This window comes from Flavitalea sp. (assembly GCF_035489435.1).
In the GTDB taxonomy this organism is placed as follows: Bacteria; Bacteroidota; Bacteroidia; order Chitinophagales; family Chitinophagaceae; genus DATHKG01.
Genome location: NZ_DATHKG010000046.1, coordinates 1 through 57,671 on the forward strand (window position 1 = coordinate 1; position 57,671 = coordinate 57,671).

Annotated in this window: 36 protein-coding genes and 1 riboswitch (1 of these 37 running past the window's edge); of the genes, 24 read left to right on the forward strand and 12 right to left on the reverse strand. The window is 41.9% G+C overall.

Features of this window, described 5'->3' with window-relative positions:
• Window positions 1-548 precede the first annotated feature (548 nt).
• Both VK664_RS07340 and VK664_RS07345 read left to right on the forward strand, forming a co-directional pair.
• A complete protein-coding gene (locus VK664_RS07340; protein WP_461397980.1) occupies window positions 549-950 on the forward strand; it encodes a hypothetical protein in 402 nt (133 codons plus the stop codon).
• Between the two features lie 256 nt (window positions 951-1,206).
• Window positions 1,207-2,361, forward strand: coding sequence for a ThiF family adenylyltransferase (locus tag VK664_RS07345; RefSeq protein ID WP_461397981.1), 1,155 nt, complete (start codon window positions 1,207-1,209; stop codon window positions 2,359-2,361).
• A gap of 1,268 nt (window positions 2,362-3,629) precedes the next feature.
• On the opposite strand, the gene VK664_RS07350 is transcribed toward VK664_RS07345, so the two are convergent.
• Window positions 3,630-5,198 carry a hypothetical protein gene (locus tag VK664_RS07350; RefSeq protein WP_461397982.1) on the reverse strand — a complete coding sequence of 523 codons (1,569 nt, stop codon included), beginning with the start codon at window positions 5,196-5,198 and terminating at the stop codon, window positions 3,630-3,632.
• A 205-nt stretch (window positions 5,199-5,403) separates the two neighbouring features.
• On the opposite strand from VK664_RS07350, the gene VK664_RS07355 reads away from it, so the two are divergent.
• The 12 genes from VK664_RS07355 (at window position 5,404) to VK664_RS07410 (ending at window position 21,138) form a co-directional block, all read left to right on the forward strand.
• A complete protein-coding gene (locus VK664_RS07355) occupies window positions 5,404-6,570 on the forward strand; it encodes a 2-isopropylmalate synthase (protein WP_461397983.1) in 1,167 nt (388 codons plus the stop codon).
• A 52-nt stretch (window positions 6,571-6,622) separates the two neighbouring features.
• Window positions 6,623-8,038, forward strand: a complete 1,416-nt coding sequence (leuC, locus tag VK664_RS07360; protein ID WP_461397984.1) for a 3-isopropylmalate dehydratase large subunit — start codon at window positions 6,623-6,625, stop codon at window positions 8,036-8,038.
• Between the two features lie 15 nt (window positions 8,039-8,053).
• Complete coding sequence (leuD, locus tag VK664_RS07365; RefSeq protein ID WP_461397985.1) at window positions 8,054-8,695, forward strand: 3-isopropylmalate dehydratase small subunit; 642 nt, start codon at window positions 8,054-8,056, stop codon at window positions 8,693-8,695.
• Between the two features lie 6 nt (window positions 8,696-8,701).
• On the forward strand, window positions 8,702-9,817 hold the full coding sequence (gene leuB, locus VK664_RS07370; RefSeq protein ID WP_461397986.1) for a 3-isopropylmalate dehydrogenase: 1,116 nt from the start codon (window positions 8,702-8,704) through the stop codon (window positions 9,815-9,817).
• A 372-nt stretch (window positions 9,818-10,189) separates the two neighbouring features.
• Window positions 10,190-11,113: a branched-chain-amino-acid transaminase gene (gene ilvE, locus VK664_RS07375; protein WP_461397987.1), complete on the forward strand. Its 924-nt coding sequence runs from the start codon at window positions 10,190-10,192 to the stop codon at window positions 11,111-11,113.
• A 122-nt stretch (window positions 11,114-11,235) separates the two neighbouring features.
• Window positions 11,236-12,921, forward strand: coding sequence for a dihydroxy-acid dehydratase (gene ilvD, locus VK664_RS07380; RefSeq protein ID WP_461397988.1), 1,686 nt, complete (start codon window positions 11,236-11,238; stop codon window positions 12,919-12,921).
• Between the two features lie 169 nt (window positions 12,922-13,090).
• Complete coding sequence (gene ilvB, locus VK664_RS07385) at window positions 13,091-14,839, forward strand: biosynthetic-type acetolactate synthase large subunit (RefSeq protein ID WP_461397989.1); 1,749 nt, start codon at window positions 13,091-13,093, stop codon at window positions 14,837-14,839.
• 99 nt (window positions 14,840-14,938) lie between these two features.
• The gene (gene ilvN, locus VK664_RS07390; RefSeq protein ID WP_461397990.1) at window positions 14,939-15,526 is read left to right on the forward strand and encodes an acetolactate synthase small subunit; all 588 of its coding nucleotides are present in this window, start codon (window positions 14,939-14,941) and stop codon (window positions 15,524-15,526) included.
• Window positions 15,527-15,716: 190 nt separating this feature from the next.
• Complete coding sequence (gene ilvC / locus VK664_RS07395; protein ID WP_461397991.1) at window positions 15,717-16,805, forward strand: ketol-acid reductoisomerase; 1,089 nt, start codon at window positions 15,717-15,719, stop codon at window positions 16,803-16,805.
• 160 nt (window positions 16,806-16,965) lie between these two features.
• Window positions 16,966-18,222, forward strand: coding sequence for a threonine ammonia-lyase (gene ilvA / locus VK664_RS07400; protein WP_461397992.1), 1,257 nt, complete (start codon window positions 16,966-16,968; stop codon window positions 18,220-18,222).
• 361 nt (window positions 18,223-18,583) lie between these two features.
• A complete protein-coding gene (locus tag VK664_RS07405) occupies window positions 18,584-19,339 on the forward strand; it encodes a hypothetical protein (protein WP_461397993.1) in 756 nt (251 codons plus the stop codon).
• A gap of 188 nt (window positions 19,340-19,527) precedes the next feature.
• Window positions 19,528-21,138 (forward strand): hypothetical protein, encoded by a 1,611-nt coding sequence (locus VK664_RS07410; RefSeq protein WP_461397994.1) that lies wholly within the window; start codon window positions 19,528-19,530, stop codon window positions 21,136-21,138.
• 142 nt (window positions 21,139-21,280) lie between these two features.
• Here the strand turns inward: VK664_RS07410 and VK664_RS07415 are convergent, their stop codons facing one another.
• Both VK664_RS07415 and VK664_RS07420 read right to left on the reverse strand, forming a co-directional pair.
• Window positions 21,281-22,720 carry a SusD/RagB family nutrient-binding outer membrane lipoprotein gene (locus tag VK664_RS07415; RefSeq protein WP_461397995.1) on the reverse strand — a complete coding sequence of 480 codons (1,440 nt, stop codon included), beginning with the start codon at window positions 22,718-22,720 and terminating at the stop codon, window positions 21,281-21,283.
• 10 nt (window positions 22,721-22,730) lie between these two features.
• Window positions 22,731-25,964 carry a SusC/RagA family TonB-linked outer membrane protein gene (locus tag VK664_RS07420; protein WP_461397996.1) on the reverse strand — a complete coding sequence of 1,078 codons (3,234 nt, stop codon included), beginning with the start codon at window positions 25,962-25,964 and terminating at the stop codon, window positions 22,731-22,733.
• 663 nt (window positions 25,965-26,627) lie between these two features.
• Between VK664_RS07420 and gltB the strand changes: the two genes are divergently transcribed.
• From gltB to VK664_RS07440, 4 genes are all read left to right on the forward strand, one after another.
• A complete protein-coding gene (gene gltB, locus VK664_RS07425) occupies window positions 26,628-31,142 on the forward strand; it encodes a glutamate synthase large subunit (protein ID WP_461397997.1) in 4,515 nt (1,504 codons plus the stop codon).
• 51 nt (window positions 31,143-31,193) lie between these two features.
• Complete coding sequence (locus VK664_RS07430; RefSeq protein ID WP_461397998.1) at window positions 31,194-32,663, forward strand: glutamate synthase subunit beta; 1,470 nt, start codon at window positions 31,194-31,196, stop codon at window positions 32,661-32,663.
• A gap of 580 nt (window positions 32,664-33,243) precedes the next feature.
• The gene (locus VK664_RS07435) at window positions 33,244-34,647 is read left to right on the forward strand and encodes an ammonium transporter (protein ID WP_461397999.1); all 1,404 of its coding nucleotides are present in this window, start codon (window positions 33,244-33,246) and stop codon (window positions 34,645-34,647) included.
• 59 nt (window positions 34,648-34,706) lie between these two features.
• Entirely contained in the window at window positions 34,707-35,780 is a 1,074-nt protein-coding gene (locus VK664_RS07440; protein ID WP_461398000.1) for an outer membrane beta-barrel protein, read from the forward strand.
• Window positions 35,781-35,939: 159 nt separating this feature from the next.
• Here VK664_RS07440 and VK664_RS07445 read toward each other — a convergent pair whose 3' ends face one another.
• Window positions 35,940-38,516: a phosphoenolpyruvate carboxylase gene (locus tag VK664_RS07445; RefSeq protein ID WP_461398001.1), complete on the reverse strand. Its 2,577-nt coding sequence runs from the start codon at window positions 38,514-38,516 to the stop codon at window positions 35,940-35,942.
• A gap of 349 nt (window positions 38,517-38,865) precedes the next feature.
• On the opposite strand from VK664_RS07445, the gene thrA reads away from it, so the two are divergent.
• The 4 genes from thrA (at window position 38,866) to VK664_RS07465 (ending at window position 45,032) form a co-directional block, all read left to right on the forward strand.
• Window positions 38,866-41,370 carry a bifunctional aspartate kinase/homoserine dehydrogenase I gene (gene thrA / locus VK664_RS07450; protein ID WP_461398002.1) on the forward strand — a complete coding sequence of 835 codons (2,505 nt, stop codon included), beginning with the start codon at window positions 38,866-38,868 and terminating at the stop codon, window positions 41,368-41,370.
• 76 nt (window positions 41,371-41,446) lie between these two features.
• Complete coding sequence (locus VK664_RS07455; RefSeq protein WP_461398003.1) at window positions 41,447-42,475, forward strand: homoserine kinase; 1,029 nt, start codon at window positions 41,447-41,449, stop codon at window positions 42,473-42,475.
• Between the two features lie 174 nt (window positions 42,476-42,649).
• Window positions 42,650-43,957 (forward strand): threonine synthase, encoded by a 1,308-nt coding sequence (thrC, locus tag VK664_RS07460; RefSeq protein WP_461398004.1) that lies wholly within the window; start codon window positions 42,650-42,652, stop codon window positions 43,955-43,957.
• Between the two features lie 121 nt (window positions 43,958-44,078).
• Complete coding sequence (locus VK664_RS07465) at window positions 44,079-45,032, forward strand: DUF2167 domain-containing protein (RefSeq protein WP_461398005.1); 954 nt, start codon at window positions 44,079-44,081, stop codon at window positions 45,030-45,032.
• A 222-nt stretch (window positions 45,033-45,254) separates the two neighbouring features.
• On the opposite strand, the gene VK664_RS07470 is transcribed toward VK664_RS07465, so the two are convergent.
• From VK664_RS07470 to VK664_RS07495, 6 genes are all read right to left on the reverse strand, one after another.
• On the reverse strand, window positions 45,255-46,511 hold the full coding sequence (locus tag VK664_RS07470) for a homoserine dehydrogenase (protein ID WP_461398006.1): 1,257 nt from the start codon (window positions 46,509-46,511) through the stop codon (window positions 45,255-45,257).
• 182 nt (window positions 46,512-46,693) lie between these two features.
• Complete coding sequence (locus VK664_RS07475) at window positions 46,694-47,734, reverse strand: homoserine O-acetyltransferase family protein (RefSeq protein ID WP_461398007.1); 1,041 nt, start codon at window positions 47,732-47,734, stop codon at window positions 46,694-46,696.
• Between the two features lie 110 nt (window positions 47,735-47,844).
• Complete coding sequence (locus VK664_RS07480) at window positions 47,845-49,167, reverse strand: O-acetylhomoserine aminocarboxypropyltransferase/cysteine synthase family protein (protein WP_461398008.1); 1,323 nt, start codon at window positions 49,165-49,167, stop codon at window positions 47,845-47,847.
• Window positions 49,168-49,250: 83 nt separating this feature from the next.
• Window positions 49,251-50,453: a trans-sulfuration enzyme family protein gene (locus tag VK664_RS07485; RefSeq protein ID WP_461398009.1), complete on the reverse strand. Its 1,203-nt coding sequence runs from the start codon at window positions 50,451-50,453 to the stop codon at window positions 49,251-49,253.
• A gap of 186 nt (window positions 50,454-50,639) precedes the next feature.
• A riboswitch (SAM riboswitch) is annotated at window positions 50,640-50,749 on the reverse strand.
• A gap of 340 nt (window positions 50,750-51,089) precedes the next feature.
• The gene (locus tag VK664_RS07490) at window positions 51,090-51,767 is read right to left on the reverse strand and encodes a porin family protein (RefSeq protein WP_461398010.1); all 678 of its coding nucleotides are present in this window, start codon (window positions 51,765-51,767) and stop codon (window positions 51,090-51,092) included.
• Window positions 51,768-51,815: 48 nt separating this feature from the next.
• Window positions 51,816-52,493, reverse strand: coding sequence for an OmpA family protein (locus VK664_RS07495; protein ID WP_461398011.1), 678 nt, complete (start codon window positions 52,491-52,493; stop codon window positions 51,816-51,818).
• A gap of 280 nt (window positions 52,494-52,773) precedes the next feature.
• On the opposite strand from VK664_RS07495, the gene uvrA reads away from it, so the two are divergent.
• Complete coding sequence (gene uvrA / locus VK664_RS07500; protein WP_461398012.1) at window positions 52,774-55,665, forward strand: excinuclease ABC subunit UvrA; 2,892 nt, start codon at window positions 52,774-52,776, stop codon at window positions 55,663-55,665.
• 7 nt (window positions 55,666-55,672) lie between these two features.
• Window positions 55,673-56,200, forward strand: a complete 528-nt coding sequence (locus tag VK664_RS07505; RefSeq protein WP_461398013.1) for a 5' nucleotidase, NT5C type — start codon at window positions 55,673-55,675, stop codon at window positions 56,198-56,200.
• Between the two features lie 335 nt (window positions 56,201-56,535).
• Here the strand turns inward: VK664_RS07505 and VK664_RS07510 are convergent, their stop codons facing one another.
• Window positions 56,536-56,934 carry a T9SS type A sorting domain-containing protein gene (locus VK664_RS07510; RefSeq protein ID WP_461398014.1) on the reverse strand — a complete coding sequence of 133 codons (399 nt, stop codon included), beginning with the start codon at window positions 56,932-56,934 and terminating at the stop codon, window positions 56,536-56,538.
• A 53-nt stretch (window positions 56,935-56,987) separates the two neighbouring features.
• Window positions 56,988-57,671: the 3' portion of an outer membrane beta-barrel protein gene (locus VK664_RS07515; protein ID WP_461398015.1), read on the reverse strand. 273 nt of this gene lie beyond the right edge of the window; 684 of the gene's 957 nt are visible here — the last part of the coding sequence; its start codon lies off the right edge, out of view; it ends in the stop codon at window positions 56,988-56,990.

A 57,671-nucleotide genomic window follows, 5' to 3' on the forward strand; every position in this document is an offset into this window, starting at 1 on the left:
CCGTCAACATGGATGAATACAAAGAAAAACAACGGAAACAACAAATAGCTACCTTAGAAAAAAAACTCGCTAAATTAACAAACCAAGCAGCATGATTGAGCTCGGTGAAAGAAGTTATATAAAAGTGGTGAGTGGTGAGTGATGAGTGGTAAGTTGAGTGGTGAGTTGGGTTGTAAGTTGAAAAACACGAGAAAGTTTTTAAGTTTAAGCACAAAGGAGTGACCGCAGTGAAAAACGTAGTAGATAATTTGAGCGATTTGTATCCTGGTTGGGTATCTTAACTTGAAATGATTGCTGTTAAGGAGGGATTGGTTGACGAGGGTTTGTTTAGGAGGGATTTTGTTCACGAAGATTTATTCAGGGGGATTTATTCAGGGGGATTTGTTCAGGAGAAATTTTGGGAGTGCAGATTTGACTGAATCGAAAGCCAGAAAAAACGATTTCGAGACAAGATGGATTGAATCCTCGCTTGGTTTGGAAGGGAATTAACCCGGTGGAACAATTTTTATATCAGATAGGAATATGATTTATATAATATCTCATCTTATATGATAGCAATACTACCGAAGCCGAACGATCAGATGATCAGTGATGCAGTCGCTGCCTACCCCAGCGTATGCCGTGGTTTTTTCTATGGGGTGGTCAACCACGATGGAACGGTGCAGGTGACACATGTTACAGGTTCCGGGATGTTACAACTAAGCGGCGCGGATCTCTTGAATGCAGAAAAGATCGCTGAAGAAAACCAGGTGACGCTTCTTGGAATGTATGTTTCGCATCCCGATAAATCCTCTATTCCGGACCCACTTGAAGCAAGTATAGCAAAACCCGGATTTCATTATATCATCATCTCGGTAAGCGCCGAAGTATCTATTATTACCAGCTGCTGGAAGCTGAATCCTCAACTGGAGTTTGAACAGGTCAAAATCCTGAATTTTCAGTTTTTCTAAGACAGTTGAATAGAGTTATGAATTATGAGTTATGAGTTATGAAAGAGTTATGAGTGAGTTGTAAGTTATAAAATTGCGGATCTTCGCATTTTCATGGGTTTTATAATATTTGTTGTTATGATTGAAGTCAAAACCGTGGCGGAATCATAATTGAAGACAAAAACATAGTGAAATCAAAAAATCATATAGCATACTCTTATTTCATAATTCATAACTCACTCATAACTCATAACTCATAATTCATAATTCTATTCAATTGTCTTCTTTAACTGAAATCGAACTTGCCAGATACGCCCGTCATCTCCGCCTGAATGGCTTTGGTGAATCATCACAGCTTAAACTTAAGGCTGGAAAGGTGTTGGTGATAGGGGCGGGAGGCCTTGGCAGCCCAATATTGCTGTACCTGGCGGCAGCAGGAATTGGGACCATCGGTATTGTGGATGATGATTATGTAGATATCAGCAATCTCCAGAGACAAATTCTTTTTGATACAGATGACACCGGGGAATCGAAAGCCGGTACTGCGGCCGAAAAATTGAAGCAATTAAATCCTTTAATCAACATAATAGCGCACCCTGAAAAAATAACATCATCCAATGCCATGGACATCATCAGGAACTATGATGTGATTGCAGATGGTTCTGACAATTTTCCGACACGTTATCTTATCAATGATGCGGCGGTTTTATCCGGTAAACCTCTGGTTTACGGATCTGTATTCAGGTTTGAGGGCCAGGTCTCGGTATTTAATTTTTTAAACATCGATGGAAGCCGCGGTCCCAATTACCGCGATTTGTTTCCTGTATCTCCGCCACCTGAATCAGTACCAGACTGTAGTGAAGCGGGAGTATTGGGTGTTTTGCCTGGAATCATAGGATCTATACAGGCGTTGGAAGTAATCAAAATAGTTGCCGGTATTGGAAAAGTTTTGTCAGGTAAGATTTTTCATTTCGAAGCGCTCGGTATGAGTAGTCAAACATTTACCCTTAACCGAAGAATTGATAACCCACTCAATGGTGAAAACCCCACCATCAATACCCTGATTGACTATGAGGCTTTTTGCTCTGGCACCAATCCCATCAACGAAATCACCGCGCAGGATTTTTACTGGATGAAACAGAATGCGGAGATGATTGATCTGATTGATACGAGGACAAAGGCCGAATATGACCAGGTTAATATTGGCGGAATGCTACTACCTATGGAAGACATTATTAATGGATCAGCTGATGTGGAAGAAAAGCTTAGCAAAAATAAGAGGCTGATATTTCATTGTAAGTCGGGTAGCAGGTCAGCAAAAGCAATCAGGCAATTAATAAATCAATACGGATTCAATAAAGATTATGTATTTAATCTTAAGGGTGGGATTGATGCTTATCTCGAGTATCAACGGTCTCATAGTTTGAAGTAAAATTCTAGTTATAGATCTTCAAGGTTGTTACAGCACGATTGTGCAACAGTTCTGTGGCATTCCTTCGCTCCGTTGGGAGCAGGATGGTGCTTTTGTTTGGCTGTGTCCCGTGGTTAGTTTCATTGTTCATACCGGTGGCTGTTGTTGTCTCCGATCAGCTTTTAGTGCCTTGATCGGCTTTTTTTAAGAATTCTTTCAGGGGAAGTTACTGTTGGGCCCTGATCGGCTGCAGTAACTCTAACCACGGTACGAAGGCCAAACAAAAGCACCATCCCGCTCCCAACTCACTCATCCATTTGGGGGACTATGCGACCAGTCATTACATTTCTTACTATTCCTTCATTGCAGGTCGCATAGTTAAATTCATTGCCGCTATCATCAAAGCATTCATAGTGCTAATCGCTTTAACTAATATATCAAGGGCTTCAGCTGGGGATCTGCAATTGTCTGGAAGGATCACATTGGACTAAAGAAGTAGAACTGCAACCTGCAAGGTTAGCAACCTAGTACTGTAACGCCTTAATGTTACAATGCAATGTTCAGCCATTTCTTATTTTCTGCATGTATCATTGGTAAGGCTTAGTTGTCACCTTGCCGGCGAATTGAAGGCGGTATGATTCAAACACAGAGATAGAAGCGAGAAAATAGAAATGTCGATAGCTGAATATCAACATCTGAATTGTTGAAGTTGAAGTATAATTCGACAAGCGTAGTTCAGCGAAGCATAGAGAAGCTTATCGGGATAATTGCAATTGCAACTATTGCATTGCGATAACTGCATGCTGCTAACGGAATGCTGAAACCTGAAGTGCTAATAGAAGTGCTAATAATGGAATGCAGAGACTGCAATGCTGATAACTGCGATAAGTGAATGTTGAATTTTGTTGAGCTGGTCGCATGTTCCCTTAAGAACGAGATTGAAGCATGCAGGATGGGCCTGAGGTTGGTCTGATTTGCCACATTCGATTCCTGGTCGGAGTTACTGAAGCCGATCAGGGCGGGGCAGCCACTACCGCTGAAAGAATGGTTAACAAAGCCGATCAAGGCGCTAAAAGCTGACCGGAGACAACAGCAGCCACCGGCATAAACGACCAAACTAACCAGGAATCACAGTGGCAAATCAAACCAACCGAAAGGCCCATCCGGCGAAGGGAAGAACCGAGTGAACGCCATGAACGTGAAAAAATCAACAATTCAAAAATAAGCGCGACTAATACGACATCTGATTAGCGAAATCAAAATATGATGTATTCGAATAAATAACACTGCTAAGGCTGAGTCTCAACAGCCTTTCGTTTTGACTCTTTCAGGTATTTCGCACGAATCACATCCTGAACAGGAACATCGCTGATCTTGGATTCCAGCCATGAAATGATATCGAGATAAGCAAAAGCCCGGGTTTCGAACCTGCTTTTTTCCTGTTGTTTTAACTTCTCAAGTAATTTTTCGAATTCTGGTTTCAGTTTCCTTGGCGACAAACCAAAACTTCTTCTCAAAAACTTAAAAATGTCCTCTTCAACAAGACTCAGATTTTCCATCTTAGCCATAAAGCGGTAGACAGATTTGAACAGGTATTCAAGCAGTTCAAAATTACCGAGCTCATAATGTGCAATCAGGTGAAGCAACCTTGCATAACACTGCAGATCGGTACGCAGATCCACCTTCCAGTTGATTATCTTATTGAGATAATCGACCGTAGTTTCGTAATCCGCACTTCCGAAATATAGCGATGCAATCTTGTAGTAGAAAACCAGTACCCGGTGACGGTCGAGATATAAACTGTATTCATGGAGTTTCTCTTCTATATAGGGAACAAGCTTTACCCCCTCACTAAAAGTGCCTTCCATGAAGTGTTTGTTCAGCTTTGAGATATGGAGGTAGACAAAAGTCTGAATACGGTTGTTATAGTTATGAGTAACGATATCGCTCTCTGAAAAAGTTTCAAAACGCTGAAGTACTTCGTTAAACTTTTTATAGTTCTGCAGATCAAAATGTGCGCTTAGCAGGTTGTGCATACCCTTGATATAATGTGCCGTTTCCACTTCAATCATAAACGGATCCTTATCAAAAAGTTCCACCCAGCGGCTGGTATAACGGTAATACATCAGGAAGTCCTGGCGGATAAAAGCATACCAGCAATAACTTTGGTACAGGTATAACTTCTCATAAAATCCCCTGGCTTCCGATGCGTTCGAAGGCAGATGAGTATCAAAAAACAATTGAATGGCCTGCTCATCCTTTTCGTTCCTGGCTGGTCCATTTTTGATGTACCAGCTATATAACTGGAGTGAAAGGTTAGAAAGCACTGTTACCAGCACAAGCCGCGAGTTCACCTCGTTTGATTGTGCGGTAAGTTTATCTGCCCTGTCCTGCATACTACGGGTTATATGGAGGGCTTCAATCTTCTTTTCAAAAAACAGCACCTGTTGCAGGTAGGTGAGCTGGTGATGACTTCGGGCGAATTCCTTCATCCGGTCCAGCACTTTCAGACTTTGGAGATAAAGGCCTTTATTGTACAGGATCCTGGCATGATCCATCTGCTCATGTAGTTGAATATCAACATTATCTTCTTGTTTTATAAGGCGCAGACTGCTTAGGATCTGGCGATAAAGATGCGCTTTCATATTTGAAAGCTGTTGCTTTTTGATGCTTTTGTGCCTTTGAAGCAGCAGGGTTTCGTCGTAATCCTCCATTTTATCAAGCGCGTCGAATAACTGGACGATTTTAAGGTCTTCCCCGGAAGAGTGGCGGTTCACATAAAGCTTAAAATTCCTTTTCTCTGACTTTTCCAGAGACTTAATAAGCTGAAACAGCGCATCTGTAGATCGGTTGGGCATCGTAAATAAAAAACGTTATAATACTGTACTGCAGTATGTTTCAGCTAGTTCAAATATCCTTCAACCCTGTAATCTAACCTTTATTTTGATTTCCTTTCCACCGGAAAGTTGGGTAATTTCGGAGGCTGTCTGTTTGTAACTTGTTGATTCCGATACAAAAGTAAAGATCTGACAGCTTTTTTTGACAAAAATTCAATCCCTTTTTATGGCCGATCAGAAAATTTTCATCTTTGATACAACGCTCCGCGACGGCGAACAGGTGCCAGGTTGTAAATTAAACGCCAAAGAAAAGATTGAGCTTGCGCTTGCCCTGGAAGACCTGGGCGTAGATATCATCGAAGCCGGTTTCCCTATTTCTTCACCCGGTGATTTTCAAAGCGTTAGCGATATTTCAAAGGTGATTACCAATGCCACTGTCTGCGCACTCAGCCGCGCGGTTCAAAAGGATATTGAAGTGGCAGGTGAGTCCCTGAAAAACGCGAAAAGGCCCAGGATCCACACCGGGATTGGCACCTCGGATTTTCATATTAAATCCAAATTTAATTCTAACCGGGAAGATATCCTTCAAAGGGCTATTCAGTGCGTGAAATGGGCGAAGAACTTTACAGATGACGTTGAATTTTATGCAGAGGATGCCGGCCGTACCGAAAACGAGTACCTTGCCCGCGTTATCGAAGCAGTTATTGCCGCCGGTGCAACAACAGTAAATATTCCCGACACAACCGGATACTGTCTGCCGCATCAATACGGCGAAAAAATCGCTTATCTGAAAAACAATGTGCCCAATATCGACAAGGCGATAATCAGCTGTCATTGTCACAATGACCTTGGTCTTGCAACTGCCAATTCAATTGCAGGTGTAATGAGTGGTGCAAGGCAAATTGAGTGTACCATCAATGGTTTGGGAGAAAGAGCCGGTAATACATCGCTTGAAGAAGTAGTTATGGTGATAAAGCAACATCAGACCCTCGGCTTCTATACAGATATCAGGGCTAACCAGCTGAACCCCATGAGCCGCCTGGTTTCAGATACCATGCGTATGCCGGTTCAACCTAACAAGGCTATAGTGGGAGCAAATGCCTTTTCTCATAGTTCTGGTATTCACCAGGATGGATTTCTGAAAGACTCAACAACCTATGAAATTATCAACCCTGAAGATGTCGGGGCTGCTGGCTCACGGATTGTGTTAACAGCAAGAAGTGGACGCTCTGCTCTTGCACACCGTTTTCATGTGCTTGGATTTCAATTTACCAGGAACGATATAGATATTTTATACAACGAGTTTTTGATCGTAGCAGATAATAAGAGGGAAGTTGAAGATGAGGATCTGAAGGAAATGGCTTCAACTTATCAACCCATTGTATCTGCCTGATCATTTGCTAAAAACAACTTTGACAATAACACCATTTTGCTAAAACCACCATATGGGCAAAACACTATTTGAGAAGATCTGGGACAAACACGTAGTGCAGTCTATACCCGACGGCCCGAGTGTTCTGTACATCGATAAACATTTTATACACGAAGTAACTTCGCCACAGGCTTTTAATGGCCTGGAAAAGCGTGGCCTCAGGGTTTTTCGTCCGCAACAAATAGTAGCAACGGCGGATCATAATGTTCCTACAGAAAATCAACATCTTCCCATCAAGGATGAGTTATCCCGGAAGCAGGTGCAGCAGTTAATTGAAAATTGTAAGAATCACGATATCGAATTATATGGCCTTGGACATCCGTTCCAGGGCATTGTTCATATTATAGGTCCCGAACTTGGAATTACGCAGCCAGGTATGACCATTGTTTGTGGAGATAGTCACACCAGTACGCATGGCGCTTTCGGTGCGATCGCTTTCGGAATCGGTACCAGTGAAGTAGAAATGGTAATGGCAACACAGTGTTTGCTTCAAAGCAAACCAAAGTTGATGCGTATTAATGTGGATGGGGAATTAAATAAAGGCGTTGTTTCCAAAGACATCATCCTTTATATAATCGCAAAAATTTCAGCCAGCGGAGCCACCGGTTACTTTGTAGAATTTGCAGGTTCAGCTATCCGCAGTCTTTCAATGGAAGCGAGGATGACCATCTGTAATATGAGTATAGAGATGGGTGCCCGCGGAGGTATGATTGCACCTGATCAGACTACATTTGATTATATGAAGGGACGGTTATTCGCCCCTTCGTCCGTTGGTGATAACCCACAGTGGGATAGCCGGATGGAATACTGGAAAGAATTGTTCAGCGATGAAGATGCAGTTTTTGATAAAGAAATAAATATACAGGGTTCAGAAATAGACCCTATGATTACCTATGGTACCAATCCTGGGATGGGCATGAGCGTTAGTGGATTCATCCCTTCTGAAAATGATATGGATGAATCTGAGAGACTTTCTTTTATGAAGTCTCTCAACTATATGGGTCTTCAACCCGGCGCCAGGATTAAGGGTCAGAAGGTAGATTATGTTTTTATTGGCAGCTGTACAAATGCACGTATAGAAGACCTTCGTTTGGTTGCTTCTTTTATTAAAGGTAAACATAAGGCCGACGGCGTTGAAGTTTGGGTGGTACCCGGCTCTAAACAGGTAGAGAAGCAGGCAATTGAAGAAGGCCTGGATAAAGTGCTGGAAGAAGCAGGCTTCAAACTAAGGCAACCAGGTTGCTCAGCTTGTCTTGGTATGAATGAAGACAAGATACCTGCCGGCAAATATTGTATCTCGACTTCAAACCGGAACTTCGAAGGCCGCCAGGGGCCGAATGCAAGAACATTACTTGCCAGTCCCCTCACAGCGGCTGCTGCAGCAATAACAGGAGTGGTAAGTGATGTAAGAGAGTTTTTAGAAAATTAACACAAGATCCAAACAATGGGCAAAAGCATAAATATCATTCATTCAACAGTTGTTCCGGTAGAAATTGAGAACGTTGATACCGATCAGATAATCCCTGCACGTTTTCTGAAAGCTACCAGCAGGGACGGTTTTGGTGACAACCTTTTTCGTGACTGGCGTTATGATAATAACAATCAGCCAAAACCCGATTTTGTTCTGAATGATCCGACCTATAAAGGAAAGATCATGGTTGCCGGCAAAAACTTTGGTTCAGGCTCCAGCCGTGAACATGCTGCCTGGGCAATAAAGGACCATGGATTTGATGTTGTCGTCAGCAGTTTTTTTGCAGATATATTCAAGAGTAACGCGCTCAACAACTTCCTGTTGCCTGTTCAGGTTTCGGATGAGTTCCTGCAAAAGATTTTTTCAGTTGTGAAAGCTGATCCCAATTCAACCATTAAAGTGAGCCTCGAAGATCAGACAATCACAATTGATTCAACCGGCGACCAGGAAAGGTTTTATATCAACGATTATAAAAAAACCTGTATGTTAAATGGCTATGATGATATCGATTATTTATTAAGTAACCGTGATGCGATCCTGGCATTTGAACAGAAGTACAAAGGAACATCAGCCACAAAAGAAGAGGATAACGAATTAGTCACGACTCAGAAATAGATTTATATGAATAAACAGATAGTAGTTATTGAAGGCGATGGTATTGGTCCCGAAGTTACGAGGCAGGCGATCCGAGTGTTAAACGCAGTTGCTGAGCAATTTCATCACCAGTTTAATTATAAGTATTGCCTGATGGGAGCCGATGCAATCGATAAAACCGGCAATCCGCTGCCTGATGAAACGATTGAAGCCGCGCTAAGCAGCGATGCCATTCTATTCGGTGCAATTGGCCATCCGAAATATGACAACGACCCCTCAGCTAAAGTAAGACCTGAACAAGGTTTGCTTAAACTCAGAAAGTCGTTGCAACTATTTGCCAACATAAGACCAGTAAATACTTATCCTGCTCTTCATCACCTGTCACCACTAAAGACAAAAAACATCGAGGGAGTCGATTTTGTGATCTATCGCGAATTAACAGGAGGTATTTATTTTGGCAAAAAAGAAATCAATGCAGAAAAAACAGTAGCTACCGACGACTGTACTTATACAAAGGAAGAGATTGAGCGCGTATCACACCTGGCTTTCCAGCACGCACAGAAAAGAAGAAAAAAACTTACACTGGTTGACAAAGCCAATGTATTGGAAACTTCAAGGTTATGGCGGAAAGTTGTTCAGGATATGGCACCAGGTTATCCTGATGTGAATGTTGATTTTTTGTTTGTTGATAATGCTGCCATGCAAATCATTCTAAATCCAAGGCAGTTTGATGTAATTCTTACAGAAAACATGTTTGGTGATATTATCAGTGATGAGGCTAGTGTAATTACCGGTTCACTTGGTTTGTTGCCATCCGCATCCATTGGTAAAGGTGCTGCTCTTTTCGAACCAATTCACGGTTCTTATCCGCAGGCAACCGGCAAAGACATCGCAAATCCGCTTGGATCAATTCTTTCAGCGGCCATGTTACTGGATCATTTTGGCCTTACTACCGAAGCAGCACTCGTAAGAGAAGCTGTTGATTGGACGCTGGTGAATGGGTTTGTGACCAGGGACATCGACTCCACAAACTTCTATTCTACCTCCACAATCGGCGAGTTGGTTAGTGATTTTGTGACAAAGCGCACTCCCGATGGCATAAGTAAGTCAAACATCGAGTTGAGAAACTCTACAATAATTTGAAGAGAATTATTTCAAGAGAGATATGAATTATGAGATATGAATTATGAAAGAAAATTATGAAATGAACCCGGTTACATTAATAACTGGTTTCATAATTCATAACTCATAATTCATAATTCTCTTAAAAGTTCTTTGTTTTTTTAAAGGCGGTTCGTATATTCGTGTTATACAGCTCACGATGTTGAATAGCAGGATAAATAATATTGTTGCAAAACTAATCACAGTCATTATTGTGGTCGTCATTATTATTATACCTGTATTTAACGGAGGTGGAGCTAACGTATAACATAAAAACTAAAAGATACTAAGCGACCCGCCTCCAAAAAAGGCGGGTCGTTTTTTTTTCACCGCTTGTCAAAAAATTTTTACACTATGGCTAGTTATTATGATGAAAATACGCTCATATACCTGAACGGAAGTTTTGTTCGGGCAGCTGAAGCAAAGGTTGACCTGTATGGACAAACCCTGCACTATGGCTATGGTGTTTTTGAAGGAATACGTTCTTACCGGACAGTAAGTGGTGAAACAAAGATTTTTAAAGCTGAAGAACATTATGAAAGACTCAGGCAATCTGCACTTGCGCTGAATCTTCCTTATGAATACGAATCTGATGCTTTGATCAGGGCAACTTATGAATTGCTTCGTCTGAATGAATTGCAGGATGCTTATATCAGGCCACTGGTTTATTGCCCGGCAAATATGAGTTTCAACCGGAACACAGAATCATATATAATGATTGCTGTCTGGAAGATGGAACCCTTCCTGGGAAACACCTTATTAAAGGTGATGACTTCATCTTTCCAGCGCCCGAATCCTAAAGGTTTTAAGATTCAGGCAAAAGCTACCGGCCATTATGTAAACTCAATTATGGCAAGCCAGGAAGCGAAAGCTGCCGGCTATGATGAAGCATTGCTTGCCGATATGAATGGTTTTGTGGCAGAAGGTCCCGGGGCAAATATGTTTTATGAAAAAGATGGTAAAATTTTCACTCCTGCACCGGGAAACATTCTTCCCGGTATCACCCGTTCAACAGTGCTCGACATTTGTCGCGAAGCAGGGATTGTAGTAGAAGAATCATTTTTTACGACTGAGACCATTAAAGGTGCCGATGCTGCTTTTTTCTGTGGAACCGCCGCTGAAGTTATCGGATGGGAGTCACTGGATGGTGTTCCTTTTAATAAAGAATGGAACAACACAGTAAGCAGGCAGATCCAGGTGGCATATAAAAACAGGGTGATTGAAAAAGCGATACTGGCTGACAAAGAACCGATAAATAAACTGGGACAACTTGTATAGTGCACTGGGACAGCAAATAGACAACAAACAAACATCACTTAAACGATTCACTTTAACAATAAACCAGGCAAAGCGAATCACTTTCAAATAAATTGGCTAAAGCATAGCAGAAAAAATCAGGGATGAACAAAGAGCTTAATAAATATTCGAAGACATTCACACAGGATGAAACACAACCTGCAGCACAGGCTATGTTATATGGCATTGGTCTTACAGATGCTGATATGAATAAAGCGCAGGTCGGTATTGCCAGCATGGGTTATGATGGCAATACCTGCAACATGCACCTGAACGAGCTCGCTGCTGTTATAAAAAAAGGAGTTTGGGAAAATGACCTGGTGGGATTAACTTTTCATACAATCGGTGTTAGTGACGGCATGAGTAATGGAACAGATGGTATGCGTTATTCTCTTGTTAGCCGCGACCTGATTGCGGATAGCATCGAAGCAGTTTGTGGCGCCCAGTATTATGATGGTGTTATCACTGTTCCGGGCTGCGATAAAAACATGCCGGGTTCAATTATGGCAATGGGTCGTTTGAACAGACCATCTATCATGGTTTATGGTGGTACAATTGCACCAGGACATTATAAAGGGCAGGATCTGAATATTGTCTCTGCTTTTGAAGCGCTAGGTCAGAAAATAGCTGGTAATCTTAGTGTTGAAGACTTCAAAGGGATCATAAAACATACCTGTCCCGGGGCCGGTGCATGCGGTGGTATGTATACAGCGAATACCATGGCATCTGCTATTGAAGCTCTGGGTATGAGCCTTCCTTATTCATCATCAAATCCTGCATTAAGCGAGGAAAAACAACAGGAATGTCGTGATGCCGGTAAGGCTATACGCATCCTGCTTGAGAAAGATATCAAGCCATCAGATATTATGACACGTGAAGCATTTGAAAATGCAATGACCGTAATCATGGTGCTGGGTGGATCAACCAATGCAGTGCTTCACTTTATAGCAATTGCCAAATCTGTTGGATTGACTGTGACACAGGATGATTTCCAGGCTATCAGCAATAGAGTACCAGTGCTGGCGGATCTTAAGCCGAGTGGGAAATACCTGATGCAGGATCTTCATGAACACGGCGGAGTTCCTGCAGTAATGCGTTACCTGCTTGACCAGGGTTTGCTGCATGGCGACTGTCTTACCGTAACAGGTAAAACGCTGAAAGAAAACCTGGCAGATATCGCGCCTATCAATTTTGAAACTCAAAAAATATTATATCCACTCGAACATCCCATTAAACCGACCGGTCACCTGCAGATATTGTATGGTAACCTGGCCGAAGGGGGAAGTGTTGCAAAGATCACCGGTAAAGAAGGCGAGAAGTTTACAGGTCCCGCACGTGTATTTGACGGCGAGCAAATGCTGATAGCAGGCATCAGCTCAGGCCGTGTGCAGCCCGGAGATGTTGTGGTAATTAAAAATGAAGGACCTAAGGGTGCGCCCGGAATGCCAGAAATGCTTAAGCCAACATCTGCACTGATCGGTGCGGGACTCGGTAAAAGTGTTGCTTTAATTACTGATGGCCGTTTCAGTGGTGGTACTCATGGTTTCGTGGTTGGTCACATCACACCGGAATCTTATGAAGGGGGGCTTATTGGTTTTGTCCAGGACGGCGACATCATTGAACTCGATGCAATAAATAATACTATACATCTTAAAGTCGAAGATTCGGTTATAGCTGAACGTAAGAAGGCCTGGAAAAAGCCGGAGCTTAAGGTGAAAAAAGGACTGTTGTATAAATACGCTATGAGCGTGAAAAACGCTGCGGAAGGCTGCGTTACTGACGAAGCGTAATTTTTAGTAGTGAGTGGTGAGTTGTGAGTGGTGAGTTGTGAGTGGTGAGTTAGTGGTGAGTGAAATAAAGCTCATAACTCATAACTCATAATTCATAACTAACTCACCACTTACCACTCACAACTCACCACTCTGATTGAAAAAGAGTTGAATTATTAAATATATAAGTATGAGTACCATCCAACTGACAACCAAAGAAGAAGTAAAAGAAACAAGGGCTAAGAGTGTGGAATCCGTGAGTGGCTCGGTCGCTGTTCTGGAGGCTTTGCTTGCTGAAGGTTCTGATATCATTTTCGGCTACCCTGGTGGGGCCATCATGCCAATTTATGATGCCATATATGATTACCAGGAAAAAATAAAACATATACTCGTACGACATGAACAGGGTGCAATTCATGCTGCCCAGGGTTTTGCCCGTAGTTCAGGGAAAGTGGGAGTTGTATTCGCCACGAGCGGCCCCGGTGCCACTAACCTGGTAACCGGTCTTGCTGATGCCATGATAGATAGTACGCCGCTTGTTTGTATCACCGGGCAGGTATTTGCTCATTTGCTGGGTACTGATGCATTCCAGGAAACTGATGTGATCAACATTACTACCCCGGTTACCAAATGGAACTACCAGGTTACAGATGCTTCAGAAATTCCGGCAACACTTGCCAAAGCATTCTATATAGCACGTAGTGGTCGTCCTGGACCTGTGTTAATTGATATCACAAAAAATGCACAGTTACAGAAATTCGATTATGCAGGGTATGAAATCTGTAATCATATCCGTAGCTATCGGCCAAAACCTATAATCAGGAAAAAATATATTGAAGAAGCTGCGAAGCTGATCAATGAAGCGCAAAAGCCATTTGTTATCTGGGGCCAGGGCGTAATACTCGGCAGAGCTGAAAATGAGTTTAAGCGTTTTATCGAAAAAGCCGGTATCCCTTCAGCATGGACAATCCTGGGTGAGAGTGCCATACCAACTGATCATCCATTGAACGTGGGAATGCTTGGAATGCATGGGAACTATGGTCCGAACGTTCTGACTAACGAATGTGATGTGCTGATTGCGATAGGGATGCGTTTCGATGATCGTGTTACCGGCAGGCTCGATAAATACGCCAAGCAGGCAAAGGTGATTCACCTGGATATAGACCCGGCCGAGATAGACAAAAACGTAAAAGCAACTGTTGGTGTCTGGGGCGATTGTAAAGAAACTTTGCCTATGCTGACTGAACTTGTTGAGCAAAAAGTATATCCGGGCTGGTTACAGAAGTTCCGTGAATACGAAGAGCAGGAGCAGGAACTTTGTATTACTCCTGAAATGAACCCAACTACTGAAATTCTTTCCATGGGGGAGGTAATCAAAGCGTTGAACGAATTAACATTGGGTAATGCAATCATTGTGACCGATGTAGGTCAGCACCAGATGGTAGCATGTCGTTATGCCAGGTTCAATCAAACAAAAAGTAACATTACCAGTGGCGGTCTTGGCACAATGGGATTTGCTTTACCTGCTGCTATAGGTGCAAAGTTTGGTGATCAGGACCGGACCGTTGTTGCAATAATCGGAGATGGTGGATTCCAGATGACTATCCAGGAATTGGGTACAATTATGCAAAGCAAGGTGAATGTAAAGATCCTCATACTGAATAATGAGTTCCTGGGAATGGTCCGCCAGTGGCAGCAATTGTTTAATGATAAAAGATATTCTTTTGTTGATATTACCAGTCCCGACTTTGTGGCTGTAGCAAAAGCATATTATATAGAGGGTAACAAAGTAACTGAACGCGCAAAACTGAAGGATGCTTTGAAAACAATGCTTGATCATGACGGATCATATCTGCTTGAAGTGATGGTTGGAAAAGAAAATAATGTTTTTCCAATGGTGCCACAGGGTTGCAGTGTTGCCGAGATCAGGTTGAAGTAAGGAAACTATCAATTGAAATTCAAATGCATTTCAACCAGGTCTAAAGAATAAGTCTTGCCAGTACCAACATCATCAAAAGAACAGTGATAAATTTTTTATATGAAACAGGAATTCACGGTTACCGTATACACAGAAAATCAAATCGGTTTATTAAACCGGATTGCTATAATATTTTCGCGCAGAAAGATAAATGTAGAAAGTCTCAACACATCACCATCTGAAATCGAAGGCATACATCGGTTTACCATTGTGATCAATGAAACGGAAGATGTTGTGAAGAAACTTGCGAGACAGATTGAAAAACAGGTTGATGTTTTAAAAGCCTTTTATAATACTGATGAAGAGATTGTCTGGCAGGAGCTTGCGCTTTATAAAGTGTCAACAGATGCAATCGCTGAAAAAGTAAAAGTCGAGCGTTTGCTCCGCGAATATGGCGCACGTGCTGTTGTGATACGTAAAGACTACACCATTTTTGAAACAAGCGGTCACCGCGAGGAAACAGAGCGACTTGTAACTGTACTCGAACCTTATGGACTAATTGAATTCGTCCGTAGCGCAAGAGTGGCGATCATCAAAGCAAGTAACGGCTTCCATGAACGCCTAAAAGAATTTGAAAAAGTGGAACCCGGCGAAGAACTCGTTGAAAATGAATTTCTGGACCAACAGGATGAAGTTTTTACCATGTAAGCCTCCACCCCTTTATATAGAACATCATACGCCCTTATATAAAACAGTATCTAAATAAAGTATCTAAATAAAGTATCTAAAACTCATAACTAAAGCACTAATAACTAACTCATCACTCATCACTCATCACTCATAACTCTAATAAGTCGTTTTATAATTAATAAACAAATCACAAATAAAAAGTCTCATCATGGCAAAACTAAATTTCGGGGGCGTGGAAGAAAATGTCGTAACACGCGAAGAATTCCCGCTTGCTAAAGCTCAGGAAGTCCTGAAAAACGAAGTGGTAGCAGTAATCGGTTACGGTGTACAGGGTCCGGGCCAGGCATTGAACCAGAAAGACAACGGTATCAACGTAATTGTAGGTCAGCGGAAAGATTCGAAAACCTGGGACAAAGCTATTAAAGACGGTTTTGTACCTGGAAAAACCCTGTTTGAAATTGAAGAGGCACTTGAAAAAGGAACCATCATTTGTTATTTGTTAAGCGATGCTGCTCAGATTCAATTGTGGCCAACTGTAAAGAAACATCTGACACCAGGAAAAGCTTTATATTTTTCTCATGGTTTTGGAATAACGTTTAACGAACAGTCTAATATCATCCCTCCTAAAGATGTAGACGTGTTTCTTGTTGCTCCAAAAGGATCAGGTACTTCTCTGCGCAGGATGTTTTTGCAGGGTCGTGGATTGAACAGTAGCTATGCGATTTTCCAGGATGCAACAGGTAAAGCAAAAGATAGAGTAATTGCCTTGGGAATTGCTGTTGGAAGCGGGTACTTGTTTGAAACAGATTTTAGAAAAGAAGTTTACTCAGATCTTACCGGTGAAAGAGGAACATTGATGGGTGCGATCCAGGGAATCTTCGCTGCTCAATACGAAGTACTGCGTAAGAAAGGTCATACACCTTCGGAAGCATTTAATGAAACTGTTGAAGAGCTGACCCAGTCACTTATGCCACTTGTAGCAGAAAACGGAATGGACTGGATGTATGCAAACTGTTCTACTACTGCACAACGTGGTGCTCTGGACTGGTGGAAGAAATTCAGGGATGCAACCTTACCCGTGTTCACTGAATTATACGAAAGCGTTGCTTCAGGAAAAGAGGCTGCTAAATCAATTGAAAGCAACAGCAAGGCAGACTATCGCGAGAAACTGGAAGTTGAACTGAAAGAATTAAGAGATAGCGAATTGTGGCAGGCTGGAAAAACAGTGAGATCTCTTCGTCCTGAAAATCAGAAGGCAGAAGAAGCAGGCAAAAAAGTTACGGCTTCCGCGAACTGAACATAACAAGTGATACGCGTGATATAAAAGAATACAGATTCAGGCGTAGTATTCATGACAGCAAATGCTTTTTATAACCTTTTGAGAGATCATCCTGAAAACGATATCAGAGAAGGGTGGCGAAAAGCATTTGCTGTATATATCGGGAAAAACAAATAATATGGAAGTTCCAACCAATACAAGACCGTTGCTAAATTTTGAGGCTGCAGCAAAACGGTTATATAAGATTATTAATCGCACGCCGCTCACTTATAATAACAATCTCAGCCGTAAGTATCAATGTGATGTGTATCTGAAAAGGGAAGATCTGCAGGTTGTACGCTCTTACAAACTGAGAGGCGCTTATAATATGATGAGTAGCCTCTCTGATGAAGACCTGCAACAGGGTGTTGTAACAGCCAGCGCGGGTAATCATGCCCAGGGATTTGCCTATTCCTGCCGGAAATTGAATACACGGGGTGTTGTGTTTATGCCGATTATCACGCCAAACCAAAAAGTTAAACAAACGAAAATGTTTGGTGCGGATAATATTGAAGTGAAGCTGGTTGGCGATACGTTTGATGATTGTGCAATTGCGGCAAAACAGTATACGGAAGATAATGGAATGACTTTTATTCCCCCATTCGATGACTACCGGATTATCGAGGGCCAGGCAACAGTCGGGCTTGAAATTTTACAGGATAAGTCAGATATCGATTTCCTGTTTATGCCTGTCGGTGGTGGAGGACTTAGTGCCGGAGTCGGATCTTATTTTAAAACTTATTCTCCTAAAACAAAACTGATTGGCCTTGAACCGGAAGGTGCACCATCAATGCTTGCTGCCTTCAAGGCGGGCCATCCGGTTACCCTTGAAAATATCGAAAGATTTGTTGATGGTGCTGCAGTAAAACGTGTTGGCGAATTAACATATTCTATCTGTAAGGATGTACTGGACGGCATGCACCTGGTTCCGGAAGGAAGGATATGTTCAACAATATTGCAGCTATACAATGAGGACGCAATTGTTGTGGAACCCGCCGGGGCAATGTCTATTTCTGCGCTGGATGATTTCACGGATCAGATCCGTGGCAAACAGGTTGTTTGTATTGTAAGCGGAAGTAACAATGATATAGACAGGATGCAGGAAATAAAGGAGCGTAGCCTGCAATATGAAGGGCTCAAACATTATTTTCTTATACGTTTCGCGCAACGGCCCGGTGCTCTGAAAGAGTTCGTGAACCATGTACTCGGACCGGATGATGATATCACCAGGTTTGAATATATGCAAAAACACAATAAAGAAACAGGCCCGGCACTTGTTGGAATAGAATTGAAAAGCAAAAAAGACTATGAAGTATTGTTGCTTAATATGCAGCGCTACAACATCACTTTTACAGAACTCAATAAAAATGACAGTCTTTTCGGTTACCTCGTTTAATAGTAAACGACACCTTTTCAGTTATCTCGTTTAATGAAAAACAACAGCCTTTCGGATACATCGTTTTATTAAAACCGACATTCTTTTCAGTATCTCGTTCAATAATATTGTAGAGCAGTTATAAGTGTAATCATTTATATATTATATATTTAATGCCTCCCGGCTTTTCCAGGGGGGCTTTTTTATGATTGTTGGCAGATAGATGGTGATGATCGTTCTATAGCCATTCCTGCCGATAAGAACCCGGTTGTTCGAAAGCTTGCAACAAAGGGAATTTTTATATAATTTGGAGCCGCCTTTAATTCTGCCCGCTTTGAATTTTGGTCCAACTTGCAGAAGCCGGCCCTATCTTATGAAAACTATGAAAACAATCCTTTCAGTTCTTCCGCTGCTTTTATTTTTTACCTCCTGCGGAAAACAATCGGACAACTGTGCCGAAATTCAGCAAATTAAAATCACGGGAGGTAAAGACAGCTATTATGTAGGGGATACACTAGACCTCAAAACAAATCTGCTTGCAACCAGCGCCCTGTATATCTGGCATCTTGGAGAGAACCCGAACACCATTTCGGGTGGCCCGGGATATTTTAACCCCGCGGTTTCAAAACGAGATCAGGGCTGGTATTATCTCAGTGTAGGTAATGGAGACTGCCCTTCTCAATTTGATAGCATATATATCAAAGTCATTAACCTGCCCGCAGTTGCTCCTTGTTCTGTCGTCACAAATACAGCATCCTTTTCCTCGATACCAGATATACAATTTTCATCTGTCACAGTTGAGAGAGATGGTTTATATGGACGAAGAACCATGACCGGTTATTATGGCCCGGGTTATCCGAATCTGAACATTCATTTCAATATGTATTGGGATTTTCTCGAACCGGAAGATGGCATCTATACAATTGAAAGTTCGACTGCACTTTCTGACTATAATCCATATTCAATCTACATATCATCTAAATATAGTGAGGTTGTGTTTAGCTCTGGTCCCGGAAAAGCTTATGTGACGCACGTAAACGGCAAACTTACAGTAACATTTTGTGATATAGAATTTGTAGGAACCTGGGGAATAAACACTTATAAAACAACAGGGTCAGGTATGATGACCGCGCCTTAACATGATGCGATAGCTTTTCATATATACATCATTTGATAAAATGTAAGGCATAAATAAAATGTAAGGGCATAAATAAAATTGAATGTGATAAAATATAAGTTTAATCACATAAACAATTCAAGATCGCCTGTAAAAGCTTTATTATACAACATAAATTCAGAAACTTATTAACTCCTTAACTCCGATCAATGACTAAACCCCTTTTTCTTTTAGCTGCCGGCTTTTTATCCATCAGCTACACCGGTGCATACGCACAAAACTCAAAGTTCAATTTTAAGCTTGGCCAGGAATATGATCTGCCACGCAAGACCGAGGACCTAGCATTTTTCGGGAACGAAAAAGATGGACTGGTTAACCTGTCCATTAAGAAAGAAGAATTAATAGTCGTTCGTTTCAATCCTAAGACTTTAAACAAATCGCTTGAACAAAAAATTGATCTTGATGTAACAAGGAATTTTAACAGCGAAATCCTGGCTGATTTCAGTAATAACAATTATTTCTGGCTGCACAGCGATTGGGATAAAAGTTCAGAAACAGAGATGTTGTTCTACGACAAAATAAATGTGCAGACCGGCAAGATCGCGGAAGCGAATCGAAAGATGTTCGAAACTTCCAAAATTGCAGGAAGTAAAATGCCGCGGGGTTTTTATGGGGCAAAAACAACAGATAAATACGAATTCGACTTTGACGTTGAACGGAAAATTCTTTGCGTCAGTTATCGCCTTACGCCAGAAACCCGGAACGATAAAAAGAACTTCGACAAAATTGGTTTCCAGGTTTTTGATAACAACATGAAAAAGATCTGGGGCAATGAATTTACAATGCCGTATACCGAGGCTGTTATGGACAATTCCGATTTCTCGGTAGATTCAAAGGGAAATGGTTATCTGCTGGCAAAAGTTTACGAATCTGAAAAGCGTAAGGAAATGGATAAGAGTACCGGTAAACCGGGATATCATTATGAAGTTCTGAAATTTACCAAAGACAGTAAAAAAATCATTTCTATACCTGTTACAGTCGACGAAAATTATATCCGTGAAACCACGATAACAGAAAATTCCCTTAATGAAATGATTATTGCCTGTACATACAGTAAGAAATCAAAAGGTGCGGGTACGGATGGTATATTCCTATCCACCATCGATAAAGATAATAAACTAGTAAAGTATAAAAATGGGTATTATGAATTTCCCAAAGAGGAGCTCGCCAAATTTGAGTCAGCCAGGAGCAGGAGAAAAATTGAAAAGAACGATGATTATGAAGCGAAAAATCTAAAGGTAAGAGATGTGATCGTTGAGAAAGACGGCGGCATCCTGATTACCTGTGAAGAGTACCAGGTAATACAACATTATTCTACATCTTCCTCCGGCTATACCAGGATCACCTACACTTATTATTATGAAGACATATTTGCCGCCCGCGTTAATGCAAGTGGTGCTTTTGAGTGGATGCGTAAGATTCCGAAAAGGCAAAGAGGTTCGGCCGGTCGCGGTACTATGGGCTTTAAACTTATCAATGACGAAACAGGATATTACTTTCTCTATCTTGATAATCTTAAAAATCTTAAACTTCCCGAAGATGAAGTTCCAAGATATCACCTGGATGGATTTGGTGGCCAGGTGATCGTTTCAAAGATTACCAAAGATGGTAAGGTCAGCAAGGATTTATTATTTGATACACGGGAAGAAGACATCATGATTTTCCCATCCCAATTCTATAAAATCGATGGCGATCGCTTTATTGGTAGAGCCCGACTAAAAAAGAATTTGTTTCAACCGCTCTTAATCACAACCAATTAGAAAAAAATATGAAATATGAATTATGAGTTATGAAATCAGTTATGAAATGCAAATTATGAGATATGACTGCTTCATAAAGCACTCATATTTCACTCACTCATAACTGATTTCATAATTCATAACTCATAATTCATTTCTCTGTTTACCTATCCCAGAACAACTTCGTTGTTACTGCATCGCCGCCAATTGATTGCGAAGCTGATGTGTAATTGACTTCATTGAGATTTTGCTCGTTAAACGGATAAGTGTATCGAACAGGAATGTCTGTAATGGCAGAAGCTGGTTTCACCAAAACCGGTGCATCGAGCCTGCGCCAGTGGACCCACTCATCAAACGAACGTAGGTATAAAGCAAGCCAAAGCTGTGTACCAATTTTTTGTTTGTAATTACCCGCTGCAGTAACATAGTTGACCGCAGGGTTGGCAAGATAAGTCGCTACCTGTGCTTCCGTTCCACCCCAATACGCAATAGATGCCCTAACCGCATTACTGTAATGTTGTGCAGCCGTACCGCCCACATTCATTCCTCTTTCAACAGCTTCAGCAAGTAAAAATTCAACCTCAGCATAATCCATGATAACACTGGGAAGATCAGCCGCCAACGTTTTGTCGCTCATATGCGAAAAGTTACTAAATGTATTACCCGCCCCATAAATACCTCCGGAATAAGTTCCATTCGGACCGAGTGTAAACCAGAATGGTCTCCTGGGATCATTCAATGGATTCATCACATTGATAATTGTATTTGAGGGTACATAATCATTTCGATTGCTTTGCACAAGATTGGTCCAGATAGGATTTGTGTTAGGTGGAGTCGTAAGATAATTGAAAACGGCATTGTCATCATTTGATTCAAACACATCAGGGGCAGAAGCTTCCACTTCTTTCTTTGATCTTGCAGCGTCGATGTCCGCTAGCAGGATCCCGAACCGAAGTCGCAGTGAATTGGCAAACTTGTACCAGGCTTCCATATCACCATCGTAAATCAGATCACCGGAGCCAAAACTTTCGCCGGTTAAGTCCATATTGCTGATCGCATCATTAAGACTATCAAGCAATGAATAATAGATGGTACGCTGGGGATCATATTTCGGAGTGGTGTTTTCAATATTCAGTGCTTCTGAATAGGGAATATCACCGAAAGTATTTACCAGCACATAGTAAGCATGTGCTTTGCTTACTTTCACAATTGCCAGCCTGTTTTGTTGGGCAACCTTCTCTTCGTCGAGCAACGGAGTTTCAGCAGCAATTAAATTTTGTGCTTCTCCAAGGTCTTTTAATACATCCCGGTAGATGATGGTCCACCAGTTTTGTGGTATGTTCCTGTTGCCGAGATCATACCTGCTTTCTTGCGGATAGGTAGTTGCTGCCCAGTACTGAACAATAAACTCGAAAACATTATTGTTTACATTCGGAGTTGTTATTATATCTGCGAAATTCTTTTGTGCATTTGAGAACAACATATCTCCGGGCACAACCAGCGCCTGTTTTGAATTAACATTCAGGTTATGCATATCTTTCCGGCAGCCGGAGAAGATAAAAATCGCAACGAGAAATGTGGTTGGAAAAATTAGCTTTTTCATACTTCGCGGTTTAAAATTTAAATCTGACATTAAAGCCATAAGTTCTGTACAGGGGATAACTGCCAACCTGGAAGCCTTGAACATTACCAGAGCTTCCGGTATCTTCCGGATCTGCATCAGGAAGATTTTTATGCACCATCCAAAGATTTCTACCGAACAGTGACACATCAATGCCTTTAACCGGCGCGAGACGGTCAGACATACGTTTCGGAATTGACCAGGTAAGATTTGCTTCTCTCAGCTTGATAAAGCTTGCATCATAAACCACGCTTTTATTAGGGAAGTTGTTATAGCCATATCCCCTGAGCCCTGTCAGGATTACACGCTGTGTATTTTCTGTACCATCTTCGAGGACACCTGGAAAGATAAGACCGCCACCTTCTGCGACTGAATTTCGTACCGGGTTCCCAAGATCATTTAGTCCTGACTGCGCCTCGTAGAGACCAGTACCCTGGCCATACCACTGATCGATGGAATAAATAGAACCACCCTGGCGACCATCGAACAAAAAGCTAAATGAAAGGTCTTTGTAAGTGATAATGTTATTGATACCACCAACCCAGTCAGGGTTAATATTTCCAATGATATTGTTGGTAGTTTGAGATACAACATAGTAACCATCGTCACCAACAATCGGGCGTCCGGTTTTTTCATCATACACATAATCATTGCCCCTCAATGTTCCAAAAGGTTCACCAACTGCCGCATTCAAAGTGACACCGCCCTGGAATGAACCAATTACAATATTCTGGGTTCCGCCAATCAGGCTTTTTACTTCGTTTCTGGTCCTCGTCCAATTGGTATTTATGGTCCAGCTGAAATCTGGTGTTCGAACCGGTACAAGTGTCAATGATACTTCCCAGCCCCTGTTCTCAACATCACCTGCATTGATAATTCTTGTGCTATAACCAGTGGAGCCAGATACTGTCACCGGAATGATCTGGTCAACAGTATTTGTTTTGTAGTAGGTAAGATCCAGGGAAACCCGGCTTTTTAATAAACTTAATTCGAGTCCCGCTTCATAGCTCCGGGTTCTTTCAGGTTTTAACTCAGGGTTCCTTCTTTGATTGGAAACGGAAAACAAAGGAACACCTCCATATGGTGTTGGCTGATCATAACTGTTAGTAGTGTAATCCCATGGCGCAGGGCTTCCAACTTCTGCATAGTTGAGTCTTACCTTACCCTGGTTCAGCCAGGTAACATTTGGTAACAGTTTCGAAAATATAAATCCACCGGAAACCGAAGGATAAAAATACTGGTTGTTTCCTTCTGGTAATGTTGAAGACTGGTCTGTCCTGGCAGTAAGATCTAATACCAGTAACTGGTTATATGAAAGGGTTGCACCTGCAAATACACCACCCACTTCAACACGCTGATCTACTTCTGTAGGAGCATTGATGGGATTTGCTGAATTAGATAATGCATATAAACCGGGAATTATCAAACCGCCATTCGTGCTTGCTAATATTGAGTTTATATGATTCTGCCGGAGATTACCACCAACCAGCGCTTTTAGATTTAATTTATCGGTGAGGTTTTTATCAAAATTTGCAATCAGGTCGTAGTTATATTCCCTGAATGTCTGGTTGAAGCGACTATAGCTACCAATATTAACTGAAGCATAACCATCTCTTTCTTCCTGCAGTTGATCATAGCTATCTATGGATGCACGTCCAAGAATATTCAACCAATCAGTTACCTGGTAATTTATGCTTGCTATTCCGAATAACCGGTACCTGTTATCGTTTGAGAAGCTTTCATAACGGGTATAATATGGATTATCCCAATATATAGGACCAAGGTCATCCGGAGGTCCGGACATGTTCCAGGTTATATTATCTTTTGTGAGGTTCCAGGCATTTTCAAGTTCCTTCACATCCACATTCATCTGCCACCATTGCCTGAAATGCCCGGCAAGACTTCTTGCATCAGAATAACCACTACCGTATCTTCCAACACCTTTTACCTTAGAAAAATTTACTGTTGCATTAGCAGTCAGTTTGCTGGTAATATTATAAGAAGCCTGCAGGTTGATAATGTCTTTTGATATTCTGCTGTTCGGCATTATACCTTTGTCATCACTCCTGGTGTATCCTAATTTAAAAGTACCTCTGTCTCCGCCACCATCCACAAATAAACTTACATTGGAAGAAAGGGGGTTTTCAAAAAAACTTGTCGGATCATTTGGTGCGGCAACATAAGGAGTGGCCTTGCGGTAGCTTGGAAGCCTTGGATCAAAAGCACTCCATTGGTATACCGATAAATTTGGATCGAACCTTGCACCAAAAGATGCGTCTTCAGTTGTTGGGATCACAAGATCACGTACACCATCTCCATTTGCATCAATATAAAGGAAGCGTTCATTGGGTGAAGGTGGTGAATCTGAATAAGTATAGAAATCAGGATCATAATAACCTCCACCATATTCATGCTGGTATTTGACCCAGGTAGATTTATCCATGCTACCTGTACCGCCTCCGATATTTAATGTAACACCAAGTCCGCGTCTGCCTTTTTTTGTAGTAATCAGAATTACTCCATTTGCAGCACGTGAGCCATATAAAGCGGTAGAGGCTGCACCTTTCAACACATTCACTGATTCCACATCATCCGGATTGATGTCTGCAGCCGCATTACCATAATCGAATCCACCCCGGCCATTTTGCTGGTTTGCTGTATTGGTGTTTGCGTTGTTCGCGGGTACTCCATCAATTACAACCAATGCCTGGTTTTCGCCAGTGATAGATTTGTAACCACGAAGAATAATGTTGGTTGATCCTCCCATGGTGTTGTTCTGCTTTATCTGCAGACCTGCCACTTTTCCCGACAAGGCATTCGCAAAATTGGTTGTCCTTACTTTAGTTAGTTCTTCACCTTTTACCTGTTGTGCAGCATAGGGTAATTCATTTTTATTTCTCCTTATACCGAGTGCCGTCACAACAACTTCAGAAAGTGCATCCGGATTTTCCATCGTTACTTCAATGATAGCAGAATTGCCTATAGTTACGTTTGTGTCTTGAAAACCTGCAGCGGAAATTACCAGCACTACACCAGGGGCTGCCTGGATGGAGAATCGCCCCGCTGAATCCGCTGCTACTGCCGTGTTGGTGTTTTGAATTTTTATTGTCGCGTAAGGAATCGGATTTCCCAGGTTATCTTTCACCTGGCCTGATACCGACGATGATTGTGCATTCGCGAATAGGCATAGGAGTAGTGCTCCTATAATAGACAAGATTTTTCTCATGTTACAAGTATTTAATTTAGTTGCTACTTAGTTGAAGACCATAGACATTCTTATTTCATTTCACAATGTTCATAGAACACGAATAGAAATCGATGGCATTATCCGGGAGAGAGGCCGGTAATGACGTCATAATGTGGTTGTGTGCGATGACTGACGAGTAGTGAGAAAATTATTTATAAATACGGTGTAGCCTGAAGGGGGGTAAAGGTTAGACAGATCGTTTAAGTCAGCTGCTGCATATCGCAAACATTTTTTAATATTTGTCTCCTGGCACCCCGGTTACCTGGACGAAATTTACAGGAGAAGGAAACTGGGTTTGCGAATGAACTATACTGCCTGCCTGGTGTTATAAGTTTAATCCTTGCTAAAGATCTTTCGGGGTCTACCCAACCCGTTTCATTATTATTTTAATGCCGGTTAACCATTATTGTTCCGGAATATGCACAGCAAAATTTCAGCCTGCTGATTAACAGTGTAAAGCGGTCCGGATTGTGCATGTTTATCAACGATAATTTGGAGTTATTTGTGGAAAATTATACGGCAGTATTCGAATTAATTGAATATTATTTCGTATTTTCATATGCTTGCTTGCTATGTTTCTTGATGCCTGTATGAAGAATTGACTATTTCATTGAATATTATCAAACCAAAAATTAATCAACGATGGCGAGCAACGTGGGTTTGTATTCCCCGGAGTTTGAGCGGGACGCATGTGGTATTGGATTCGTGGCCAATATCAAGGGTAATAAGTCTCACCAAAATGTTTCCGATGCTTTAACTGTTCTGGAAAACATGGAACACCGTGGTGCCTGTGGCTGTGAAAGCAATACAGGAGATGGGGCCGGTCTGATGATCCAGACACCGCATGAATTTTTCTTCGATGAATGTATAAAACTCGGTGTTCATTTACCTTCCTTTGGTAAGTATGGTGTTGGAGTAATATTTTTTCCACGCGATATACGCCTTCGCGAAGAATGCAGGGATATCTTCAACAGATCTGCCGAAAAACTCGGGCTTGAAATTCTTGCCTACCGCAAAGTTCCGGTACATACAGATGGAATCGGTGCTACAGCACTTTCAGTTGAACCGGAAATGGAGCAGGTATTTATTGCCTGTCCCGATCATATAACCAACCCGGATGATTTTGAAAGAAAGCTGTTTATCCTCCGTAACTATTCCACACATACTATAATTAATACTGTCAGAAAAGATCAGATAGGCTTTTATATTGCCTCATTGTCTTATAAAACAGTGGTTTATAAAGGTCAGCTAACTTCAATGCAGGTTAGAAGTTATTTTCCTGATCTCAGCAACAAAAGGGTAGTGTCGGCCTTTGGCCTGGTGCATTCAAGGTTCGCTACTAACACCTTTCCTTCATGGAAGCTGGCACAGCCTTTCCGCTTCATCGCGCACAACGGCGAGATCAATACCCTCCAGGGAAATATCAACTGGTTAAAAACCAGTGAAAAAGGGTTTATTTCCCAGTTTTTTTCCAAGGAAGAAATGGACATGCTTTTGCCGATTGTTACCCAGGGACAATCCGATTCCGCCTGTCTTGATAATATTATAGAATTGCTGGCCCTCTCAGGCAGATCCCTGCCTCATGTTATGATGATGCTGATACCTGAAGCGTGGGATGGTAATGAGCAAATGCCCCCGCTTAAGAAGGCGTTTTATGAATTTCATGCATGCCTGATGGAGCCCTGGGACGGTCCGGCATCTATTTCATTTACAGATGGAAAAATAATCGGCGCTACCCTTGACCGGAACGGCCTGAGACCTTCAAGGTATTGTGTTACTTCTGACGACCGTGTAATCATGGCTTCGGAAACCGGTGTATTGCCGGTAGATCCTGCCATGATCATTGAAAAAGGCCGTTTGCAGCCAGGAAAAATGTTTGTGGTTGATATGGAGCAGGGTCGTATCATTAGTGATGATGAACTGAAAAATACCATCTGTTCCCAAAAACCATATTCAGAATGGCTGAATAAATATAAAATCAGGCTGGAGGAGTTACCGGAACCAAGAGTATTGTTTACTCACCTGGAACACGACCAGATCTTTAAATACCAAAAAGCCTTCGGTTATTCTACCGAAGACCTGGATACTATCATTGCCCCGATGGCGACAGACGGCAAGGAGCCGATCGGCTCGATGGGTACCGATATTCCCCTGGCTGTGCTCAGCGATCAGCCACAGCATCTCACCAGTTATTTCAAGCAACTGTTCGCACAGGTAACTAACCCACCAATCGATCCGATTCGTGAGCGCCTGGTTATGTCACTGGCCACATTCGCTGGCAACAATGGTAACCTGTTACAGGAAGACCCGCTGGCGAGTCACTGTGTGGCACTTCAACACCCTGTACTCACAAATCACGAGCTTGAAAAGATCAGGAGTATAGATACGGGGATTTTCCAGGCAAAAACGCTCCAGACTTATTTCAGGGCAGATAATAAACCAGGTTCACTTCAAAAAGGCCTTGATCGCCTTTGCCGTTATGCAGTGGATGCCGTTGAAGATGGATTTGAAGTGTTGATATTGTCTGACCGGGCGATCGATTCGGACCACGCACCGATTCCTTCGCTACTGGCGGTTTCTGCTGTTCACCACCACCTTATCCGTAAAGGATTACGTGGCCAGGTGGGTCTTGTTGTTGAAGCCGGTGATGTTTGGGAAGTACACCATTTCGCCTGTCTTATTGCTTTTGGTGCAACTGCCATCAACCCTTATCTCGCGATCTCATCGATCCGGGACATGAAGCTGAATAACAAGATTCAGACTACACTCGATACAGAAGAATTAAAGAAAAATTATATAAAAGCTGTTTGCGATGGATTGCTGAAGGTTTTTTCAAAGATGGGAATTTCAACCCTGCAGTCTTACCAGGGCGCTCAGATATTTGAGATCATCGGGCTTAGCAAAGATGTGGTAAACCGTTATTTTACCGGGGCAATCTCAAGGATTGAAGGAATGGGTCTTGATGAAATTGCAAGAGAAACCCTGGCCAAGCATTATTTTGCTTTCAGCCAGAAAGATGTTCCGAGCGATCGTCTTACTGTAGGTGGCATTTATCAGTGGAAAAGAAAAGGGGAGGTTCACCTGTTCAATCCGCAAACGATTCACCTTCTGCAGTATTCAACCCGCAGCAACGACTATAACACTTTCAAAAAATATTCAAAACTGGTTAACGAGCAGGGTGAAAAGGCTGTCACCTTAAGAAGCCTGTTTACTTTCAAGCATAACCGCCCATCGATCTCTATTGATGAGGTGGAGCCTGCTGAAAACATCTATAAACGTTTTGCATCCGGGGCAATGTCTTTCGGTTCAATTTCATGGGAAGCGCATACCACGCTTGCCATTGCCATGAACCGCCTGGGAGGAAAAAGCAATACCGGCGAGGGTGGAGAAGATCCGATCCGTTATGTAAAACTTGAAAATGGCGATTCAATGCGAAGCGCTATCAAACAGGTGGCTTCTGCCAGGTTTGGAGTAACAAGTGAGTACCTAACAGAAGCTGATGAATTGCAGATCAAGATGGCACAGGGCGCCAAGCCAGGTGAGGGCGGACAATTGCCCGGTCATAAGGTTGATGAATGGATCGGCAGAACCCGTCACTCTACTCCGGGGGTGGGGCTGATTTCACCACCACCGCACCACGATATTTATTCAATTGAAGATCTCGCCCAGTTAATCTTCGATTTGAAAAATGCGAATCGCAAAGCCCGTATCAATGTGAAACTTGTGTCTAAGGCAGGGGTGGGAACTATTGCAGCAGGCGTTGCAAAAGCAAAAGCTGATGTGATACTGATCTCGGGTTTCGACGGCGGAACCGGTGCTTCACCAGTAAGTTCGATCAAACACGCTGGTCTTCCATGGGAGCTTGGCCTGGCCGAATCTCATCAGACTTTAGTGAAAAATAAATTAAGAAGCCGCGTTGTACTCCAGGCCGATGGCCAGATGAAAACCGGACGTGATATAGCTATCGCTACTTTGCTCGGCGCAGAAGAATGGGGTGTAGCCACTGCTGCGCTTATTGTTGAAGGTTGTATTATGATGCGTAAATGCCATCTAAATACCTGCCCTGTAGGGGTAGCAACACAGGATACCGAGCTTCGTAAGCGATTCACCGGGGATGCCGATCATGTGGTGAACTTCTTTAAGTTTATTACCCAGGAGCTGAGAGAAATCATGGCTGAGCTTGGTTACAGAAAGGTTACCGATATGGTTGGCCAGGTAGATGGTCTTGAACTTCGTGAAAATATCAATCACTGGAAATATAAAAAACTTGACCTGGCACCCATACTTTACAGGGAGCCTGAATCTGACAATACCGGTCTCTACAAAATGGAAGAGCAAGACCATGGGATTGAAGCGGTACTCGATTGGAAGCTGCTCGAAGCAGCTAAACCTGCCATTACAAACAAGGAAAAGGTTAAGGCTTCCTTCCCGATCCGGAATACTGACCGAACTGCAGGTACGATTCTGAGTAACGAGATCACTAAAAAATACCATGCTGAAGGACTTCCCGAGGATACCATTCATTTCAAATTCACAGGAACAGCGGGCCAGAGTTTTGGAGCCTTCAATACAAAAGGAGTAACCCTCGAACTGGAAGGTGATGCCAATGACTATTTTGGAAAAGGATTAAGCGGCGCAAGATTGATTGTCTATCCTCCCAAACAGGCAACTTATGTGCCTGAAGAAAATATTCTTATTGGTAACACCGCTTTTTATGGTGCTACATCGGGTGAATCTTTTATCCGGGGTAAGGCCGGCGAAAGGTTTGGAGTTCGTAACTCGGGCGCCAGCGTAGTTGTAGAAGGTGTTGGTGACCATGGTTGTGAATATATGACAGGTGGACAAATTGTGATACTCGGCGAAACCGGCAGAAACTTTGCGGCGGGCATGAGCGGCGGCATTGCTTATGTTTATGATGTAAGGGGGCGTTTCAGCGAAATGTGTAATATGGAAATGGTTGATTTGGACCCACTTAATGAAGACGATGTGAGGGATCTTGAAATACTACTCCGCAAACATTTCGACTATACAGGCAGTACCGTAGCGAAGTTTGTCCTGGACGATATTGAAAACCAGACACGCAACTTTATCAAGGTTTTCCCAAGGGATTACAAAAAGGTGCTGGCTGCAAGAAGGCTCGAACCTGTGATGAAATAACAGCAGTCAACCAAAATTCATTTTAAAATTATCAATTTTTAAAGAATAATAATGGGAAAGCCAACCGGATTCTTAGAGTATAACCGTGAACTCCCTTCAAAGCGCCCTGCAAAGGAACGCCTGAATGACTATAATGAGTTTGTGGAAAGATACTCTGAACCAAAGCTGAATCAGCAGGCTGCGCGGTGCATGGACTGTGGGATTCCTTTTTGTCACAGCGGATGTCCGCTGGGAAATATTATACCGGAATTCAATGACGCAGTTTATCGTCAGAGCTGGGAAGAAGCCTACGATATACTCTCATCTACAAACAATTTCCCTGAATTTACCGGCAGAATTTGTCCTGCTCCATGCGAAAGTGCATGCGTACTTGGTATAAATCAGCCAGCAGTTGCGATTGAAGAAATTGAAAAACATATCATTGAAATTGCCTTTGATAAGGGTTTTGTAAAAGCAAGGGAGCCAAAAGTGAGAACAGGCAAAAAGGTTGCTGTGATTGGCTCAGGACCTGCGGGACTTGCGGCTGCTGCACAGCTTAATTATGCCGGCCATAATGTGACGGTATTCGAACGCGATGACGCTCTGGGAGGCCTGCTGCGCTATGGCATACCTGATTTCAAGCTCGAAAAATGGGTAATAGACCGCCGTATAAAATTGATGGAAGACGAGGGTATTGTTTTCAAATGCAACGCCAATGTTGGCGTCAACATTCGTATCAATGATCTGTTACGCGAGTATCATTCCATAGTTCTTGCCGGTGGGTCCACGATTCCGAGGAATCTCGACATACCAGGCCGTGAACTTAAAGGGGTGCATTTTGCCATGGAATTTCTGACCCAGCAGAATAAGAGAGTGTCCGGTAAGTCGTTGGATGTCGAAGATATAATGGCGAAGGGCAAAAACGTTGTTGTGATTGGTGGTGGTGATACAGGTTCGGATTGTGTCGGTACTTCTAACCGTCATGGTGCAGTATCAGTGACTCAATTTGAGCTTCTTCCAAAACCACCGGATTCGCGCACCTCATATATGCCTTGGCCTACTTATCCAATGGTTCTTAAAACTTCTTCTTCGCATGAAGAAGGCTGTGAAAGGGAATGGGCAATTGCAACCAAAAAATTTGTCGGCGATGAAAACGGAAACCTCAAAGCAGTAGTGGTTGTAAACCTGGAATGGAAACTCGGGGAAGACGGAAGGCCTGCACATTTTGCGGAAGTGCCAGGTTCAGAAAAGGAGATTCCTTGTGAACTGGCCTTGCTGGCCATGGGATTCGTTCATCCACAACATGAAGGAATGATTGCTGAACTTGATGTTGAGCTTGACAACCGTGGTAATGTAAAAGCGGGTGAAAAGACCTACCAGACTAACATTCAGAAGATCTTCACGGCAGGGGATATGCGTCGCGGTCAGTCCCTGGTAGTTTGGGCAATCAGTGAGGGAAGGGAGTGTGCACGTAAAGTAGATGAACATCTTTCCGGATATTCGTTGCTTGAAAGAAGAGATACAAGTGTGATCACTTATTAAAATACGTGATGATTTAGAGTGATGATTTTGAAACAGCATCCAGGTAAATGATTTACATAAGTTAACAGTGACCATTAACCGATATTAATTTGCATCATTCATAAATCAGCTTCATTCATAATAGTAAAGCCATTAATTGTAAAGCCATCCATAACGGATGGCTTTTTTCATGTATTAGTGAAATACGTAATAATATAGAGCCGAGGTAAAGCTTTAGATGTATGAATTTTGTATCCCTACTTTTAAATTTCCCGGTAAACCTGAGGTAATGTTTTCAGCTTCATTCTAATTGATAAATGCTTCTTAAATACTCAGTTATTTTCCGGTTAATTCTCATAAAATACCTTTAATCTAGAAAACTTTTTCACATTTATTTTATCGTAATGTTTATATCCGGGGTCAAAAACCCAATTAAATTATTGAAATTCATATATTTAAACACTATCTAACAAATCATATCACCTTCACATACCTTGTTTACAAAAACAGATAATTGTTACGACCTATCCAATAAATCGTTATTATTGTATTAAGATATTCAAATTGTAAATATTTTAATATTTAACTAAAACAACAAGGTATGAGCAAATTAACTTTCAAACAGGTAGCGCCTTTCCTGGTGCTTTCTGTCGTGGCAATCATTGCCATTTTTATTCCTTCACTTCCTGATTTTGCAGATCCGAAAGGCGTATATGACAAGGCAGACATTGCCTGGATCATTGTTGCCACTGCCCTCGTATTTCTAATGACCCCCGGTCTCGCATTTTTTTACGGTGGAATGGTTCACCGGAAAAATGTAATCTCCACCATGATTAAGAGTGTTGCCGCCGCAGGTGTGGTAAGTGTTCTTTGGGTGATTGTCGGCTTTAGTCTCGCCTTTGGTGATTCTATGGGCGGATGGATCGGTAATCCTTCAACAAATCTATTCTTTAAAGGAGTAGCATCTGGTGAAGCCTGGGGTACCATTCCTAAGTCATTATTTGCTGTTTTCCAGCTGATGTTTGCCATCATCACTCCTGGTCTTGTTGTCGGCGCAGTTGCTGAGCGGATCAAGTTTACCTCTTATATCCTCTTCATTGCATTGTTCAGTTTATTAGTATATGCTCCATTGGCGCACTGGACCTGGCATCCGGATGGACTTCTCTTTAAAATGGGAGTTCTTGACTTTGCTGGTGGTACTGTAGTACATATCTCTGCCGGTTGCGCTGCTCTTGCAGGTGCCCTGGTTCTCAAACGCCGTAAAGTGCACATGGAACACAAAGAAATTCCACCTGCCAACATTCCTTATGTTCTTATCGGTACCGGGCTGCTGTGGTTCGGCTGGTTTGGTTTCAACGCAGGTTCTGCACTCGGTGCAAACAGCCTGGCAGTTTCTGCTCTCTTTACAACAAACACTGCTGCAGCAGCAGCTGGTCTTAGCTGGATGTTCTTCGATGTTTTGCGTGGTAAAAAACCTTCAGTACTCGGATTTTGTATCGGCGCCGTAGTAGGCCTGGTTGCCATTACTCCCGGAGCTGGTTTTGTTGCCATTCCACAAAGTATCACCATCGGTGTTATCGCTGCAATAGTCTCTAATATTGTAATTTACTACAAACAAAAATCAACACTGGATGATACGCTCGACGTATTCCCTTGTCATGGAGTTGGTGGTATAGTTGGTATGCTGTTAACCGGTGTATTCGCTACCAAATCTGTAAATGCTGCAGGGGCGGATGGCCTCTGGCTCGGTAATCCGGGTTTTCTCTGGATACAGGTGAAGGGCATGTTGATAGCAGTAGGTTTTAGCTTCGCTATGTCTTATATAATCTTCAAATTCATCAATTTCATTCAACCTATGCGTGTCTCTTCTGAAGACGAAGAACTTGGTCTGGATGCCTCTCAGCACAACGAGAAATACCTGCAAGGTCATTTACTCGTAACGACCAATGGAAAATCAGAAATGACAGAAACAGAAATAGAAAAAGGCACAGTATATACATCTTAAACTTCTGATACAAGTTTAAGAGTGACTGCACCTTTTTCATAACAATTAAATACACAACAATGTTAAGAAAATTCATTGTACTAGCCATAGCTATATCCGGGTATTACCAGGGTTCTGCCCAGGATTCAACAATCGTCGAAGAGAAACCGAAGCCGGTAATTTCAGGATCCTTCGATGCATATTACAGGTATAATTTCGCCAATCCCAAAGATGATCTGTTAAATAACTTTACAAGCTTTACCAATTCACATAATTCATTTGAACTCGGTATGGCTTCTATTAAGGTTGAACATTCCATCGGAAAGGTGGGTGCGGTTATAGATCTTGGTTATGGTCGCAGGGCCGCCGAGTTTTCTTATCCGTACCAAACAGAAAACACTTCATTGCTTGCAATCAAACAGGCTTATCTTACTTATTCGCCAAGTTCAGCAGTGAAGTTCACTTTCGGTAGCTGGGCTACACATGTCGGTTATGAATTGGTTGATGCTTATCTCAACCGTAACTACAGCATGAGTTATATGTTTTCCTACGGTCCTTTCTTCCATACTGGTCTCAAGGCCGATATCAGCCTGGGAGGTAAATCTGCCTTTATGGTAGGTGTTACAAATCCTACAGATCTCAGGACTGCTACCAACATGCCAAAAATGTTCGTGGGTCAGTTCTCCACTGGTTCTAAAGACGATAAATTCAAGGCCTGGTTGAATTTCCAGGGTGGTAAATTTGCGGAAGATGGACGTCTGACACAAGGTGATGTTGTGCTTACTTATGCATTAAGCGACAAATTCAGTCTTGGATACAATGGTACGGTTCAATCAAGAAGCGGTAAAGACTCAACCGGTAAATGGAGTGATGGAGCCGCCTGGTGGGGTTCTGCACTCTATCTTAACATAGACCCGGTTAGCTGGTTTGGACTGACAGTTCGTGGAGAATATTTTGATGATAAAAAAGATGTTCTTGGATTCAATAGCAGCATCATCGTGCCGACACTAACACTGAACTTCAAAGTTGACAACCTGACTATTATGCCTGAGTTCAGGTTTGAAAGCGCTAAAGATCCTTTGTACATAAAAAATTCCGGTGACAATACTAAATCCACCGGTAGTTTTATATTGGGCGCGGCATATCATTTTTAAACTTGCTCATTACCATCTCCATGCCCAACAAGATGGGGAGAAGGCCCGGTTCGCCGGGCTTTTTTGTGCCCGGGAACCAACTCTTCAAAACTATGTTGATATGATAAATTGATTTGACATTTGTATAATCACGTGAAATGGCATATGGCATTGCCAATCTTAAACCGAATTTCTTCCGGCATTGATGATACCGAATGAACAACGGATAATCAGTTTTTCATAACTCTCACGCAGCGGTGTGGTCCTGAACTTTTCTTCGTGCTCCCTGATGCGACCGACAGCATATTGTTGAATAGTGGTCAGCGGAAGTACTATCCTTTCACGCACCTGGATAGACAGTTGCTCAACGGGATAATCAGACATCAGTTCCGATTTTCCGGAAAGCATAAATATATATTTTTTTGTCAGTTCATATTCTTCGTAGATACGGTTCCATATTTCGCCGTATTGTTTATGCGATGAAAGGTATTCTGTTAACGGGAAATAACACTTTTTCATAGACATCTCGCAGTTGTCAAGCAGGGTTTTGAAAAACAACGAATCATGATATAGCTTTTTAAGTTCCGTCATCTTCCCGATTTTTTCAAGCTGCTGCAAAGCAGATCCAACCCCATAGTAGCCCGTAACATTCTGTTTAAGCTGGCTCCAGGCGCCAACATAAGGGATGGCTCTCAGGTCCTTCAGGTCAAGCTTGTTAGAAGCACCGCGTTTTGTGGGCCGGCTTCCGATATTGGTTTGACCATAAAATTTGATTGGACTTATATTGGATAAATAGTCCAGGAAATCAGGATGATTTTTCAAGGCAGTATAGGCCTTAAAACTTTCGCCTGCCAGCTCTTCGAGAAGATCGTGTTCATCATCGCGCAGGGTTATGTTTCGCGTAGAAAAAAGATCATTACTGATACCCGCATGTATCAGTTGTTCCAGGTTATATTGAGCCGAATCAGTCGTGCCAAAATTTGAACTGACTGTTTGTCCCTGGATAGTCAGTTGGATTTCTTCATTGGAAATATTTTTTCCCATTGAAGCATAGAACTTATGAGTTTTACCACCACCTCTTGCCGGCGGACCTCCGCGGCCATCAAAAAACACCACATCTATACCATGTTCCCGGGAAATTTTTGTGAGTTCTTCCTTGGCTTCATAAATACTCCAGTTTGCCATCAGGTAACCACCATCTTTTGTTCCGTCCGAAAATCCAACCATTATGGTTTGCTTCATGTTACGGTCCTTAAGATGCGCCCTGTAAGTTTCATTTTCATAAAGGGTATTCATAATACCTGCCGCTTGCCGCAGATCCTCTACTGTTTCGAACAATGGAACTATATCGATAGTTAAGGATTCCTTCTGCCAGCCGGATAACAGGAAAAGCGCATATACTTCAATTACATTCAAAGCAGTATTGCACTGGCTTATTACATAGCGGTGGCAACCCTCAGTACCATTGTATTCCTGGATTTCTTTTACCGCTGCTACAGTAAGCAAAGTATCTTTTATAATGTCTTCGTACAAATCAGGATTTGCCCTGCCATTGACTGCTGTTAGTATGTTGATTTTTTCAGCTGCTGTTTTATCGGCATAATCTTTCGGAAGAATATTTTCTTTTTCTGCAATCTCTTCAAACACCTTGTTATGTACAGAACTTTCCTGTCTTATGTCCAGTGAGGCAAAATGTAAACCGAAAACATGGACCTTGCTGATCAGATTGTCTACCAAGTGTTGGAACAAACTGTTATGTTGATGGATCACAATATTTCTTATTTCATATAGCGCGTCGAGAATTCCTTTTTTTGTAAGATTAGTGCGATGCCCCGGAATAAATATATTACTATACAATTGTTTTTCCAGGTCAGCGAGTATTGTATCAACTCCTTTGAAAGTAAGTCTGCGCTTAAGTCTGCGTACATCGAGGTAATAACATTTGATAATACTTTCCCTTAATGAATCTGCAACTTTTAAGGTTGTATCTACCCTCACGTTAGGGTTGCCATCGCGATCACCGCCCGGCCAGAAGCCCATTACGATGATAGGGTTGTCTGGTGGGATAGCATTGGGAAACTGGTTATTAATAAATGAAATTATCTTGCCCGCTGCGTTATAAAAGATATTTTCAAGATACCAGATCAGGCTTACAGCCTCATCAAAAGGAGTAGGTTTCTGCTTGTTGAAAAAGGGGGTTTTACCAAGCTGCTGCAGGTACATATTGATCAGGCTCGCATTGTTCTCTGCCAGTCCTTTTGCAAGATCATTGATGATTCCGAGTACAGAACCTGGGTAAAACTGAGTAGGATGAGCAGTCAACACTATACGTATTGAAAAGTCTTTTAATTTCTCTGCAAATTGTTCCTCCTTTCCCGTCTGGAAAATTTCAGACTCAAGGTGTTTCAGCGTACCAACACCACTCATATCATTTACCTCTTTGAACGCTGCATCTTCCAAAGCATCAAATAATACTACCTGTCTCTCTACATACTGGATGAACCTGAACAACAGGTCAATCTTATCTTTTTCGTTGGTAAATGATGTATACTTCTGAAAAAACTCTTCCACAATTGCCGTAGGACTCATTTTCTTTTTGTAGGAGTCCTCACAAAAATTGAGGAACAGTGATAACATGATGCCTGTTCTCTCAATCCGGTGAAAAGGCAGGGAAGTAAACAGGCTGTTATACAATTGAAATTTAATGCCGACATGATTCTTAAATTGCTGCAATCCTCTTGATGACTGGTGATCCATGATTTTTATTTAACGATAAGTACTTTTCTGCCGCAGCATAGGGGTATGAAATGCCCAGGTAAAGTTTGTAATTCAATGGCAAATGCCAATGTAAACTTACGACACACAAAGGAAACAGAAAACTAACGCTTGTTATTTCGGAAAGGCGCATTATCTTCGGCGCCTAATCATGACGAGCCAGACATCTCATATTACTTCTTTCACAGGCGCTACAGGTGTAGCATCTTCCATTATTATTACAATTACAACCCGTTAAGGGTTGCATATCTTCATATCATCCAATGGGCCCCTGGCTGTTCTCTGATCCAATCAACTTTCATTCCCTTCAACTTAATACAAAATTACCCATATGCAGGTTCTTAAATTTGGCGGTACTTCAGTAGCCAATGCGGAAAATATTAATAAGGTTACCGCTATTGTTAAGCAATTAATTTCAGAACAAACCATCCTGGATCAATCCCGGTCCGAAAAAGCAATAATAGAAGAAAATCCAGTAACCGGTAAATGTATTGTGGTTCTTTCGGCTTTTGGTGGCATTACAGATATACTGATAGGAGCTGGTAAAGCTGCTGCTGCAGGAGATGAAACTTATAAAGACAAGTTGGTTGCAGTGGAACAAAGGCACCTGGAGGCTGTTAAAGCCCTGCTCCCGGTTGATAAGCAGAGCGGGGTTCTGAGCCTGGTTAAAACAATGTGCAATGAGCTGGAAGATATCTGTAACGGGGTATACCTGCTGGGCGAACTTTCGGCACGTACATTGGATCGGGTAGTAAGTTATGGTGAACTCATTTCCTCCCGTATCGTTGCTGCGAAACTTACAGCATTGGGTATCAGCAATGAATGGAAAGACTCACGTGAACTGATCCAGACCAACTCTTCTTTTGGTTTTGCTGCAGTAGACTTCCCCGCAACTGATAATAAAGTCAAGACATATCTGCAGGTAACGAATGCAGCAGTAATTGTGGCACCCGGGTTCATTGCTTCGGACAGTCACGGTGCAACAACCACGCTTGGACGGGGAGGTTCTGACTATACAGCGGCCATTCTTGCAGCGGCTGCAGATGCAGAGAAATTAGAAATCTGGACTGATGTCTCAGGTATGATGACAGCTGATCCGCGCATAGTGCTTAACGCCAGGGTTATCAGCGAGATTTCTTACCAGGAAGCAATGGAACTTTCCCACTTCGGCGCGAAAGTCATATATCCGCCAACCATTCAACCGGTGATGGCAAAGAGCATACCTGTCTGGATAAAAAATACATTTATTCCCTCAGATATGGGCACCCTGATTGAAACTTCAGCAAATACCAATGGCAAGAATATCCGTGGCATCTCCAGTGTTAACAATGTAGCATTGCTGAGCCTCGAAGGAAGCGGGATGGTTGGCATCCCCGGATTTTCGAAGCGTTTATTCGAAGCTTTGGCAAATGAACAGATCAATGTTATCCTGATCACCCAAAGTTCATCTGAGCATTCCATCTGCGTAGCCATTGATGAGGTGAATGCAGTAAAAGCCAAGCTGGCTGTTGACAAGGCTTTCAGCTTTGAGATAGATACCCGTAAAGTGGAGCCGCTGGTCTTGGAACTGGGACTTTCCATTGTTGCACTTGTGGGAGATAATATGAAAAGTCACCCAGGCATCAGTGGTAAAATGTTCAGTGCTATGGGTAGGAACGGCGTAAACGTTCGCGCTATAGCACAGGGTTCATCCGAGCGGAATATTTCTGCCGTTATCGCGGTGGCTGATGTGAAAAAGACCATCAATGTACTTCATGAAGACTTCTTCGAAACAACTTATAAACAATTAAACTTATTTATAGCGGGTGTAGGAAATGTTGGCAGCCGCTTTCTTGCACAGCTTAAGCAGCAACAAGCTTATCTGCAACAACATCTTCGGCTACAGGTACGCGTTATAGGACTGGCTAACAGCCGTAAAATGGTTTTTAATGATGAGGGGATTCCTTTAGGTGCCTGGAAAGAAGCCCTGGATAATGGGCAAACCATGCAACTTGATAATTTCATCAATATTATTCATTCTAAAAACCTGAGAAATTCTGTTTTTGCGGATGTGACTGCCAATGATTTGCTGGCGACAAAATATGATCTGTTATTACAAAAAAGCATATCAGTTGTGGCTTGTAATAAGGTAGCCTGTTCATCATCTTACGAATATTACCGTAAACTCAAGGATCTTGCAAGTGATTTCAATGCACATTTTTTGTTTGAGACAAATGTGGGTGCCGGCTTACCAGTGATAGGCACATTGAATGATTTATTAAGAAGTGGTGATACAGTAAATCGCATTGAAGCAGTATTGAGTGGAACCCTGAATTTTGTTTTCAATCATTATAATGGCGAAAGATCTTTTGCGGAAGTGGTAAAACAGGCGCAGGATGAAGGGTATACCGAACCTGATCCAAGACTGGACCTGGGTGGTACCGACGTCATGCGTAAAATCATGATCCTGGCCCGTGAAACCGGCGAAAGGCTGGAAATGACAGATATTGCCAATAATTCTTTTATGCCTGAATCCTGTATGAAGGGTGATGTAGATAATTTTTACAAAGAAATGGCAAAACATGAGGCACATTTCAAAGCTTTGTACACCGAGGCCGCAGCTGCTGGAAAAAAACTGAAATTTGTTGCCAGCTATGAAGATGGAAAAGCTGCTGTAGGGTTACAACATATAGACCCGCAGCATGATCTTTATCATTTATATGGCAAAGACAATGTCGTACTGTTTTATACAAACAGGTACGTTGATCAGCCTCTGGTAGTAAAGGGTGCGGGAGCTGGTGCTGAAGTAACTGCTTCAGGAGTATTTGCTGATATTATCCGTGCTGCGAGAACCTGATCTATGTGTTATGCAAAAGATACCGGAGCAATTATGCTCTATACAAAATATTCAGGAGCAAATATGCTGAATACAAATGGTGATAAAGGTGCTGAATGATAGTGTCGGTCAAATGAAAAAACATGGATGGACAAAAGCCAACAAACATGGATGGACAACAGGCAACAAAAATAAAAATGAACGGATGAAATATGTAAAGGTCGCGGCACCGGCAACTATAGCTAACCTGGTTTGTGGATTCGATATACTTGGCCTTGCCCTGGAAGAACCAAGCGACATCATGGAATGTTCTCTGAATGATGAGGGTATAATCAGGATCAAACACAATGATGAATATAACCTGCCGGTTGAGCCAACAAAAAATGTTTCCGGTGTAGCATTGCTTGCTCTTATGCATGAATGTACCGATAAACCTGGTTTTGATCTCACCATAACAAAAAACATCAAACCTGGCAGTGGACTGGGTTCTAGTGCAGCCAGTTCGGCAGGGGCAGTGGTGGCGGCGAATCATCTGCTGGGTAACCGTTTTTCAAATGAGGACCTGGTTCGGTTCGCTATGCATGGAGAAAAGCTGGCATCAGGAGTAAAGCACGCGGATAATATAACACCATGTATTTATGGTGGAGTTACATTGGTCCGTTCCATTTTTCCGCTTGATATCATCCCGCTTGCTTCACCAAAATTATATGTAACTGTTGTACATCCTCAGATCGAAGTGAAGACTTCCGATGCAAGGCAAATTTTGCGTAAGGAAGTGTTGTTGAAAAACGCAATAAGACAATGGGGTAATATTGCCGGCCTTGTTGCTGGCTTTATGAAAAATGATTTCGATCTTATTGGCCGGTCATTGGAGGATGTGATCATTGAGCCGGTCAGAAGTATTCTTATACCCGGTTTCGACGAAGTTAAAAAAACATGTAAGGAAGCCGGTGCTTTGGGCGGAGGAATTTCGGGTTCGGGTCCATCTATCTTTATGCTTAGTGTTGAAAAAGATACTGCTGAAACTGTCGAAAAAATAATGTCAGGAATTTATCAGCGGATTGGTATCGATTACAAAACCTATGTTACTACTATTAACTGCTCGGGGGTAAAAATCGTTACTTAGGAGCCCGCGGATAAAAAATTATTGATTAAGAGCCCGGGAGTAAAAATTATTAAAAGTCATTGCTAAAGAACCAGGGAATAAAAGATTATTTCTCAAAAAATTTGGAAGTAATATTCATTTCTTAAACCCTGGGGCAAAAACATTTCTTAAAAAAGTTATAAGTTAATTTCAGTCATGTTATATTATAGTACAGGAAAAATTGCGCCGCATGTAGATTTCAGGGAAGCGACTATCAACGGACAGGCTCCCGACAAAGGTTTATATTTTCCTGAATCGATACCTGTGCTCTCGCCGGAGTTACTGAATAGTTTTTCAGGAATGTCTAGATCGGCCATTGCTTTTGAAGTAATGAAACCATATGTGGGAGATGCAATTCCTGCTGATATTCTTAAGTCTATCGCGGCTGAAACTGTTGACTTCGAATTTCCATTAGTTAAGGTAGCTGAGAACATTTTTTCCCTCGAATTATTTCATGGACCAACGTTGGCGTTTAAGGATGTTGGAGCAAGGTTTATGAGTCGTTGCCTTGGTTATTTTGCAAAAACATTGAATAAGAAAATCACCGTCCTGGTAGCTACTTCCGGGGATACCGGTGGAGCTGTTGCAGCAGGTTTTGCGGGTGTGGAAGGAGTAAACGTAGTGATACTTTATCCGTCAGGCAAAGTGAGTAAGGTCCAGGAACTGCAATTGACAACCTGGGGTGGAAATATTACAGCCCTGGAAGTGGATGGTAATTTTGATGATTGCCAGCAAATGGTGAAACACGCTTTCGCTGATGATTCAATAACAAACAACCTCTTTTTAACTTCTGCTAATTCAATTAACGTAGCGAGATGGCTACCGCAGCAATTATATTATTTCTTTGCATTGCAACAATGGAAAGCTAAACAACCACCTGTCATCTCTGTGCCATCCGGCAACTTTGGTAATATCTGCGCCGGCCTGCTCGCAAACAAATCAGGCTTACCCGTAGGTCATTTTGTTGCCGCATGTAACGCGAATGACGCGGTGCCGAATTATTTCAACACGCAGGAGTATCATCCCAAAAAAGCGGTTGCAACTATCAGCAATGCGATGGATGTTGGTAATCCAAGCAACTTTGTGCGAATACTGGAGATGTTTAATAAAGATTTCCAGGAGCTGTCATCCAAGGTAACTGCATATAGCATTTCTGATGAGGAAACAACTGAAACCATAAGACAGGTTTACCTGGAAAAAGATTACCTGCTCGATCCACATGGAGCAGTTGCTTACCTGGCTTTACAAAAATATCTTTCAACGAATACCTCTTCTGAATCCGGGCAAAAAGGTATAATCCTTGAAACAGCCCATCCTGTAAAATTTTATGATGTGGTTGAGCCGATCATCAACGAGACAATCGATCTGCCACCTGCGATCAAAGCAATTTCGGGAAAACAAAAGTCATCCATTCAAATGGATAACGATTACGGTAAATTTCATAGCTATCTGCTAAGTCTTTGACAATAAAAATATCCGGTCTTTGACAAGAATACTATTAAGAGGGTATAGGGCGTAAATAAAATAGGGGGTTACTTTGAGGTACAGGAAGTTTTTTCCATTTTTACTCCCTAAACTTTATTTAATGACTCGTATTTTCGGCATATGCCTGTTGTTCCTGGTCTCCATAAATGTAAGGGCAGGAAACAATGGTGATTCAACTGAGCTACAAGCCGCAATGTGGCAAAAATATGTTGACTCGGTAAAAACAGCATTGCGTTGGCAGCACGGTACGGTTGAACTCGCCGGTGGCGTTGCAAAATTGAATGTTCCTCAAAAGTTTAAATTTTTGAATTCCGAACAATCAAAGTTCGTGGTAGAAGAACTATGGGGCAATCTTCCCCAGGAAGGAATTCTTGGTACCTTATTTCCTGCTGATACAGATCCCTTTACTGAAGGCTCTTATGTATTCATCATTTCATATGATTCCATGGGTTATGTAAAGGATGATGACGCAGAGAAAATAGACTATGCTGATATTCTGAAGGGAATGAAGGAAGACCAGGTTGAAGCCAATAAACAACGCCAGGCAGCAGGAGCATCGACAATAGAAATTATTGGATGGGCAGCTATACCGTATTATGATAAAACCAATAAGACGCTGCACTGGGCAAAAAATCTGAAAGTGGAAGGTGCCGAAGAAAATACGCTCAATTATACGGTAATGGTTCTTGGTAGAAATGGTATCCTTCATATGAATGCTGTATCAACCATGAGTGAGCTTGCTACTGTTAAAGCAAGTATTCCGGAAGTGTTAAAGATCCCTTCCTTTACTGATGGAAATGCCTATAAGGATTTTGATCCAAAGGCAGATAAGATCGCAGCCTGGACCATTGGCGGCCTGGTTGCTGGTAAGGTGCTCGCAAAGGCAGGACTTTTTGTCTTTTTACTAAAGTTTTGGAAATTGCTCCTGATCGGTATAGTTGCTATCGGGGCCTTCATCAAAAAGTTTGTGATGGGCAAAAAGAAGGAAGATGAACCATGGCCTGTTGACCAGGCAGCGGTAACAGCTCCTGTGAAAGAAGAGACTGAAAGTTAAACACATACTTCGGACGGTTAAATAAAAAAAGGGTGCACGTATTCGTACACCCTTTTTCAATATTATTCGTGTAATAATACCAGGTTAAATAAACCTGTCATCAATAACAATTCTGAGTAACTATTATAATTAACTATCCTGATTAACTATTCTGATTAACTATATCGAATGTCTGAGTTATATAACTACTGAAGAAGTCTGTTGACTATCTTACCTCTACATTTAAATTACACCAGCCAGTTCAAGGCTCTTTTTTTTCAGCTTCCTGATCTCGATATCTTCAATGATAGGTTCGGGTGCCAATATCAACGAAGTATTGTTCTCACGCCACCAGGTGTTTTCTTTCAATTCCTTGAAATGCAAAACCCCTACCAGGTACTTGCGTTCCTGCTGAGCATGCCATTCTTCGATCCATTCAAATTTTTCGCGGGGGATATATTTCCAGTCATCAAAACTGAGATAAACGCGGACATAAAAATCGTTGGTCAGCTCATGTGGTGTATGATGATATAATTTTTTATACTCGTATTTATATTGATAACGCAAAGCGGAAAGATCACTCAACACCGCTGAAGCTGTCGGAAAACTTCCGGCTCCCTTCCCATAGAAAAACTGTTTATCGGCAAACCCGCTTTCTATAACAACACCATTGTATTCGTTCTTAACAAAAGATAGCGGGTCATCCTGTTTCACAAACTGTGGTAGTACAAAGGCTGCTACCTTTCCTGTATTAAGCTTTTTTGCCTGGGCTACAAGTTTGATTTCGAAATGCTTTTCATGCGCTACTGTGGCATCACCTGCCTGGATATTCTGAATTCCAGTGAAAACAAGATTATCAGGATGTTCAACTATACCATAAGCATGGGTGAGTAAAAAGGTCCATTTATTTACAGCATCGTATCCTTCCACATCGAGTTTGGGATTAGATTCTGCAAAGCCAAGTTGTTGAGCAAGCACCAAAGCTGCTTTGAACTCGAGCTTATCCTCAAACATTTTTGTCAGAATAAAATTTGTTGAACCGTTTACAATCGCTTTTATCGAATGTAAAAGATCATTATCATAATATTCTTCGAGGTTCCGTATTACAGGGATAGATGCGCAGGCAGCCGCCTCACAGAGAAATGATTCTCCTGTTTCCTGTTGCATCTGCAAGATCTCTGGTAAATGTTCGGCAATCATTTTTTTGCTTGCACTAACTACTGATTTGTTATTCCTCAGTGCGGTAGAAACAATCTCAAATGCTGCATTTGAATCATCAATTACTTCAACGATTACATTAATATCTGCATCGTTCAACAACACATCTTTATCAGTTGTAAATAAATCGGCGGGAGCATTTCTCGGCTTGCCTGGGTTTTTTATACAAACTTTTTTTATTGATGCTTTTAGAGAGGGTGTTTGTTGGAGGACTTTGTATAATCCTTCTCCTACAACTCCGAAACCAAACAACCCGATGGTTAACTGCTTGTGTGCGTCCATGAAACTATTTATATATTAAGTGGAATCTGATTTGCAAATTTACTGTATAGATGTGCAATAATCAACAATTATAGGTAAGAGCAAAATGGATGCGCATAAGCATAATGTTGATTATCTGTGTTTTATAAAATGTGTTAAATTATTTCAATTCATTAGGGTTAACTTATAACAATGCATTTGGGTTAACCTATAACCGTTGGTACGGATTTCAATCCTGCAAAAGATGAAATAATGGGGGCAAGCTGATCGAATTCGAGCAGGAACCCATCATGGCCATATGGGGACCGGATGAGGGTAAATGCGGCTCCGGGTATTTCATCTGCCAGGAGCTGCTGTTCCTGGATAGGAAATAATATATCTGTTTCAATACCTATTGACAGGGTTGAAGCCCGGATTGACTTCAATGCGTTGGATATACCGCCGCGATCCCTGCCGACATTGTGGCTGTCCATACTTTTGCTGAGAAAATAATAGCTGAAGGCATTAAATCGTTTTGCGAGTTTTTCACCCTGGTAACGTTGGTAGGATTCGCTTTTAAAACCATCAATCAGGTTGTCATCATGTTCCGTTTGTCCCTTACCGTAGGTGTTATAGTGGCGATACGAGATCAATGCGAAGCCTCTTGCCACTTTCATGCCTTCAATGCCGGCTTCCGGGTGCTCATCCTTCCAGGTACTATCCAATTCTATGGCCAGTCTTTGCGAAGCATTAAAGGCAATTCCCCAGGGTGAATGAACAGCATTGGTCGCGATAGGAAAGATGAATTCGAACAAAGATGGTTCCTCAATGGCCCATTCAAGTAACTGCTGGCCACCCATAGATCCGCCAATTCCGACCTTTATCCTTTTGATTCCAAGAAAACTTCTAAGTGGCTGATAAGCCCTTATCATATCTCTTGGAGTAAAAAGCGGGAACCGGTGAAACCATGAATTTTGCGTTGAGGGATCAATATCCAGCGGGCCGAGACTTCCATAACAACTACCGGGCATATTAACGCAGACTATGAAATAGTGAGCAGGATCGAAGAGTTTATCTTTTCCTGTGAGGCCCGTCCACCATTCGGCCGGGTCACTGTTTGCTGTTAAAGCATGGAAGATCCAGACTGCATTATCTTTCCGTTCGTTAAGTTTACCATAAGTAGTATAAGCAAGGTGATATCCGTTGAGCGTTTCCCCGCTCTCTAAACTGAAATTCTTTTCATAACGGAAAATTTTCTGGGGCATTGGGGCAAATTTATAAGAAAGAATGTACCTGCTGCTTATTTATTGAAGCAGCAGGTACATTATATGAAAAACAAAACAGGTATTAGCTTAGACGAAAAGCAAAACAGGTATTAGCTTACCAGCTGTTTTGCAAAAACCTTTTCAAAAGCCTGTTCAAAGTCCGCTTTGATATCGTCCAGGTGTTCAATGCCTACACTGATTCTTACCTGGTTTGGTGACACACCTGCCGCGAGCTGCTCATCAACGCTCAATTGTTCGTGGGTGGTAGAAGCGGGATGAATTGCGAGTGTTTTTGCATCGCCGACATTCGCAAGATGACTTACCAGTTTTAATGAATCAATAAACTTGCTGGCATTTTCCTTGTCGCCTTTTATACCGAAATTGAGTATCCCACCAAAACCTCTTGTGAGATATTTTTTTGCAAGCTCATGGTAAGGGCTTGATTTGAGTCCTGGATATTCAACAAACTCAACCTGCGGATGTTTTTCAAGCCACTGGGCCAGGTTCAATGCGTTTTCAACATGCCTGTCTAACCGTAATGAAAGTGTTTCGATTCCCTGTAATAGCAAAAATGAATTAAAAGGTCCTTGTGAAGCTCCAAAGTCACGCAAGCCTTCAACCCTTGCACGGATTGCAAATGCAATATTTGGCAGTCCCAATGGATTTCCTTCACCAAATACATCCCAGAATTTCAATCCATGATAACCTTCCGATGGTTCAGTGAACTGCGGGAACTTACCGTTCGCCCAGTTATAATTTCCACCGTCGATAATCACACCACCTATGGTTGTTCCATGACCACCTATCCATTTTGTTGCAGATTCAACTACAATATTTGCACCCCATTCAATCGGGCGGAACAAATAACCCCCGGCACCAAAAGTATTGTCAACCACCAACGGCAGATCATATTCTTTTGCAAGCGCTCCAAACTTTTCAAAGTCAGGAATATTCAGACGTGGATTACCAATGGTTTCAAGATAAATCGCCTTGGTATTTTTATCAATGAGTTTCGCAAAACTTTCAACATTATCACCTTCCGCGAACCTAACTTCTATGCCTAACCGCTTAAAAGCAACTTTAAATTGATTGTAGGTGCCACCATAAAGATATGGGGTGGTCACAAAATTATCACCAACCTGGAGTATGTTATTCAAGGCAAGAAACTGTGCTGCCTGTCCTGAACCTGTTGCCAGTGCAGCCACTCCACCTTCCAGCGCCGCCATTCTTTGTTCGAACACATCTGTGGTGGGATTCATTATTCTTGTATAAATATTTCCGAACGTTCTTAGTCCGAAAAGATTTGCTGCATGCTCCGAATTGTCAAATCCGTAAGAAGTAGTCTGGTAGATTGGAACCGCTCGTGATTTTGTTGTTGGATCGATTTGTTGACCGGCGTGCAATTGAAGCGTTTCAAAATGAAGATTGCTCATGATCGTTGTTTTTTAGAGTTTTGAAGCAGGCGCTTTCGTTAAATGAAGATTGCTTAATAAAAATACTTATAAAATGGAGAATACTATTTTAGTAAAGTTAAAGGGACAAAAGATTCGGAACTATCCCCTAAACTGGTATTTATTTTTATTTTTTTCAGGCTCTTGTCGAGATCCGCAATCAGGTCATCCACATCCTCCAGTCCCACACTCAACCTGATCAGGCTATCGGCAACACCGGCCGCACGGCGTCTTTCGGTTGGTATTGATTTATGGGTCATTTGTGCGGGATGACAAAGCAGACTTTTGATGCCCCCCAGGCTCTCAGCCAGTTTGAACAGCTCAGTAGACGTAACGACCAGATTTGCAGCGCTTTCGGTATCATTTTTCAAAGTGAAAGATACAATTCCTCCAAATCCCTTTGATTGTTTTGCTGCAATTTTGTGATTAGGATGGGAAGCGAGCCCCGGATAAAATACCTTATCAACCGCAGGGTGAGCTACCAGCCATTCAGCAACTGCCTGGGCGTTGATACAATGTTGTTTTATCCGCAATGGCAGTGTCTCAATTCCCCGGATAAGCAACCAGCTATCGAAAGGACCTAATATGTTGCCGCAGGCATTTTGCATGAATTTTACCTTAGCGCCCAGTTCACGATCTTTTGTAATGACCAGGCCTGCAATAATATCGCTGTGCCCGCCGAGATATTTAGTAGCGGAATGTACTACAATATCAGCTCCCAGCGAAAGAGGTTTTTGCAATGCGGGTGAAGCAAAAGTATTATCCACGCAAAGTAAACAGTTATTGGATTTTGCGATACGTGCGATTGCTTCGATATCTGCAATTTTCAGTGTTGGATTGGTGGGTGTTTCAATCCAGATTAATTTTGTATTTGGAGTTACCGCATTGAAGACATTTGCGGGGTCAGTTGCATCAACATATTGAACCGTGATTCCGAATTTTTCATAAACCTGGGTGAAAAGCCTGAATGCACCACCATAGATATCATCTACCGCAATAATTTCATCGCCCGATTTTAATAATTTTAACACGGCGTCGATAGCTGCCAGTCCGCTTCCAAAAGCAAGTCCTACCGTACCATTTTCAAGTTCTGCTACGATGTCTTCGAGTGCCGCCCGGGTCGGGTTACCGCTTCTTGCATAATCATAACCTTTGTTTACACCCGGCGCTTCCTGTACAAAAGTGGAGGTCTGATAAATAGGAACGGAAATAGCGCCTGTTTGTTCGTCGACGGGGATACTGTGAATGAGCTTTGTTGAATCCTGCATTACTAAATGTTTTACTGTTTAAAAATGTTTTACCGTTTAAAGAATGATCCCGCAATCGCAGAATCAATCATGAACATTTCTTATCAGCGGACACAGCTCTATTGACCAGTTATGGCACAAAAAAAGCTCTTCCGTAAAGTCAGAAGAGCTTAAAATATATTGAAGATATTTATGAGCGTTGAATCTGACTTATCTGCCTCCCGACAGGGAGATGGAATTGGCACCTTATCACGATTGCTCGCGACAGGTTGTCAAGGCTTCCCAGGGCCATTACCCTCAGCCTTTCTAGATAAGAATGATTAAAGAACTGCGACAAAGATAGAGCAGAATTGCAAACCACCAAAAAGTTCAGCGACTTTTTCAAAAAAAAGTCTATTTAACTAGTAGACTTCTTTTATTTCATAGACTGATTGGAGAACCGGTGTTCCCCGCAAATTTATTTGTTAACAAAAACCAAAAAGTGTTGCAGGCAACTGCAACACTTTTTGGTGATCGTCACTGTTGATGATTAAGACCGATCAGCTAAGCGTCACTGTTGATGATTGAGACTTATTATCATCATTGTTAACCATTTGAAATTATCAGTCAATCGTATTGTTAACAATTGACTGATGAGCTCCTGTTTTGAAGTTATAGTTAAAATCTATATCCGACTGATAAACCGAACCCTGTGTTTGCAGCCCTGGAGTCTGTGCCTGGCATAGCATAATTATCTGGATTGATATTTACTAAACCAAGTTGTGCATTCAACTGGGCAGAAAACCGATTAGTGAATTCATATCCGAAAAGTATATTTGCGCCTGCATCAAATGGTTTGAAATAAACTACATTTGGATCAATGTCATCCGCATTAACCTTGCCCTTGAACTTAACTTTCCTGTCATCTCCATCTGTCTTGTACTTTCCGCCAATACCATAAGCAACATAAGGTCCGAAACCAACCAATAATTTACCATTACCAATAACGGGTTTATATAAAAGATTCACTGGAATCTCGATATAGGAAAGGTTGAGCGTTGGATCTCCACCAAATGCATCATTAAATTTTGTTCCCTTAGTTGAAAATAACAAACCCGGTTGTACATAAAATTCTGGTGCAATTGGTATCTCTGCATTCACTCCAACATGAAACCTCGGAACGAGTTTGTTTTCCAGCCTATCATCGCTGGCATCGCGGCCATTGATATTTTGCAAATTTAAACCGGCCCGAACACCAAAGGTTGTTCCGCCAACTTCAACGCTTTGTGACTGTGCCATAGATGCCGTCGATAATAAACCTAACGCTGCGATTGCTGCTAAACTTAATTTTTTCATATTCTGTTTTTTAAATTAATACTTTCTTTAAGTGACGATTGGAGTGACCTAACTTCCTGTACCAGATTCTTTTTTCGCGTCTGATTTCATTTTTTCATTTGCGGTGATCAGGAATTCCACACGACGATTCTGGCTTTTCCCGTCTTCGGTATCATTACCATATTTTGGTGCAGTTTCACCAAATCCTTTTGTTACAATTCTTCCTGTAGGTACACCTTTCTCGCGGAGATAACCTGCAACTGAACTTGCCCTGCGATCAGACAAGGTTTTGTTGTGTGCATCTGTTCCATCGCTGTCTGTATGTCCCTGAATCTCGATGTTAGTATCGGGATATTTAGTAAGCACATCTTTCAGTTCGTTCAGATTAGATTCAGCGGCAGATGACAAATCGGCCTTATCAACGGCGAATAGAACTTTATTGTTAAACTCAACCACTATTCCTTCGCCTACACGTTCAACCTTGGCACCTGGAACTTCGTTTTTAATTTCTTCTGCTTGTTTGTCCATCTTGCGTCCGATAACGGCGCCTGTAACACCACCGACTGCTGCACCGATGATAGCACCCATTGCAGTGTTTCCTGCGGCCCTACCGATAACTGCACCTGCTGCAGCACCACCACCGACACCAATTGCGGCACCTTTCTGGGTTTTGTTCATGCTTTTACAACCGGATAAAACAATGATTGACGAAATGAGGATTAAAAAGAATTTACTTAGTGTTTTCATATTTTTCATTTTGTTCTGACCACCATTTTCAAAGATCATACCATGTCGATCCGGCTGGGGAGGCCTCAACGTGAATTAAGTGTATATAATTGCCACTCTAAGTGTTTAAATACCCAACTACCCTAGCTTTAACAAAAAAATGCGGCTTTCATATGAACAATTTTTGTTTATCACCGGCAACAATTTCCCTGAATTTTCTACACAAAACGGCTCCTGTTCCAACTCTAATTGAACCTCTTTAAACCTGATTTGTTCGTATCTTTGCAATTCGCAAAAAATTATGGCAAAATCAAAAACAGCAGTTGTTGACAAGCTCCCGTCAACAAATGGAAATAGCATACACAATCATGAGTTAATCGAGGTATTTGGAGCCAGGGTTCATAATCTTAAGAATATAGATATCAGCATACCCAAGAACCAACTTGTAGTTATCACCGGTATAAGTGGTTCAGGAAAATCTTCACTCGCATTCGATACTATCTATGCTGAGGGTCAGCGAAGATATATGGAAAGCTTCGGGGCCTATGCCAGGCAATTCATTGGTGATATGGAGAGACCCGACGTTGATAAAATCACCGGCCTGTCGCCTGTTATTTCCATTGAGCAAAAAACAACAAATAAAAATCCCCGTTCTACAGTTGGTACGATCACTGAAGTATATGATTTCATGCGTTTACTTTATGCGCGCATTGGAGAAGCCTTTAGTTATCATACTGGTAAAAAAATGATCAAGTTTAGTGAAGAGGAGATTGTTGACAATATTTATAAAAAGTTCAAAGGAAAAAAAATAACGCTGCTTGCACCCATTGTAAGAGGGCGTAAAGGACACTATCGTGAATTGTTTGAAGACATCAGGAAGAAGGGATATGTAAAAGTGAGGGTTGATGGTGAGGTCAAAGACCTGGCAGCAAAGATGCAGGTTGATCGTTACAAAATTCATGACATCGAAGTGGTTATAGATCGCCTGGCTGTTACGGAGGAGATGCGGACCAGGGTCAGCCAAAGTGTTCAGAAGTCTCTTCAGACCGGTAAGGATCTGATGTTTTTGTTATTGAACGATGACAACAAGATTATTCAGTACTCTAAACAATTGATGTGTGAAGATACCGGGCTCAGTTATGAAGAGCCATCTCCAAATTCCTTTTCATTCAACTCGCCTTATGGAGCCTGCCCGGTTTGTAAGGGTCTTGGTAATGTTTACCAAATAAGTCTCGAGGCTATAATTCCTGATCCTTCGTTTAGTATTAACGAAGGTGCAATTGTTCCTTTGGGTGCTGAAAGAGAAAGCCAGGTATACAAGCAGGTACAGCAGTTGGCGCGCAAGCATAAGTTCAGCCTGGATAAACCGGTAAAGGATCTGAACGAAAAGTCATTAAACCTGATTCTGTATGGAAATGAAACCGGGCCTGTTGAAGACATACCTGATTTTGATGATGTGGTTGCAAACGGCGAGATATATTTAAGCGAATATGAAGGCCTTGTTCCCCAATTAAAAAGATGGTTTGCAGGTGGTACCAGTGATTCACTGAGGGAATGGGTTGAACAGTTTATGGAACTGAAGACCTGTGATGAATGCAAGGGTGCAAGACTTAAGAAAGAAAGTCTTTGGTTTAAGGTTGATGAGAAAAATATTTCGGAACTCAGCGATCTCAATCTCGATAAACTGATGAATTGGTTTGGGGGAATCGAAAAACGCTTAAATAACAAACAAAATATCATTGGTAAAGACGTCGTTAAAGAGATCAGGGAAAGACTCCAGTTTCTCCTGGATGTCGGCCTCAATTATCTCAGTCTTAACCGACCCTCAAGGACACTGAGTGGTGGTGAATCGCAGCGGATCAGGCTGGCAACTCAAATTGGTTCGCAACTGCAGGGTATTACTTACATACTCGATGAGCCAAGTATCGGACTTCATCAGCGCGATAATCATCGACTGATTAAAGCACTGACCAATCTCCGCGACATAGGTAATAGTATTATTGTAGTAGAACATGATAAAGACATCATGCTTGCATCCGATTACCTGGTTGATATCGGACCTAAGGCCGGCGCTCATGGCGGCAGGATAGTAGCTGAAGGTAAACCATCATACTTGTTAACCTTAGACACCCTGACTTCTTCATACTTAAACGGGAAACAATCAATACCTGTTCCGAAAGAAAGAAGAAAAGGAAACGGAAAAGTACTTGAGTTGAAAGGAGCTCAAGGAAATAATCTTAAAAATGTTAGCACTGTTTTCCCGCTTGGTAAATTTATTGTTGTGACGGGTGTGAGCGGCAGTGGGAAGTCGACATTGATCAACGAAACGCTTTACCCGATACTTAGTCAGCATGCATTTAATTCGAAGACTAACCCGCTGAAATATAAAAGTGTTAAGGGTCTTGAACATATTGATAAGGTAATCGAGATCGATCAAAGTCCTATAGGACGAACACCAAGATCCAATCCATCAACATATTGCGGGTTCTTCACCGATATCCGGACCTTATTCGCATCTGTGCCTGAAGCCAAGATCAGGGGATACACTGCCGGCAGGTTTTCCTTTAATGTTAAGAATGGCCGTTGTGATGTTTGTGAGGGCGGTGGTATGCGGGTAATTGAAATGAATTTCCTGCCGGATGTTTATGTGCATTGTGAGAAATGCCAGGGTAAAAGATATAACAGGGAAACGCTGGAGATCAGGTATAAAGGAAAATCAATAAGCGATGTACTTGATATGACAGTTGAAGAAGCTGTTGAATTTTTTCAGAATGTACCTTACATTTATCGAAAGATCAAAGTACTTGAGGAAGTAGGTTTAGGTTATATAACACTGGGCCAGTCGGCGGTGACTTTAAGCGGAGGTGAAGCCCAACGTGTAAAGCTTGCAACAGAACTGGGAAAAAAAGATACCGGTAAGACTTTTTATATCCTGGATGAGCCTACTACCGGTCTTCATTTCGAAGACATCCGTCACCTCCTTGATGTGTTGAATAAACTTGTTGACAGAGGTAACACTGTTCTTGTAATCGAGCATAATATGGATGTTATTAAAGTGGCCGATCATGTAATAGATTTAGGTCCGGAAGGTGGTGATGGCGGCGGTTTGATATTATTTGAGGGAGTTCCCGAGGACCTGGTTAAAGTAACAGCAAGCCATACAGGCAGGTTTTTAAAAGTAGAACTCAAATAAATGATAAATGGATAGAATTATCGTTGACATGGATGAAGTAATCGCTGACCCTATGGGAGCGATGATAGAATGGTATGAAAAGGAATACGGCAGGAGTGTAGATTGGAAAAAGATGCTTGTCGGCTCATGGGTTTTGGGTTTCCCCGAAGAACATCAGAGATTAATACTTGACAGGCTTCATTCGCCGGGTTTCTTTCGCCATCTGCCGGTGATGGATGATAGTGTACGTGTTCTGAAAGAAATGAATAAAAAGTACGAAGTTTTTATCGTGTCAGCAGCAATGGAATTTCCTAATTCATTGGTTGATAAATATGATTGGTTAATGGAGCATTTTCCATTTTTTAGTTGGAGACAACTTACGCTCTGTGGAGACAAGAAACTTATCAGCGGTGATTACATGATTGACGATCATGTAAAAAACCTGGAACATTTCAAAGGGAAAGCCTATATGTACAGTTCTGCTCATAACCTTGAAAACGCCTATTACGACCGAATCAATAACTGGCAGGAAGCGGCAGAGATTTTCCTGAAATAATAGAAGAATGAAATTATTTTAAGCACAGGATAAAATGAATATTTCAGAATATCAAATGAATCAGGATTCTAATGAATCAGGATATGAATGATTGGGATAGAATAAAAAACCTGGTGATATAAAAAACAAATAGCCGGCAATTGCTCATCGCCGGCTACTGAGGATACTGGAATCGACCAGAAGATTTTATATTTCAATAAGCTAGTGCAGGGAGTGATTATAAAAATCTTTTGTCTCGGGCACTTGATAGGGAACGGATCAGGTTTTTTGACTAACCGGATATTGGATTTATATAATTTCCCTGCCGCTTATTGATCTGTTAAGTCTTATTATATCTATCTGACTATTACCTGGCCGTTTTCAATTCGTTCATCATCGCTAAACACTTCGAACAGGTAATCGCCTTTTTGAATATTTTCAAGAACAGTTGTTTGTTTGTTTTTGATGTTGACTTGTTTGACCAGTTTACCTTCAACATCGAATATAAATAACTGGTATGCTCTGCCATAAATTCCTTTTGCTCCAAAAAACAAGACATGGTGAGTCGCATCGGGATAAAGCCTGATGCCATGTTTCCTGCTTACCTGCTGTTTTTGAATCAGGATTGTATCGCTTAGCGGTTTAGGATAGCTTTCGCTTCTTGCCTGTGCTGATAATATGATCAGCAAACAAAACAATACAAAGCTTCGCCAGCTAATGCCGCAGCAGCAATTAAGGGTTAAGGCTAGTTTCATAGTCGGTTAAGGTACAAGGGTCGGAACAGTACGGAATCTCTCGATCTCAGCAATTAGAAAACTACCGGACAACGGGTTGAATTTCCATAACGGTCACTGGACAGTCGGAATCCAAGTTTGAAACCTATTGAATAATAAGCATCATTATTGGTGGGTGTGCCTCTTTTATTTCCGGTTGTGAAACCATTCACGTTACCACCTGCAGGTATAGACTTGTTTGCCATTCTCTGCGCAAGCTGTGCTTGTGGCAAAGACATATTGCTATAGAATAATGCAGGATCGATATAGTCAGTACTTACATCATCGATATAATCAGTGAATGTTTTTCTGTGTATGATCTCAAGACCCAGATTCACTGACTCACTGAGAAAATATTTTACGCCGAAACCCATTGGAATATTTACCTGGGTAAGTTTGTATTCTTTGCGTTCGGGATACTCAGGGAATCCCTGACCTTCAGTATGTAAAGGTTGCAACGGTACCCAGTTGCCTGTAACAGGATCTTTACCTTTTGGATTAAAATGAAACATACCAATACCTATTAATCCATAGGGACGAAGTTTATGAAAGATGTCTGAGGGTTCATATTCAAGAAAGGCTGTTGGATAAACTTCAACAGCAACAAAACCTTCGATGAGTGGTGATTTGAAATTTGAATTTCTCGTTTTCCTGGCTTCTTCAAGACCTCCTTTACCTTTAATGATTGCATCATCCCCTTCAAGTGTTCCGATGTTGGC

Excerpts from the sequence above, each read along its gene's own strand:
- VK664_RS07495 (WP_461398011.1), bottom strand. The coding sequence starts at position 52,493 with ATGAAAACACTAAGTAAATTCTTTTTAATCCTCATTTCGTCAATCATT.
- VK664_RS07445 (WP_461398001.1), bottom strand. The coding sequence starts at position 38,516 with ATGGATCACCAGTCATCAAGAGGATTGCAGCAATTTAAGAATCATGTC.
- thrA (WP_461398002.1), top strand. The coding sequence starts at position 38,866 with ATGCAGGTTCTTAAATTTGGCGGTACTTCAGTAGCCAATGCGGAAAAT.
- VK664_RS07340 (WP_461397980.1), top strand. The coding sequence starts at position 549 with ATGATAGCAATACTACCGAAGCCGAACGATCAGATGATCAGTGATGCA.
- ilvD (WP_461397988.1), top strand. The coding sequence starts at position 11,236 with ATGAACAAAGAGCTTAATAAATATTCGAAGACATTCACACAGGATGAA.
- ilvA (WP_461397992.1), top strand. The coding sequence starts at position 16,966 with ATGGAAGTTCCAACCAATACAAGACCGTTGCTAAATTTTGAGGCTGCA.
- VK664_RS07475 (WP_461398007.1), bottom strand. The coding sequence starts at position 47,734 with ATGCCCCAGAAAATTTTCCGTTATGAAAAGAATTTCAGTTTAGAGAGC.
- ilvN (WP_461397990.1), top strand. The coding sequence starts at position 14,939 with ATGAAACAGGAATTCACGGTTACCGTATACACAGAAAATCAAATCGGT.
- leuC (WP_461397984.1), top strand. The coding sequence starts at position 6,623 with ATGGGCAAAACACTATTTGAGAAGATCTGGGACAAACACGTAGTGCAG.
- VK664_RS07480 (WP_461398008.1), bottom strand. The coding sequence starts at position 49,167 with ATGAGCAATCTTCATTTTGAAACGCTTCAATTGCACGCCGGTCAACAA.
- VK664_RS07510 (WP_461398014.1), bottom strand. The coding sequence starts at position 56,934 with ATGAAACTAGCCTTAACCCTTAATTGCTGCTGCGGCATTAGCTGGCGA.
- VK664_RS07355 (WP_461397983.1), top strand. The coding sequence starts at position 5,404 with ATGGCCGATCAGAAAATTTTCATCTTTGATACAACGCTCCGCGACGGC.
- VK664_RS07440 (WP_461398000.1), top strand. The coding sequence starts at position 34,707 with ATGTTAAGAAAATTCATTGTACTAGCCATAGCTATATCCGGGTATTAC.
- ilvE (WP_461397987.1), top strand. The coding sequence starts at position 10,190 with ATGGCTAGTTATTATGATGAAAATACGCTCATATACCTGAACGGAAGT.
- VK664_RS07465 (WP_461398005.1), top strand. The coding sequence starts at position 44,079 with ATGACTCGTATTTTCGGCATATGCCTGTTGTTCCTGGTCTCCATAAAT.
- VK664_RS07505 (WP_461398013.1), top strand. The coding sequence starts at position 55,673 with ATGGATAGAATTATCGTTGACATGGATGAAGTAATCGCTGACCCTATG.
- VK664_RS07350 (WP_461397982.1), bottom strand. The coding sequence starts at position 5,198 with ATGCCCAACCGATCTACAGATGCGCTGTTTCAGCTTATTAAGTCTCTG.
- leuB (WP_461397986.1), top strand. The coding sequence starts at position 8,702 with ATGAATAAACAGATAGTAGTTATTGAAGGCGATGGTATTGGTCCCGAA.
- leuD (WP_461397985.1), top strand. The coding sequence starts at position 8,054 with ATGGGCAAAAGCATAAATATCATTCATTCAACAGTTGTTCCGGTAGAA.
- ilvB (WP_461397989.1), top strand. The coding sequence starts at position 13,091 with ATGAGTACCATCCAACTGACAACCAAAGAAGAAGTAAAAGAAACAAGG.
- VK664_RS07410 (WP_461397994.1), top strand. The coding sequence starts at position 19,528 with ATGACTAAACCCCTTTTTCTTTTAGCTGCCGGCTTTTTATCCATCAGC.
- VK664_RS07415 (WP_461397995.1), bottom strand. The coding sequence starts at position 22,720 with ATGAAAAAGCTAATTTTTCCAACCACATTTCTCGTTGCGATTTTTATC.
- VK664_RS07470 (WP_461398006.1), bottom strand. The coding sequence starts at position 46,511 with ATGGACGCACACAAGCAGTTAACCATCGGGTTGTTTGGTTTCGGAGTT.
- VK664_RS07405 (WP_461397993.1), top strand. The coding sequence starts at position 18,584 with ATGAAAACAATCCTTTCAGTTCTTCCGCTGCTTTTATTTTTTACCTCC.
- uvrA (WP_461398012.1), top strand. The coding sequence starts at position 52,774 with ATGGCAAAATCAAAAACAGCAGTTGTTGACAAGCTCCCGTCAACAAAT.
- VK664_RS07455 (WP_461398003.1), top strand. The coding sequence starts at position 41,447 with ATGGTGATAAAGGTGCTGAATGATAGTGTCGGTCAAATGAAAAAACAT.
- gltB (WP_461397997.1), top strand. The coding sequence starts at position 26,628 with ATGGCGAGCAACGTGGGTTTGTATTCCCCGGAGTTTGAGCGGGACGCA.
- VK664_RS07485 (WP_461398009.1), bottom strand. The coding sequence starts at position 50,453 with ATGCAGGATTCAACAAAGCTCATTCACAGTATCCCCGTCGACGAACAA.
- thrC (WP_461398004.1), top strand. The coding sequence starts at position 42,650 with ATGTTATATTATAGTACAGGAAAAATTGCGCCGCATGTAGATTTCAGG.
- VK664_RS07420 (WP_461397996.1), bottom strand. The coding sequence starts at position 25,964 with ATGAGAAAAATCTTGTCTATTATAGGAGCACTACTCCTATGCCTATTC.
- ilvC (WP_461397991.1), top strand. The coding sequence starts at position 15,717 with ATGGCAAAACTAAATTTCGGGGGCGTGGAAGAAAATGTCGTAACACGC.
- VK664_RS07430 (WP_461397998.1), top strand. The coding sequence starts at position 31,194 with ATGGGAAAGCCAACCGGATTCTTAGAGTATAACCGTGAACTCCCTTCA.
- VK664_RS07435 (WP_461397999.1), top strand. The coding sequence starts at position 33,244 with ATGAGCAAATTAACTTTCAAACAGGTAGCGCCTTTCCTGGTGCTTTCT.
- VK664_RS07490 (WP_461398010.1), bottom strand. The coding sequence starts at position 51,767 with ATGAAAAAATTAAGTTTAGCAGCAATCGCAGCGTTAGGTTTATTATCG.